Raw genomic sequence first — 57,671 nt, 5'->3', positions numbered from 1 at the left:
TTGTGGAAGCATTCGCCGCTCGGAGTGAGGAAGTACGCGTGAGTGTGCTGCTCGGCGAGCTTTTGCGCAGTGGCCGGGTCCTCAACGATGTAGCCGTCGCGCAGTTTGGGCAGGATCGCTTCCAGCGAGCGGCCAAAGCCGTTGAGAACCTTGATCGTGTCCTTGAGCGGCGTGATGCCGTCTCCTGCGATTTGCTCATCGCTCGGCGCGAAGAGATTGCGCTGGGCTTCGTCATGAATCAGGAATGTTGCGCGGCCATCGACGCCAGACTTCAGCAGATTCACGCCATGCTCGGCGGCAGACCAGCTATGCACCACGAGATAGTTCAACTCTTCGCGGAGAAATTCATCGACGACGCCTTCATGCTCGCCGCTGACTTCGACGAAGTCGGCCAGCGTGCCTACGGGCGACATGCCGTTGCTCAGCGCACCGGGCTTGAGCAGGCGGCGCACCGTCTCCGTGGAGTAGCTGTGGTTGCGGATGAGCGATTGCAGCGAGTCGCGGCGGCCGGTGAGAGTGGCCACTTCCGCGCGAAGCTGGTTTGCGGTCTTGCGAAGCTCCGCTTCTTCCGCGCGCCTGGTTTGCAGGCTCGCGCGAAGGTCGGCGATCTCCGATTCAAGGCTCTTGAGCGACTCAGTAGCGGAGTCAAAGCTCAAGCGCGCCTGACCCTGGCGCACGCCGAGTTCTTCAAGCTCGTTGCGCGACTGGCGCATCTCGGCTTCAAGACGTTCGGCTTCGCGCTCAAGCGCGGCAAGGCTTTCCTCAGCCTGGGCTGTGGAGTTGCGCGCGTTGCCGGCCTGCGTGAGAAGCTGCATGGCGGCGCGGCGCTGTGATTCAAGATTGCGCTCGGCGGTAAAGACTTCTTCCTGCGCGGCGCGGGCCTGCTGCTGGCGAGCCTCCACCTTCTGACGAAACTCACGCGCTTCGCCGGCCGCGGTTTCAAGAAAGCTCTTCTGTTGCGCGCGCTCCTCGGCGATGCCGGTGAGCTGCGTGCGCGTCTGTTCAATTTCCGCTGCGGTTGCGGCAATGCGGGCCTCAAGCTCGGCCACACGCTCGGTGTTGCCACGCTCGCGGGCTGCTGCGCGCTCCAGCTCCACGGTAGAGCTGTTGGCTTGTGTCTGCGCTTCCTTCTGTGCGCGGTCAAGATCGTAGCCGCGCTCGGTGAGCGAGTGCTGGCTGGTTTCCATGGTGCCGATGCGGGCGGCGGACTCGTTGATCTGCTCGGAGAGCGTGTTGATTTCCGTGTTCAAGCCGGCCTGTTCGGCATCCATGAGCGCCATGCGGCTGGCTAGCACGACACGCAGGCGTGTGCGCAGGTCGTTGCGAACCTCGGCGTAGCGCTCGGCCTTGGCCGCCTGCCGCTTGAGCGAGTTCATCTGGCGGGTTACTTCTTCAAAGATGTCATCTACGCGGGCCAGGTTCTGCTTCGCAGACTCAAGGCGCAGCTCGGCAAGGCGCTTCTTGGTCTTGAAACGCGTGATGCCCGCGGCTTCTTCAATGATGGCGCGGCGGTCGTGGGGCTTGGAGCTGAGCAGCTGGCCGATGCGCTCCTGGCCGATGATGGCGTAGCTCTCCGGGCCAAGGCCTGTGCCCATGAAGATGTCCTGAATGTCGCGCAGGCGGCAGAGTTTGCCGTTCAGCAGGTATTCGCTTTCGCCGGTGCGGAAGAGGCGGCGCGTGATGACGATTTCGCCCCGCTGAAAGGTACGCTGGAACTTGCGGCGGCGGATCTTGAGGACCACAGCAACCGGGCCGGCAAGCGCAGCCTCCGCATTCTGCTGCGAAGGAGCATCTATCTTGACTTCAACTTGAGCGGGAGCAGCTTCTTCGCCTTCGATGGCCTGACCGGGCTGCTCAGATGCCATGATTTCTTCGGCTTCCTCGGCTCGCTGCTTGCGAAGGGCTTCTTCGTCCCAATCTTCAGGTCCATCGGGCTCAACTTCAACCTGTGGCTCAACGGGGATGGGGCCGTCGTACGCTTCTGGATCGACGAGGGTCAAAGTTACTTCCGCCATCCCGAGCGCCTTGCGGTCGCGCGTGCCGGCAAAGATGACGTCGGACATGTGCGTGCCGCGGAGGCTTTTGGCGCTCTGCTCGCCGAGCACCCAACTGACGCCGTCGAGGATGTTGGACTTGCCGCATCCGTTGGGACCCACGACCACGGCGAGGCCTTGTCCGGGAACGGAAAGCTCCGTCCGGTCACAGAAACTCTTGAAGCCGAGGATGTGGATCTTTTTCAGTTTGAGCATGTCAACTCCAGGTGCGATTTTTGGGCGTATAGCTATGCCTTTGTTTCAAACTCTACGGAGCGTGGGGGGTGGGGTCAACGGCTGCGGCGCGGGTTTTTGTGGATAAAAGAGGACAGAATTCCACTTAGGTAAAAATAGGAGGCTTTTCCGGTTATTTTCCGGTTTTCCGGGAGAATTTCGGCCTCTTTTTCAACAGATTTAACCGTTCCGGCTCCACTTCACGGGTGCCTGTCTGGTAACGGGGAAAGGATGGGGCCTACGGCCTTGCGAATGACTTTTTCGATGGCGCGCAGCGCCTGCGGGCGCGAATAGCCGGGGCGGCTGGCGAGGCGGATGGTTCGCGCGGAGTCGCCTGCCAGCGGGCAGATGACGATCTCACGCTGGCTGAGAGAGCTGACGGCGAGCGCCGGGATGAGCGTTGCACCGTAGCCCACGGCGACGAGATTCACGAGTGTTTCGAGCGTAGCGGCCTGCATGCTGTTTTGCAGCGGGCTGCGCAGCGCATGCGGTTTCTGGCCGCATGCGGCGAGCGCCTGGTTGGCAAGGCAATGGCCTTCGGCGAGCACCATAAGCTCGGCTGCGATGGATTCCTCTTTTACAGCCTTTGCACTGGCTAGCCGGTGATTTAGAGGTAATGCGGCCAGCAGCGGTTCGCGGAATAATTCGATCTCCGTGATCTCCGGCGTTCCAGCGGCGGTGGCCAGCAGGGCTGCGTCCAGCTTGTGGCCGCGAAGGCCCTCAATCAGCGCGCGTGTCTGGTCCTCCCACAGCTCAATGATCAGATCCGGACAGGCGCTGCGCAGGGGCCGCAGAATCAGCGGCATCAGGTACGGCGCAAGCGTAGGAATGACGCCGAGGCGCAGCGGGCCAACGAGCGGGTCGCGCGAGGCCGCGGCCACGATCTCCATCTCGCGCGCCGCGGCCAGCGCCTGGCGTGCGTGCTGCACAATCTGGCTGCCTGCAGGTGTAAGATCGACGCGCTTGTTGGTGCGTTCGAGCAGTCGCACCCCCAGGCCTTCTTCCAGTTTGCGAATCTGGCTGCTGAGCGTGGGCTGGCTCACGTTGCAGGCTTGCGCCGCACGGCCAAAGTGGCGGTGCTCCGCGACAGCGACGAGGTATCGAAGGTCCTGAAGATTCATACTCCTCTATGATAGCTAATATCAATCGATACCATCAGAACAATCGATTGTATTTATTAATCTGGCGGTAATAGGCTAAGTAGGATAATAAAAAGGTCGGCCGGGCCAGACTCCCACCGCAAACGGCCATAGGAGAAATATCATGTCGCAGTCGAACGGATCCAAATGCCCTTTTTCGGGCGGCATTATTGCGCAAACAACATTTACCGGGCAGGCCAATGACGAGTGGTGGCCGAATCAGCTGAACCTGAACATTCTGCATCAGCGCTCTTCGCTGTCCAATCCCATGGGAGAGTATTTCGATTACGCCGAGGAGTTCAAGACTCTCGATCTCGATGCCGTTGTTGCGGACCTGCATGCGCTCATGACGGATTCGCAGAGCTGGTGGCCGGCTGATTTCGGGCACTATGGGCCGTTCTTCATCCGCATGGCGTGGCACTCTGCCGGTACGTACCGCATTTATGACGGACGCGGCGGCGGCGGACGTGGTTCGCAGCGCTTTGCGCCGCTGAATAGCTGGCCTGACAACGTGAGCCTGGATAAGGCGCGCAGGCTGCTCTGGCCCATCAAGCAGAAGTACGGCCGCAAGCTCTCCTGGGCCGACCTGCTGATCCTCACCGGCAACGTGGCGCTGGACTCGATGGGCTTCAAGACATTCGGGTTCGCAGGCGGACGCGAGGATATATGGGAGCCGGAGATTGACGTGGACTGGGGTCCGGAACGGACGTGGCTGGGCGATGAGCGCTACAAGGGCGATCGCCAGCTTGATAATCCGCTGGGCGCGGTGCAGATGGGCTTGATTTACGTGAACCCCGAGGGCCCGAACGGCAATCCCGATCCCGTGGCTTCAGCGCGCGACATTCGCGAGACCTTTGCCCGCATGGCCATGAACGATGAAGAGACCGTGGCGCTGATTGCCGGCGGCCATACCTTTGGCAAGACTCATGGCGCGGCGCCGGCCGACAACGTGGGCCTTGAGCCGGAGGCCGCGTCGATTGAGTCGCAGGGCCTGGGCTGGGCGAACAAGTTCGGCACCGGCGTTGGCAAGGACGCGATCACCAGCGGTCTTGAAGTGATCTGGACCTCCACGCCGACCAAGTGGAACAGCGATTTCTTTGACAACCTCTTCAGCTACGAGTGGGAGTTGACCAAGAGTCCCGCGGGCGCCAACCAGTGGCAGCCGAAGGGCAACGTCGATCTCACAGACATGGTGCCGGATCCCTTTGACCCATCGAAGAAGCGCCTGCCAACCATGCTGACCACGGATCTTGCGCTGCGTTTTGATCCTGAGTACGAGAAGATCTCACGCCGCTTCAAAGAGAATCCGCATGAGTTTGCCGAGGCTTTTGCAAAGGCATGGTTCAAGCTGACGCATCGCGACATGGGTCCTCGCTCGCGCTACCTGGGCAAGCTGACTCCGGAAGAAGTGTTGATCTGGCAGGACCCGATTCCCGTGGTGGATCATGAACTGGTCAACGACGAAGATTTCGAGGCGCTGAAAGAGAAGGTGCTGAATTCCGGGCTATCCATCTCCCAGCTTGTCAGTACGGCATGGGCTTCCGCATCCACCTTCCGTGGCGGCGACAAGCGCGGCGGCGCAAATGGCGCGCGCGTTCGCCTGGTTCCGCAGAAGGACTGGGAAGTGAACCAGCCTGTGGAACTGGCGAAGGTTCTCGGCGTTCTGGAAGGCATTCAGAAGGAGTTTCACGAGACGCACGCAGGCACGAGCAAGAAAATCTCCATTGCTGACCTGATTGTGCTGGCGGGTACAGCGGCCATTGAGGCTGCCGCGGAGAAGGCCGGCTACGAAATAGAGCTGCCCTTTGCGCCGGGACGCACCGATGCTTCGCAGGATCAGACCGACGTGGCTTCGTTCGCGCCGCTTGAGCCGAAGGCTGACGGGTTCCGCAATTACATCGTCAAGGGCGGCGAAAAATATGCTGCCAATCTGCTCATCGACAAGGCGCAGTTGCTGACGTTGACTGCTCCCGAGATGACGGTATTGATTGGCGGCCTGCGCGTGCTGGGCGTCAACTACGGCAAGACCGACTACGGCGTCTTCACCAAGAACCCTGGGACTTTGACCAACGACTTCTTCGTCAACCTGCTCGACATGAACACCAAGTGGCAGACGTCCGCAACCGAGGGCGTGCTGGAAGGCCATGATCGTTCAACCGGCGAACTGAAGTGGAAGGCTACTGTGGCGGACCTTGTTTTCGGTTCGAACTCACAGCTTCGCGCTCTGGCCGAGGTTTACGGATCGAGCGATTCCCAGGAGAAGTTTATTGAGGACTTTTCCGCAGCGTGGACCAAGGTGATGGATCTGGATCGCTTTGATCTGGCTCCGGAAGACTTTGAGCATGAGGCAGAGGACGAGCCTGTGGCTGCGCAGTAAGCTGGTAGTAAGACAACATGAGGGCCGGAACGCGAAGAGCGCTCCGGCCCTTTCTTTTCGTATAGATTTTCTGGCGCAGCATCTATCATGAATATTGCATCAATAATCGATAATTGCATCAAAATGGAAATTGATGAATAATCGATGCATGGCAGTTGCTTCATCCAGAACGCGCACCACGATCACGCTCGACAGCGATGCATACGAAATTGCATCCCACTATGCCAAGGCCAATGACATGAGTCTCGGCAAGGCATTGAGCAACTTGACTCGCGAAGCTGTGTCCATGCCCAGGCGCTCACCCGTTATTCGAGTCATGAAGGACGGTTTGCCGTCTCTTCCATCCCGCGGTATACGGATCACTTCAGAATTGGTGAAGAGCATTCTGGAGGAAGAGTTTGAGTAAGGGCGGCTACCTTCTCGATGTCAATCTTCTGTTCGCATTGCTCAGTCCGGATCATATTCATTACAAGCTCGCGCGGAAATGGCTGGTCTCCACGGAGCAGTCGTGGGGAACCTGCGCTTTTAGCGAGGCTGGCTATATGCGGTTAGCGACGCACTCCCGTGCAGGCGGTCACTCATTCGAAGTGGCTGAGATGGCGCTGCGATCGCTGATCCAGCATCCGCGATTCCGGTTCTGGCCAATCACGAAGGGATGGTCTGCCATGAGTACCAAGCTCTCAAGCCGCGTATACGGCCATCAACAGATTACGGATGTCTATCTTCTCGGGCTTGCCATTCAAGAAAATGGCACCTTGGCCACGCTCGACAAGGGAATTCGCCACCTGGCCGGCGAACAGTACGCGAAGCATGTGCTGATTCTTGAATAGCTATTCATGGCCGCTGCGCAAATGAAGAAAAGCGTAGTGTCTCAGATTTGATTATTAAAAGCATCTCTCAGGGGCTAAAGGCCGGAGGTTTTGTAGCTTTTTCGGCACGGCTCAACAGGTTGCGGAAAAAGGCAGGCTTGGTGAACAAACATTCGCAGGGCCTAAAGGCCAGACTCATTTTGCGATAGTTACGGCACGAGTAAACTTGTGCCATGTTACAAAGCGTGTCCGATTTGAGTTTTTCCGCAAGCTGTAAAGTCGTGCCCTGTTACAAAGCAATTGCAAACTGAGACATTGCCCAGAAAAGACTTGTCTTTTCTGGTTTTGCTCCAGCGTGATACAACTGCCGCATGGCAAAGGGGAAAAGCGTCGTGACCGAGGCGAAGTCCGCCGGGAACGGCACAGCAGAGCCGGGCCACATCAATCTTCGTATGCTGGCCGAGCACCTTGGCCTTTCGCAGACCACCGTCTCGCTGGTGCTGAATAACTCGCCGTCAGCGCGGTCGATTCCCGATGAGACCCGCGAGCGCGTCCGCAAGGCCGCGCGTGAGCTGAACTACCGGCCGAATTATTTTGCGCGTTCGCTGCGCCAGAGCCGCTCCATGAGCGTGGGAGTGCTGGCTCCCGATCTTAGCGAAGGCTACTTTACCCGCGTTATGAGCGGCGTGGTGGCGGAACTGACCGCCGCGCATTATTTTTACTTCACTGCCTGCCATGACTGGAACAAGGAGTTGATCGAGCAGTATCCGCGCATGCTGGTGGAGCGCGCCGTGGACGGCTTTCTGCTGCTCAACACGCCGGCGGAAGCCATTCAGGTTCCCGTGCCAGTGGTCGCTATCTCGGCGCACTCGTCGGGGCAGAATATCACTAACATTGTTCTCGATCACGAATCCGCCGCCAAGCAGGCACTGACGCATCTGTACGAACTGGGGCATCGCGACATCGCTTTCATGCGCGGCCCTCGCGCCATTCCGGATTCGGAGTTCCGCTGGGAGAGTATTCAGAAGGTGGCGCGCGTCATGGGGCTGAAAATCGATCCAGCGCATGTGGTTCGCATGGATGCCGAGGGGTGGTCAATGAAGGCGGGTCAACACACGATGGCGCCGGAGATCGGCTACCGGCCCATGAAGGCGCTGCTTGAAAGAAGCCGCGACTTTACCGCCATCTTCTGCTTTAACGACATTGCTGCGATCGGAGCTATTCGCGCGCTCAAAGATGCGGGTTTGGGAGTGCCGGAAGATGTCTCCGTGGTGGGCTTCGACGATATTCAGTCGGCGGCATTTTCGACGCCATCGCTGACTACGGTGCGCCAGCCGCTTACGGAGATGGGACGGCGCGGCGCACAGTTGCTGCTTGAGCGCATTGCGCATAAGGACCGGGAGCACGCCGTGGAGATTATCATGGCTCCAGAGCTCATTGTGCGCGAGTCCACGGGAGCCGCGAAGAAGTAATCTCTTCGCAGCGTCTTATCCGCAGTAGTTCTGGAACCAGCGGCTGATGTACACCTGCGCGTGCGCCTCGCCGCAATAATGCCGCGCGCCAGGAGACGTCGCTGCATCGTTCGACCAGCGGTACACCGTCAGATGCGAGCTGTTGCAGTCGATAATCACCCATCGGACAGGGTTATCGCTCTCGGTGCCGCAGATGTCACATCGGAATATCGTATCGATCATTCGGATAAACCTCCACGGCGCGGATAAGCCTCCACGGCGGATGGATTTCTGATTTCTCGCCCTACTCTAACATCTGCAGGTTCAGCGGTGATGCAATCATGCAATCGAGGCAGCGGATTCCTTCCAGCGCGCGCTTGAGTGCCGATGGCTTGCATGGCTCCACAGTCACGACGAAGGGCAGGCCGTGAGCCGGGTAGCCGGCTTTTTGCGCAATGGCGCGAATGTTGATCCGCTCGCGGGCCAGCCCCGCGGTGATCTCAGCCACAATGCCGGGGCGGTCATTGACCAGAAAGCGAATATAGTGCGCTGTCTCAAGCTCCCCGGCGATATGCGCCTTCTCCGTGGGAAGCTGCACGCGCCGCGATCCGGCAGCGAGCGAAAGCAGGTCGCTGACGACGGCCACTGCCGTGGGATGGCCGCCCGCTCCGTGGCCTGAGAAGACTACGTCGCCGCCGTACTTGCCGCTCAGCACAACCATGTTCTCTGTTCCGCGCGACCAGGCCAGAGGAGAGCGCAGACCAACGAGAGTGGGCCCGACGCTGGCAGCCAATATGCCGTTTGCCTTGTCCGCGCGCGCAATCTGGCGGATGGTGCAGCCAAGCTCGCGCGCATAGGCGAAGTCGATGGCTGAGACCTCTGTGATGGCTGAGGGAACAATCTGCTCCGGATCGACCTCCACACGCAAGGCCAGCCGCATCAGGATGGACAGCTTGGCGCGAGCATCAAAACCGCCCACGTCTTCTGTCGGGTCGGCTTCTGCATAGCCTTTGGCCTGTGCGTCTTTCAACACGTCTGCGTACTCCGCGCCTTCTTCCATTTTGCTCAGGATGAAGTTGCATGTGCCGTTCAGAATGCCTTCCACGCGCTCAATGCTGTCGCCTGCCAGCCCCTGCTCAATGCCGGGAATGACGGGGACGCCGCCTGCAACAGCGGCTCCGTACTTGAGGTGCCCACCCTTTGCCGCGGCCAGCCGTTCAAGCTCCGCACCATGAAAGGCGATGAGCTTTTTATTGGCTGTCACAACGGACTTGCCTGCTTCGAGAGCCTTGCGCACCCACGCGCCTGCCGGGTCAAGGCCACCTGCCAGCTCCACGATCACATCGGCATCGGAAGCCAGCACAGCCTCGGCATCTTCGCTCCACGTCACGCTCTCCGGCACCCATGCCGCTTTTTTGCGCGCCACGTTGCGATTGAAGACATGCGTCAACTGAAGCTGCCGCGGCTGAGACTCCGCAAGGATGCGCGCCACGGAGCTGCCAACGGTTCCGAAACCGAAGATGGCAATGCGGAGAGGCCGTGTGGATTCGGCAGGGAGAGGCGTAGCGGAAAGGACTTCAGTCACTGCGGATTCCTTGGATGCGAAGGTATGGAATGCTATGCGACGATGATACCTGAGTCCTTGTGTGTCTTCAGTCAATTTGCTCGCCGTGCCCATAGGCGCGTAGTAATATGAGAGAACCGATGCGCCGCGCACTCTCCATACTGCTCGTAACGATCTTTGGCTTTGCGTCCTTTGCGCCGCTGGTCCAGAGCAGTCATGTGTCGCGCCTGCCTATATGCTGCAGGCGAAGCGGAGCGCATCATTGTGCATCTATGGGCGAGATGCCGGAGGATGCTGCGGCCCGGATTGTTGCGGCAAGCTCCGCGACAAACTCTGGATATGCGGCAACCATCGGCGCGCTCTCGCATTGTCCTCTTTATCCCGGCGCGCTCCACGCCACGCTCACATCGTTTTTTGCGCCTGCGCCACAGCATGTTGTTCCTGCCGCGTCGCAGATCGCTGAGCGCATCTACGCTTTCTCCGCTGTTTACCTGAATTCTTCTTGCTTTGGCGCACACGCCGTGCGCGGACCTCCCGCTGCTGTTCTCGCCTGACACAAGAAAAACAACGAGAACTGTACAGAACATCTGGGAGACTTTTCACTTATGCGAGCTCTTGGCCTGCTCGCCGCTGCATTCATTTGCGCGGCTATTCCTGCTTTTGCTTCCGTCTTTGCCGTGGTGCGCGGCGTAGTGCATGACTCACAGCACAGACCTGTCGCCGGCGCTGCGATCACGCTGCACGCTACAAGCTCAGACTTCGCACTGCACGCCGTTTCCGGGCAGGATGGCGCATTCACGCTGCCGCAAGCGCCCATTGGCGTCTATCGGCTTGAGGTGGCGGCTCCAGGCTTCGCAACGTGGAGCGAGCCGGTCACGCTTGCTTCCGGAACCAATCCCGCCGTGCATGTTGAACTGGCTGTTCATGCGGCGACAGAGAGCGTGGTGGTGCAGGGAAGCGCGGACTCCGCCGCGGACACAGCGACGCCTGCCACGCTCATCACGCACGCCCAGATTGACGAGACCCCCGGCGCGAGCCGCACGCTGAGCATGGCCATGATTACCGAGTACGTGCCGGGCGCCTACATGACGCATGACATGCTGCACATGCGCGGCGGCCACCAGACGAGCTGGCTCATTGATGGCGTGGCGATTCCGAACACCAAGATTGCCTCCAACGTTGGCCCGCAGATCGATCCCGGCGATATCGATTCACTTGAAACACAGCGCGGCAGTTACTCCGCCGACGTGGGCGACCGTACCTACGGCGTCTTCAACGTGCTGCCACGCAATGGGTTCGAGCGCAATCGCGAGGCTGAAGCGCTTGTCTCCGGCGGCAATCTGGGCAGCGGGGAAGCGCAGCTTTCCTTTGGCGATCACTCCGATAAGACCGCGTGGTACGTCAGCGGAACAGGCTCGCGAGCGAACTACGGCCTGGCCACGCCTGTGTCGCAGATTCTGCATGATTCTTCAAACTCGCAGAGCGGCCTGGTCTCGGTGATTCGCAATCAAACAACGAAAGACCAGCTTCGTATTGACGGCCAGTACCGGCAGGATTTTTTTCAGATTCCCTACGACCCCAATCCGGACGACTATGAATGCGTGTCCAACTACTACTGCTCCTCGGGGCTGCGTGACGGGCAAACGGAACGCGACACTTTCGCGATCGCAAACTGGGTGCATACCATCTCGCCGAAGGCGCTCTTCAGCCTCGCACCCTTCTATCACTTCAACCAGGCGAACTACGATTCTCCTTTGACGGATACTCCCGCTGCGACAACGTGGCATCAGACCTCGAATTACGCAGGCGGGCAGGGCGATGCGCATGCGGAGGCCGGGCCGAATGTCTTCTCCGGCGGGTTCTACAGTTTCTATCAGGCGGAGAACGATCTCTTCGGTGTGACAGACAATGCAGCCACGCCTTCCACCGTTTTTCCTAACACTTCCTCGCAAGCTAACGCCGGTTTGGTGGAGTTTTATGTTGCTGACCATCTGCGCCTTGGCAAGTATGTCACGCTGCTCGGTGGTGAGCGGTTTTCCATTTACCGCGCCGGCCTGAACGAGACGGCTATATACCCGCGCATTGGAGCGACCATCATGGTGCCGCGCCTGAACTGGGTCTTTCGCGGTTTCTACGGACACTTCTTTCAGCCCGCGCCGGTGCAGACGGTCTCAAGCTCCGTGCTGAACTATGCGGGCACTCTGCCCAGCGGCCAAAATACCTTTACTCCGCTGCCTTCCGAGCGCGATGAGGAGCATCAGTTCGGCGTGCAGATTCCGTTGCGCGGATGGATTCTCGATATCGATACCTTCAAGAACCGCGTCAACAACTTTCTCGATCACGCAAACCTCGGCGAGTCGAATATGTATTTCCCGATTGCCGTGAATGGCGCACTGGTCCGAGCGTGGGAGATGACGCTGCGCTCGCCGGCGACGACGCGCTGGGGGCAGTTCCACCTGACCTATTCCAACCAGATTGCCGAGCAGCGGGGCAATATCATCGGCGGATTCACCTGCACGCTGCCTAACGATCCCGCCTGCGACCTCGGCCCTAATTACATCCCCGTAGACCACGACCAGCGGCAAACGCTCAACGCAGGCTTCACGGCGCAGTTACCGCTCAAGACGTGGTTTTCAAGCAATGTCTATTACGGATCAGGTTTCTCGAATGGCCTCGCCGGTTCTGGCCAGGGGCCGTATCAGGGTCCGTATCTGCCGGTACACACAACCTTCGATGTGTCTGCGGGCCACAGCTTTGGCGAGCGCTGGAGGGCGGCAGTGAATGTTGTCAACGTGACGAATCATCGCGTGCTGCTCGACAACTCCATCACCATCGGCGGCTTTCACTATAACGATCCGCGCATGATCTCCGCGGAGCTGCGTTACCGCTTTCACTTTTGAAGGGTGGAACTAAGCGGACTCGACGGCAAAGAGGCCGGGGAGCACCGCTCCGGCGTTGCCTTCCACAATTGTGTCGAAGGCATCTGCGTTCAGCGGGCGCTCCGGGCCAATGTAGATGGTCTTTGCGCCGGCTTCACGTGCCCAGTGAACAAAGTTTGCCGCAGGATAGACAGAACCCGATGTGCCGATAACGAACATCAGCGTGGAGCGGTTCATCTCTTGCTGAATGCGGCGCATCTCCAGCGGCATCTCACCGAAGAAGACGATGTGCGGACGCAGCCGCGCTCCGCAGACGCAATGGCCGACTTCGCTCAGACTTGCATATACGGCGCGGTCTTCGATTGGAGGGGCACCGCAATCTTCTGTGCAGCGGGATTTCGCCAGCTCACCATGCATGTGCACCAGCCGATGAGAACCGGCGCGCTCATGCAGGTCATCCACATTTTGCGTGCCGAGAAAGAATCGCTCTTCTCCCTGTGAATTGAGTTGGGCTTCGAGTTCCGCAAGAGCTTTGTGCGCCGCGTTCGGTTCAGCTTTGGCGCAATCGGCGCGGCGCCTGGAATAAAACTCCCACACCAGCGCGGGATTTTCTTCCAGAGCCTCCGGCGTGCATATCTCTTCCACGCGATGTCCGGCCCACAGCCCATCCGATGCGCGAAAGGTCGGCAAGCCGCTCTCCGCGCTGATGCCTGCGCCGGTGAGGACAAAGACGCGGTCGTTCGATTGTATGGAAATCGCAGGCATACTGTGTCTTTCCGATCCCTGATCTCTGATCCCTGCCTTCAAGGTTCCAGCAGAATTTTGCCCGTTGTCTTGCGGCTCTCCATGTCGGCATGCGCTTTTGGCGCATCTTCCAGTGAATACAGATGCTCCATGCGTACCTTCAACTCGCCGTTTGCGGCCCACTTCAGCACATCGCCCGCCCGCCACTCCAGCTCTTCGCACGTGGCGATGTAATGCCACAGCGTGGGCCGCGTGAGAAACAGCGATCCCTTGGTGCTGAGCTGTATCAAATCGAATGGCGGCACCGCGCCGCTCGATCCGCCAAAGAGCGCAAGCATTCCGCGCGGACGCAGGCAGTTCAAGCTGCCTTCAAATGTCGTTTTGCCCACGGAGTCGTAAACCACATCCACACCGCGCCCACCGGTGATGCGCTTAAGCTCTTCGACGAAGTCTTTTTCTGTATAGAGAATTACTTCCGAAGCGCCCGCCTCGCGAGAAACTGCAGCTTTTTCCGCAGTGGAGACAGTCGTAATGACCCTTGCCCCGATGCGTACAGCCATCTGCGTAAGCAGCAACCCTGTTCCGCCAGCACCGGCATGAATCAGTGCCGTCTCACCGGCTTTCAGCGGCCACGTGGAATGGGCCAGGTAATGCGCCGTCATGCCCTGCAGCATCACTGACGCGGCCTGTTCCGGCGACAGTGCTTCCGGCACCTTCACAAGCTGCGCGGCGGGGACCAGCGCGTATTCCGCATAGCTGCCCATCACGGAAACCGAGACGACGGCCTCTCCCACAGCAAAGCCCGATACGCCGGGACCAAGCTCTTCAATGACTCCCGCAGCCTCACTGCCCGGCGTCATGGGCAGAGTGGCCTTGTATTGCCCACGGCGAAAGTAGGCTTCAATGAAGTTAACGCCGATGGCCTCAATGCGGAGAAGCACCTGCCCAGGACCGGGCTGTGGAATCGGCAGCTCCGCAAGCTCCAGCATCTCCGGCCCACCCGTTGCACGAATCTGAATGGCTTTCATATAAGGCCAAGGATGCAACGGCGGGGTGGGAAGATGCAAGAGGCGCGATCACAGGCTGGCTTTTTCGGCAATGCCGCGAGCAACGAAGCAAAGCCGGGCAAAAACGCGCGCTTGAAAAAGATCATCCGTACCGGCATCGCTGAAAATCTCAGGCAATTCACGAACGAGGAGGATGTAGGTACGCATCATTTCCGGTACCCCTGGTTGCGGGCCTGGAAGCACAAATGCATTACAGAGTTCGCGCATTATGCCCTTCACTGTACCACCATGAATATTGGGGTCAGTTCCTTTGAGGTCGCTAAGGGATTTGTCCACCCTGCGGTTTCGCGATTCAAAGACAAACCAGGTATGCTGGCCCGGATTCATTCTCTCCCACGTAACAGTCATGCCCAGTTCAAAGGGCATGTTGAAGCGTGGGGTTGAACAAGGAGGGTTACGGTCAATCTCAACCCGCGAGAGATCGTGAATCGAATATCGACAGCTTTTGATGAGATCACGATTCGATTAAGCCGGCTTTCGCCTCCGGGTATGCCAAGGGTAGCTCGCGGTTCAAGGCCAAGCTGCGTAAGGCCGACGATGTATGCAAGATACAAGCGGCGAAAACGGAAGTCGTACGGGATATTAAGAAAGACCGAGTTGGGTTTAGGTGGTGAAATGGGCAAGTTAGCGCAACCTTAGCGCGCGGATTTGAGGGCTGCGCTCTTTGACTTTTGCGTGCGGGCCACAACAGACTTGCGCTGACTGGTCACACTCGGTTTTGTAGTGCGATTGACGATTCGAAGTAGAGATTTCTGTTCCTTCTTGCTCAAACCAAGATCCTTGCCGAACTCTTCCAGAGTCGGAATGGGAGCCGTAATAGTGACTGAATGCGCCATGTTTTTATTGTATTGGCAATGTCAAGTATTCATTCACGGTTTTTAGCAGTTCGCGCACCTTCAGCAGACCAGTTTGGTGCGGTTCAGCTTGATGCCGTCCAGCCGGCCCAGCAGCGTCACCGCAATGCGCTCGGGATCGAAGAGCTGCTGCCCCATGCGCTGCACCTGCTCGGCCTGCACGGCTTCCACGCGCGCAATAATCTCGTCGCTTGAGAAGAAGTGCCCGAAATAAATCTCCTGCCGCGCCAGGTTTGCCATGCGGGAGTTGGAGCTTTCAAGGCCCATCAGGATATTGCCTTTGAGCTGGTCCTTGGCGCGCGTCAGCTCTTCCGCGCTCAGCGGCTCCTGTTTCAGCTTGGCAAACTCCGCCATGATCAGGTCGATGCACTCCAGCGCCTTGCCCGCAGAAGTTCCGGCATAGACGCAAAACGCGCCTGTATCGCGATAAGGCGTCATGTCGGAGTAAACCGAGTAAGCCATGCCGCGCTCTTCGCGGATGGTCTGGAAGAGCCGCGAGCTCATGCCGCCGCCGAGCACCGTATTCAGAATCAGCGTGGCGAAGCGGCTCTCATCCGCCACAGGCGGCGAAGGCACACCGAGACAGATCTGCACCTGCTCCAGCGACTTCTTGTTCTTGAGCAGAATACGCGCGCCCGATAGCGGCGCGGGCAACTCCGTCAGCGGCTGGCCGGGATGCAGTCCCGCAAACTTGTCCGTGATTGCCTGCACAAACTCATCGTGATGCAGATTACCTGCCGCGGAGAAGACCATGTTTCCTGCATGGAAGCGGCCGAAGTGATAGTCCAGCAACCGTTGCTGGTCGAGACGAGCCACAGTGGCTGTGGTGCCCAGGATCGGTTTGCCGAGCGGATGATCTTTCCAGAAGTTCTGCGTGAACAGCTCGTGGACAAGGATGTCCGGGTTATCCTCGTCAATCTTGATCTCTTCAAGAATCACGCCGCGTTCGCGCTCAATGTCGCTCGAAGCGAAGACCGGATTCAACACCAGGTCCGAGAGCACATCGAGCGCAATCGGCACATGGTCGGCCAGCGATTTTACGTTGAAGCAGATCATTTCCTTGCCGGTAAAGGCATCCAGATTGCCGCCGATCGAGTCCATCTCGCGCGCAATGTGCTGCGCGGAGCGGCTGCGGGTGCCTTTAAAAACCATGTGTTCCACAAAGTGCGAGATCCCGTTGATCTCAGCTTCTTCGGCTCGGGAGCCGGATTTGATCCAAACTCCCATTGCTACGGAGCGCAGATGCTCCATGCGTTCAGTGAGAACAATCAATCCATTCGGGAGTACGGTGCGGCGAAGATTACGTTCAATCATCATGTCGTACCTTTATTCTAAAAGACAGGGGGAGCAAAGGGGCCGATTGGGCGTAAGTTGCTGAGTATCGGCTATTTGGATGGGCTGTGGACGAAAAAGAAGCCAAATTCGTGCAAATATCCAGGGAGGGAACGGCGCCAAAGCCGCTTTTTGGATTAGACGCGGCTGGGCTGGCAGAAGTCATGGCTACTGCCGGCGAACCTGCGTGGCGCAGCCGTCAACTGGCGGAAGCCATGTATCGCCAGCGGCTTACGGAACTGGATGCGATTACCACATTCCCCAAAGCTCTCCGCGACAAGCTCAGCGGCGAAGGGTTTTCCATTGCCCGCCCGCGCATTGCGCAGGTTTTCAAGTCAGTGGACGGCACCGAGCGCTACCTTGTGGAGACTTCCAGAGGCGATACCGTGGAGACGGTCTGGATGCCCGAGGGCGACGGCGGCGAGGCCGGCGACGGCTCGGAGGCTGGAGAAGCGGGCCCAGATTCCAAAAGCCGGTCATGGGACCGCGCTACCATCTGCGTTTCCAGCCAGGTGGGCTGTGCCGTCAATTGCCAGTTCTGCCTTACGGCCAAGCTGGGCCTGCAGCGCAATCTCACGGCTGGAGAGATCGCCGGGCAGGTCATCAGCGTGCTCGATCGCCACACCGTAGAGCTGGGCCGCGACCGCATCAATCTTGTCTTCATGGGCATGGGCGAGCCATTTCTGAACTACGAAAGCTTCATGGGCGCAGTGAAACTACTGGTTGAAGAAACTGGCCTAAGCTCGCAGAGGATGACGGTTTCCACTTCCGGCATTGTGCCGGGGATCGAACGCTTCGCGCAGGAGCCGGATGCGGTTCGTCCCAAACTGGCTATCAGTCTGAACGCGCCCAACGACGAAGTGCGCAGCGAGATCATGCCTGTGAATCGCAAATGGCCCATTGAGGCTGTTGTGGATGCCGTGCGCCAGGTGCGGTTGAGGCCACGAGAGCGTGTGACCTTTGAGTATGTTCTGCTTGGTGGTGTTACCGATCGCCCGCAAGACGCTCGCGAAGTCGCACGCCTGGTTCGCCGCACCGGTCTTGCAGCGAAAGTCAATCTGATCGCCTGGAATCCCGGTCCCGGAATTCCGTATCAAATGCCGCGCGAGGGCGCTGTTGAATCATTCAAAAATGCACTTGCCGCTGAAGGCATTACGGCTTACCTGCGCCGTCCGCGCGGGCGGGACATCTATGCGGCCTGCGGACAACTGAAGCGGACGGTGGAAGGGTAGACCGCGCGTTTAAGCCGCACGGTCAATCACTTCAAGTACGGTGCCTTCCCGTTTTTGAAGATAAGCAATGATTGCAAAGAGATTTTTAGCCTGCGGATTTCCAGAGGCGCTGAACATGCGCATGAGCGTCTTGGGTGAGTGTCCGAGGTCTTTGCCGAGCTGGACGAAGCCGACCGTGAATTTGATGTATTTGCGAAGGACTGACTTTCCGGTTTCAACGTCGCCGGTGAACATGCAGTTGATAGCTTCGCGAATGAGGGCGCGGCGAAACTTCGGCTTCTGTAGGCACTCGCGGATAGTGTCGTCGAATGGTACGGTCAGGGCTTGCTTCACTTTGCCTCCTGCTTGCGCTTCTTGTATTCCTGCCAGAGAGCGCGCCGTCAAATTTCCTGTCGCAGCGTTGCGGCGCGTCCCAGCGCCAGCAGCGCGCCGGTCACACGCGATGCGGCGTGGCGCACAAAGTTCTCTTCGGTGGCGAAGTCTCCGGCAATGCACTTTACGCCGAGCGCCTCAACACGCTCAATATCCGCCTCAATGGGAAAAGCGCCTTCTGCCGCGTAGCGGGCCAGCGTCTCCGGCGTGAACGGGCTCACATTCACCAGCGCATAGTCAAAGATAGAAGCGCGTGTGTGCTCGTAGATGCGCTCGATGTGCTGCGAAGCCGTAAGGCCCAGGCTCTCATTGGCCTGCGTCATCAGGTTGCACACAAAGACACGCAGACCGCGCGCCGATGCCAGCGCCGTTGGAATCCCCTGCACCAGCAGGTTGGTGATGAGCGAAGTATAGAGCGATCCCGGCCCCACCGTAATCAGGTCCGCATGAGTAATCGCTTCGAGCGTCTCCGGCAACGCTGCAGCGTCGGGCGGTTCAAGCATCAGCTCTTCAATGCGTCGTTTACTCGCCGTGATATTTGTTTCGCCGCGCACCAGAGAGCCGTCGTCCATGCGCGCAATCAGCGTCGCATTCGCCGTTGTGACGGGATAAATCTTGCCGCGCGTTGCAAGAATCTTCGATGCCAACTGAATCGCCAGGCCAAAGTCGCCGGTGATGTCCGTCAGCGCGGCCACAAAGAGATTTCCGAAGCTATGGCCTTCCAGGCTCGTCCCTGAGCGGAAGCGGTAATCAAAGAGTTTCGCGAGCAGGTCGTGCTCTTCGCTCAGCGCCACCATGCAGTTGCGCAGGTCGCCCGGCGGAAGCATGTTGAAGTCTTTGCGGAGCCGCCCCGAGGAGCCGCCATCGTCCGTGACCGTCACCACGGCGGCCAGGTCCGAGATCTGTCCCGGCTCGCTTGTGCCCGGCGCAGTCACATGGCTGCAAAGGCCGCGCAGCAGCGTGGACAAGCCTGTGCCTCCGCCAATGGCAACTACGCGCAGCGCGCGCGTGGCGGCGGAGGGAATCTCTTCAACAGCGGAAACTGCTGGCAAAAGGTTCTCCCAAAAGTTTCTTCAGGGATTTGCCGCGATCCCTACTGCTCAGGATACAGCAGCTCGGTAAAGCGTGGATCGTCCGCCATAGCCTGAAAATCGTTATCCGTCCGGGCCTGCAGGCGGTTGCGCGGATTCAAGCGGATCGCCTTCTCCAGCGCTGTCAGACACTCTTCCGGATGATTCGTGATGCACTCCAGCAACGCCAGCCCATACCAGGCATAGTCCGCCTTCGGCACATCGCCCAGCACGCCCTGAAAGTGCTCCCGCGCGTCCTCGTACAGCCCGTTGTTCAGTTGCAGCACGGCATAGTTGTACCGTTCTTCCGCCGATTGGAAGGTAATCCGCGTATGCTCCAACTGCCGGCGGCAGGTGGCAATGTACATGCGGATTCGCTCCGTAATCTCAAGCGGAGCACCAGGCAGCAGCTTTTCCAGCGCTGCCAGAGCCTTCTCGTATTTGCCCTGCTGCACCAACTGCACCGCAGCCTGATAGTGCTGATAGGCTGCGCTGTTCGCGGCTGTTTTCGCCGGGTGCGATTTTGCAGGCTCCGAGGAAGTTTTCTTGCGGCTTGCTACCACATTTCTAGCCTGTTGCGTCATTCGTTTTATCCGATTCGAGAGGCACTCCAGCCGCGAGCCGAGTATTCGGATGCGGCATAAAGGCGTGCACGCCTGGTTGTCCTTTGCTCAGCCACTCTTTATACGCAGAATGCCGTAACGAGTCAAGGCAGGTACTCTGCGCCTTCAATATACCTGAGTACGTTATACGCGCCTGGTGTAAATCGCAGGATTGAGGCTGGGATCGTTATACATCTTCAGTTGCCGGTAAAGTTTAAAGCGCCGCGTTCCTGCCATGGTCTCCTTCCACAGGGCATCCAGGCACAAGGCCAGATCCGCCCGCTGCTCTTCCAGAATCATAAGCCGAGCCAGATTGCGCTCCACATGACCATTCGGCGCATCCGCGCGCTCAGACTCTTCGCGCGTGTGATAGATCTTCAGCGCCAGAATCGAAAGCCGGTCGATCATCAGTCCCGGAGATTCCGAATTCAGCGGCGCATTCTCCGCGGGCAGCTCCTGCCCGACAAGAACTTCCAGCAGAAATGCATCGATCTGCTCGGACAGATCGTTGCGCTTCTGATTCGTCGTATCGATGCGCCGCTTTACATCGGCAATCTGCTCGTCCGTAGCGCCTGGCGTGCGCGCCTCGTCCTCCGTATGCCATAGATCGAAGTTCGCGCGATGCTGATCTCCGATGAGCTGCCCGATTTTGTCTCCCAGCGACAAAGCCGCGTCCGGCGCGATATGCCAGATCGCGATCAGCTCGTCCTGCATAGCAATCACTTGCGTTACGGAAAAATTCAACTCTTCATCCTGCTTCTTGATTTGGTAGTGTCTCAGTTTAAAGAAACCGCCTCAGGGGCTAAAGCCCAATTTCATTTTTATGGCCGTTTCGGCACGACTCAAGTCGTGCCCTGTTACAAAGCAATCCAAATTGAGACACCGCCCTTGGTTTTGATCAGATTTTGAATTGCATCTTCTATGGTAGAACTATCTCACCTGTGGGTCGATGCCTGGTGAGGGTTCAATGAACGATAACGCGGAGCGGATTCTCTGTATCTCGACATACGAAAAGGGGCAGGACTTTCTGCGCCAGTGTTCCGATATGGGTGTCAAGGCGACTCTGCTCACGCTCGAAAAGCATCGCAATGGCGACTGGCCGCACGAAGCTCTTGAAGACCTGGCCACCATGTCTGAAGGGCAGACTAAAGAGCAGGTCACCAATACCGTTTGCTGGATGGCGCGCGGACGCAACTTCGACCGCATCGTCGCTCTCGACGAATTCGATCAGGAGCTTGCCGCGCATCTCCGGGAACATATGCAAATTGCCGGCATGGGCATCACACTGGCCAATGCCTTTCGCGACAAGCTCGCCATGCGCACCCGCGCCCGCGAGGCCGGCTTCCTGGTCCCGGAATTTACCCGCGTCATCAATTACGACGACCTGCGCGGCTACATGGCTACCGTTCCGGCGCCGTGGCTGCTCAAGCCCCGCGCCAACGCCTCCGCCCTCGGCATCCGCAAAATTACGGAAGAGGAACAGCTCTGGCGTGCGCTCGACGAACTCGGCGACGAGCAGAGCCGCTACGTTCTCGAGCGCTTTGTTCCCGGCGAGATATTTCACGTCGATTCCATCGTCAGCGAGCGTCAGATCGTCTTTGCCGCCGCGCACAAGTACGGCAAGCCGCCCATGCAGGTGATGCATGAGGGCGGTGTCTTTACCACGCGTACGGTAGACCGGGCCAGCAGCGACTGGCGGCAGTTGACTGAGCTCAACGCGCGTCTGGTGCCCGCACTCGGCATGGTGCGCGGCGTCACGCACGGCGAATACATCAAAGCGCATGCCGATGGGCGCTTCTATTTTCTTGAGGTCGCAGCACGCGTCGGCGGAGCCTTTATTGCCGACCTCGTCGCGAATGCCACAGGCGTCAATCTCTGGCGCGAGTGGGCGCGTATCGAAATCGAACACCTTCGAAGCAACCCATACCGCCCTCCAGCGCATTATGCTGAGTATGCGGGTAGTGTGCTCTGCCTTGCGCAGACCGCACATCCCGATACAAGCGCTTTTAATGCGCCAGAGATTGTTCATCGTATCAAAAAGCATCACCACGCCGGGCTCATCGTACGTTCGCAGGAGCCTGATCGCGTGGAAGAACTAGTTGACACATATAGCGCAGAGTTCGCGCGTTTATTTCTGGCATCCATGCCAGCCCCAGAAAAACCCACAGCATAGTTGTGTTTGCCTGAATCAACAGGGGGCACATCTTACGCGCCAAACGGACTGCAAAAAGTCCAATCACAACGGCGTTTTTACGCCGATAAGTAAATTACGGCCGCAGGCTAATCCTTCGCTTATGCCGGCGCGTGTGTAGGTTTTTGTACTTTTAAATCACGGTGTAGATTGCGGGCGTCGGAATTCCATGCCTCAAAATTCCCGCGCCCATGGAGACTGTGCATGAAATTTCCCCGCCTTGCACTCTTGCTTATGCTCTGGTGCGTAATACTACTTGCCTTTTCGTGCAGCGGAATAACGTTCGCACAGGACACTCCACAGCCGTCCCAGCCCGTGCCCCCGCAAAAGCCTTCGCCTGACAATCCTCCGCCGCCTGTGCCTCAGCCCGCACAGGATAATCCCGCACCGCAGCAACAGGCTGCTCCTGACAGCAGTTCGCAGACCAGTGCTCCCGCTCCCGGCGTGCCGGCGGATCGAAACCCCTATCCGGCGCCCGCTCCAAATCCGCCTCCGCTCATGCGCGGTGAAAAGTATCGCGCGCCATGGGAAGGCGAGGTTCACTGGGGACCGCTTTCGCGCGTCGGCATCGGCGCCGATATTTCACCGCTTGGCATCGGCATCAAGAGCGCGGTCATCTTGACGCGAACCATCGACGCGCGCGTGATGGGAAACTTTCTCAGCTTCACCACTCCTGATTTCGATATAGACGGAACCAAAGCCACAGGAACCCTCCATCTCGCCTCGCTGCAGGCCGCGGTCGATTTCTATCCTCATAACAGCATCTGGCGGCTCAGTGCCGGCGCGCTGCTCTGGAACGGAAATCAGATCAGCGCAAAGGGAGATGAGCAGCCGGGAACCAGCTTCACGCTGGACGGCCAGACGTACTATTCCTCCACGACGAATCCGGTAAGCGGCAGCGGCGTCGTCGGCCTTCACGGCAACGAACCGGCTTTCACAGCCAGCTTCGGTTTCGGACGCTTTGTTCCGCGTTCTAACCGCCATTGGTCCTTCCCAACGGAGTTCGGCATCGTCTTCATGGGCGTACCCACGCTCAAAATCAATGTCTCCGGAACAGCTTGCCTCACCGTCACGGAAACCGCAGCCACCTGCAGCGACGTAAGTGAAACCACCAACCCGGTCGGCGCAGCCTTCAACCAGTCTCTTCAATCCGCGGAGGCCCGCTGGCGTCGATCTCTCGGTGACGTGACCTTCTATCCCATCTTTTCCTACGGCGTGATGTACAGCTTCACTGTCCGAAACAAATAAACCAGGCAGATAGCAGGATGCCCCCGCGCGGATAAAATTGTCGCGGGGGCAAGAATGTCGAATAGCTGGCAATACCCGCACCGGCGCTGGAATCCGCTTCGCAAATCCTGGGTCATGGTTTCCCCGCATCGCACGCAGCGGCCCTGGCAGGGCGAAGTTGCGGAAAAGACGCTTCCCGCCGCAATTCATCACGATCCGCAATGCTATCTCTGCCCCAGGAATTCGCGTGCCGGCGGAGCCGTGAACCCTGACTACAAAAGTGTCTTCGCATTTGTAAACGATTACGCCGCACTGCTTCCTGAACTGCCATCCGTTGAAGCGCCGTCGGCTACAGATCCGCTGCTTATTGGCGAAGCCGCGCGCGGCCTTTGCAAGGTTCTCTGCTTCCATCCCGATCACAGCCTGACTCTCGCCCGCATGACCCGCGAAGAGATTCGTCCGGTCATCGACGGCTGGACGCAGCAATATGAAGAACTCGCCTCGCTGGACTGGATTCAGTACGTTCAGGTTTTTGAAAATCGCGGAGCCATGATGGGAGCCAGCAACCCGCATCCGCATGGCCAGATCTGGGCTACAGGTTTTGTGCCCGATGAACCGGCGCTTGAAATCGAGGCGCAGCGCGAGCATCTCCATAAAACAGGCAAATGCCTGCTCTGCCAGTATGTCGAGGCCGAGCGCGCCGCAGGCGAACGCATTCTCTTTGAGAACGATCACTTCCTTGCGCTTATGCCCTGGTGGGCTGTCTGGCCGTTTGAGGTCATGATCCTCAGCCGCCGCCACCTGGGCGCGCTGCCGGAGCTGACCTCAGACGAACGCGATGCGCTGGCCGACATACTCAAGCGCATGACCACGCGCTACGACAATCTCTTCGAGACGCTCTTCCCCTACACCATGGGCCTGCATCAGTCGCCCACAGACGGTCAAAACCACCCCGAGTGGCACTTCCACATTCACTTTTATCCGCCACTGCTGCGCTCCGCCACGGTGCGTAAATTCATGGTGGGTTTTGAAATGCTGGGAATGCCGCAACGCGACATCACCCCCGAGGCCGCCGCCGACCGGCTGCGCAACTGCTCGGAAGTCCATTTTTGGCCAAGAGAATAAGGCCGAGACAATAAGCGGGAAGGGAAGAGATGTCCCACGGCCATCCGGAGCGCCATCCATGTCGGCTGACACGCAGAGCGTGCGGTCGCTTTGATGAGAAATCCCTGTGTGATTTTGTGGGATTGGGCTGAATGCTGTGGTGAGCTCGCTGGGAATCGAACCCAGGACCCACGCATTAAAAGTGCGTTGCTCTACCGACTGAGCTACGAGCTCGTTATACTACGATTATTTCTAAACTAACACAGGATGCGCTTGGTTCTCACCCCGGCTGCCCGCTTTGACTCGCTTACGCACATCGGTTGCGAATTGGGAAAAATCATTTCGATTCCTTGAGAATTGAAGCTCAATTTCCCCCAAAAGTGTCATGATCGTAACCATGCCTTGGTAATTGATGGGTTAACATTGTGGAAATACAATTACAAATTAGAGAAGCCTTTGGACCGCGCAAGACTCGCGGCTCAGGCGCGCCGCATGAAAGTCAAAGTGTGCGCATGCCGCGCGTGACAGCAGAGCTGCACGATAACTTCATTCAGCGCCGGCCTATGACGCCGGATGCGCGAATGTAGTTTGGGGGGAAATGTGGGAGCCGAACCGCTCGTTGTATTTGATCAGACTCCGAATGATGTAGCGGCACTTTATTCCTGGGCCAATCTTCAAGGCGCCAAATACAGAGACTTTTCCGCCAGCCGCGCTCAGGTCAGGGAGCAGGCTCGCCAGCGCGTGCAGGAGGCGATGGAGGCTGAACGCAGCCGCGTCCAGGAAGCCTCGCCGACCGATACCGCTCTGACTCGTATTGAAACGGAAGGCGTGATTGAAACCGTTCGTGAGCTGCCTACTCCGCGCCGGATTGCGGAGCCTGCCGGACACGCGCCCGCTCCTGAAATCCTGATCGACCATCCGGTTCCATTGCGGCCCATTTCACAGGCCGCCGATGCACCCGCTCTTATCGCAGTTACCGCTCCGCAGCTCACGCCGCGTCCGCTCAGCCAATCTTCGGCTCCATACGTTGCGCTGAGCGTAATTGAGGAGCCCATTCAGGCACCGGCCCCCGCTGTGCGGAAGCCGGATTCGCAGGCCTCTTCAGCGGCTGTCGTCCCGCCCGCGGCTGAGTCCATCTCCGCCCGCTGGTTCGCACTCAACAGCATCTTTCCCGCCAACGTCCCCACTCCGGCGCAGGCGCGCAGCCGTGTTCCCGCCGTGGCGGTCTTTTCGCTTGCAGGCGGCGTTGGCAAATCGAGCATCGTCGCCGCCCTCGGTCGCGCTCTCTCGGCAAATGGCGAGAACGTTCTGCTCGTCGATACGGCCGCCTTCGGCATGCTGCCATTCTTTTACGGCGCAAAGGATCAGCGCTCCGACGTGCTGCGCACCTTCGTGGCTCCGCATGCGGACGGAGGCGCTCGCGTTGAAGTTCTTACCCTCGATATCGATCGCTTCGGCCCCGAAGGCAATACGCCCGAGCCCTTTACGAAGGAGATTCTGCGTCACGCAAACGGTGCCAGCCGCATCCTGATCGATCTTGCCACGGCCTCGAATATGATCGTGCGCCGCATCCTGCGGATGGCTCCGCTTGTCCTCATTCCGGTCCTGCCGGATGTAGGTTCCGTGGTCAGCATTGGCGCGATTGAGCAGTTCTTTCAGCGCAACACCAGCGGCACAGGCCAGGCCATTCAGCCGTATTATCTTCTCAACCAGTTTGACGAAGATCGGCGTCTTCACCGCGATGTGCGAGAGATTTTGCGCAACCGCCTCGGCGACAGGCTGCTGCCGTTCGCGCTGCGCAGCTCCGCTCTGGTTGGCGAGGCGCTGGCTGAGGGAATGACAGTGATGGATTACGCGCCCGGTTCGCCCGTCGCGGAAGATTACACGCAACTGGCCGGGTGGGTCAGGAGCCTCGCAGCGTCCTTCGCGGGCGCGGTGCGCGGCGCGCGTTGGAGCGAGCAATGAGCGTCACCCGTTTCTGGCAGAACATAGGCCGCGGCGATAACTTTTTTACCGGAGCGCTCAGGCTGGCCTTCCTGGCCATTACCGCGCTCATCTTTTATTTCTTCGCCGTGCTTCCGCTCACCTGGCCGCAGCAGGTGGTCTGCGGGCTGCTGTTTCTGTTGATCGGCATTGCGGTGGCGCGCAGCTCGGATTCCTATATCGTCACACTCACGCTGATGATGATGTCGATCTTCTGTACCTTTCGCTACGGGTACTGGCGGCTTTCCACCATGGCGGAGTTCTTTCGCGACCCCTCCAACAAATGGGGAGTGATCGATGTCCTCTTCATGTTCCTGCTTCTCTCGGCCGAGATATACGCCTTCATCGTCATGGGGCTCGGCTACTTTCAAACCATCTGGCCGCTGCGCCGCGCCCCGGTGGCGCTGCCGGATGAGGAGAACGAGTGGCCGCACATCGATGTGCTGGTGCCCACATACAATGAGCCGCTGGAGGTTGTGCGCTACACGGTTCTCGGCGCGCTGAATCTGGATTGGCCGGCGGACAAGCTGCATGTCTATCTGCTCGATGACGGCCGCCGCAAGGAGTTCGAAGAGTTCGCCCGCGAGGCCGGCGTAGGCTACAAGATTCGCGACAATAACAAGCATGCGAAGGCCGGCAACATCAACACCGCGCTCAAGAGCCTCGACTCACCGTACGTGGCCATCTTTGACTGCGACCACGTGCCCACGCGCAGTTTTCTGCAGATGACCGTCGGCTGGTTTCTAAGCGATCCCAAACTGGCCATGCTGCAGACGCCGCATCACTTCTATTCGCCCGATCCCTTTGAGCGCAATCTTGAGCAGTTCCGCATCATTCCTAACGAGGGTGAGCTCTTTTACGGCATCGTGCAGGATGGTAACGATTTCTGGAACGCCACCTTCTTCTGCGGCTCCTGTGCTGTGCTGCGCCGCACCGCGCTCGATGAGATTGGCGGCATCGCCGTAGAAACCGTCACCGAAGACGCGCATACCTCGCTGCGCATGCAGATGAACGGCTGGAACACGGCCTATATCAACATTCCGCAGGCCGCCGGTCTTGCCACGGAGCGGCTCTCGGCCCATGTGGGACAGCGCATCCGCTGGGCGCGCGGCATGATCCAGATTCTCCGCACCGACAATCCACTCTTCGCGCGCGGGCTAAAATTTCCGCAGCGGCTCTGCTACTTCAACGCCATGCTGCACTTTCTCTATGCCGCGCCGCGCCTCATCTTCCTCACCGCGCCGCTGGCCTATCTGCTGCTCAACCGCAGCAATCTGCCCGGCTACTGGGCCGCCATTCTGGCTTATGCCGTGCCGCATCTGGTCATGGCCAATCTCACCAATTCGCGCATCCAGGGCGAGCATCGCCATTCCTTCTGGAACGAGATCTACGAAACAGTGCTTTCGCCCTATATTCTGATACCCACCATCCTGGCGCTCTTCAATCCGAAACTGGGCAAGTTCAACGTAACTGCCAAGGGCGGCGTGGTGGAAGAAACGTACTTCGACAAGCGCATCGCATGGCCCTTCCTGGTGCTTCTGGCGCTCAATTTCCTTGGCCTGCTGGTCGCCATTCCGCGCTATTTCATCTGGGACGCGCAGCATCCCGGCACGGTCATCATGAACTCCATCTGGTGCGTGCTCAACATCGTCATTCTCGGAGTTACCACTGCGGTAGCGCGCGAGCTCAAGCAGCATCGCTCAGCCGTGCGCATCGACCTCAAGGTGCCCGTCGTGGTGCGCATGCCGGATGGACGCCTGATCGCAGGCCAGACCGCCGATATGTCCTCCGGCGGATTGAGTATCCACATGCAGGAGCCGGTGAGCCTCGACCCTGAGACGCCCATCCACGTAATCTTTCCCGTGCCCTCCACGGCAAATGAGTTGAGCGCAGCAGTCATCCATGCCGATGCCGCAACGATACGTGCCCGTTTCGATGCAGTTACCATTCCCGAACAGGAGCTTCTGACCACCGTGCTTTACACGCGCGCCGATTCATGGCTCGGCTGGGGCGAGGCGCGCGAGCGCGACGACATCGGCCGCAGCTTCCTGCGTATTCTTCACATCTCCATGCGTGGCCTCGTCACTGCCTTCAGGGGTCTCTTTGCGGGTACGGAAAAGCGCGCGGGACGTCTTCCCGCCGTTACCTCGCTGCTTCTCTTCGCGCTTGCCATTTCGACACTTGCCGTCTCGCATCGCGCCGCCGCGCAGGCAGAAGGGCAGCAGGCGTATCTCGGCTCACAGGAGCGCGATCAGATCCGGCAGCAGCCCGTGCCAGCCGGCCAGTTCCGCGATACATTCAGCCTCAACGATACCGGCACGCCGCCCATCGAGCTGCACGGCATCGACACCAACCATACCGTCTACTTCACGCTGCCGCAGACGCATGTGCCTCGCACGGCAAAGATTCACGTCTTCTATATCTTCTCTCCCAGCCTTCTCTCGCAGCTCAGCCACATTCGCGTCTCCATCAACGGGACCATGTTTGCTGCCATTGAGCCCAGGCAGCAGGGCAACGGCTCGGCCAGCGAGAACGTCGAGCAGGTCTTCGATATTCCCACAGAGCTGCTGGTACACAACAACGCGCTGAACTTTCAGTTCATCGGGCACTACGCCATGACCTGCGAAGATCCGGCCAACACCACGCTCTGGGCCAAGATTCATCGCGGCACATACCTTGACATTCAGGGCGACATGCTCCCGCTCAATGACGATTTGAAGCAGCTGCCGATGCCGTTTCTCGATCCCGCAGTGGTGCAGCCGCTGAGCCTGCCGGTCGTCTTTCCTGTTTCTCCCTTGCCCAAGGCGATTCAGGCAGCGGGCATTGCCACCAGCTACTTCGGCATGATCTCAGAGAACCGTCCGGTGCGTTTTCCCGTACACATCGGAGCCATTCCCAAAGGCGACGTCATCCTCATCGCAAACGACCCAGGCAATATGCCTGCGGGCCTGAATCTGCCGGAGGTCCATTCGCCGCTGGTGGCCATGCGAACCAATCCGAACGATCCGTATGGCAAGGTTCTCGTGATCGCCGGCTCTGACGACGATGAACTGATCCGTGCCGCGCAATCCATCGCCATGCGCAGCGGAGTGCTCAACGGCCCGACTGTCTCGATCGACGATCTCATACTGCCCGGCAAGCAGCTTGCGGATAGAGCGCCGCGCTGGGCGCAGACCGATCAGACGGTCTCGCTCTGGGATTATTCAACTGCCGAATCCATGCAGGGCGACGGATCCGCGCCGCGCGATGTTTACTTTCGTCTTGCGCCGGACATCTTCTATTCCGAGCGGCCCAACGCCATTCTTCGCCTCGCCTATCGCTACAACTCCATTCCCATCGGCCCCATTTCGAGTCTCCAGATACGCATCAACAATGCGTTTCTGGGCTCGGTGCCGCTGGTGCCAGGCGATCAGACGGCACGCACTACAAAGATCGATGTGCCGGTGCCGGTAGTGAACCTGCGCCCGTTCTCTAACTCGCTCTCGTTTGATTTCACCTTCCAGTTGCTCAAGAGCAACAACTGCAGGGATACCACGCCCATCAGCATGCAGGGCGCCATCCTGCGCGATTCCTACCTCGACATGCGCGGCTATCCGCACTATGCGCCCATGCCGAATCTGGAGATCTTCGCCAACGCCGGTTTCCCCTTCACGCGCTTCGCGGATCTGAACAACACCACGGTCGTTCTGCCGCCGCAGCCCACGGAGCAGGAGATCGAGATGTTCGTCACGCTCATGGGCCACTGGGGCCGCCAGACCGGCTATCCCGGTCTTCGCGTCACCGTCGCGGGCCCGGACAGCCTCGCATCAGGCGCAAAGAGCGATTTCCTCGTCATCGGCACGGGCGACGATCAACCCGCCTTCGACAAGCTCTCGCGGTATCTGCCTGTCTCCCTCGCCAATGGAAAGGTGCAGGTACACGATACGCAGGGCTTCCTTGCGCCGCTGCATCGCGCCTGGTGGAAGCAATCGGCCGCTCAGACAGAATCCGGCGAGCTGGTGGCCAGCGGCTCGCCCGACGGCATCCTCGAAGGCATCGAGTCTCCCTTCGACTCCGGCAGCAGGAGCATCGTGGCCATCCGTATCAAGGACTCGTCCAACTTTGAGCCCTTTATGTCCACCTTTCTCTACGTGCAGCAGGCCAGCGACATTCAGGGATCGGTCTCATTCCTGCTTGGCACACGCTTTCAGTCCTTCCGCGTCGGCTCCACCGCATATTATGTGGGTGAGTTGCCTCTGTGGACCCGGCTTGAAGTATGGTTCTCCGAGGTGCCCTGGCTGGCCGGGATCATTGTGCTGGTCTTCGCATTCCTTATGGCAATCTGGGTCAGGCAATGGCTGCGTCACCGGGCACGCAGGCGCTTGAATATGATGTAATCCGCAAGGCCAAAGCAGCAAACTTGCACTTGTACTTTCAACGGCATCGAATAAGCTGGAGCTGCAATTCTTTAGCGGAGATTCAGATTGATGAGTGCGTGGTGGACGCGGTTGCGGCTGCGGATTCTCTTGTCTATGCTGCCTTTTCTGATGGCTGCCGACGGCTGCAAATCAGCCGCCGTGCAGGCCTGGCCGCTTTGGGAAAAATACGCGCAACACTTTATCAGCGCCGATGGCCGCGTTATCGATCCCATGCGCGGCGAAATCACGACCTCAGAAGGGCAGAGTTACGCGCTTTTCTTCGCGCTGGTCAATAACGACCACGCGCGCTTTGACCGGCTGCTGAACTGGACGCAGGCAAACCTCGCCGCCGGCGATCTCAGCGCGCATCTCCCCGGCTGGATGTGGGGCAAAGCGCCGGATGGCCAATGGAAGCTCCTGGACAAAGGCCAGGCGGCGGACTCCGACTGCTGGATCGCCTACACGCTTATCGAGGCAGGCCGGCTCTGGAAGAACGAGAGCTATACTCAGCTTGGCCACGCCATGATGCAACACATCGACAACACTGAAGTCGAGGATATGCCCGGCTTTGGCCTCATGCTCATGCCCGGCGCCAGCGAGAATTTTGTCCGCGGCCAGGATTACACGCTCAATCCAAGCTATCTTCCGCACTTCATGTTCATGCGTTTTGCCGCCGTCGATCCCTCCGGCCCCTGGTCCGCAATCGCCGCAAATGTTCTTAGGCTCCTCAAGCAGAGCGCGCGCAGCGGATACGCCATGGATTTCGTGCAATACGTGCCGGCAAAAGGTTTCAACCCGGTACCCGGTTTGGGTCCGCCGGACCCATCCAAACCCGCGCAGCCCGCCGCCGGCAGCTATGACGCCATCCGCGTTTATCTCTGGGCCGGCATGGAGAACCCCGCTGGAACGGCGCGCTCTGAGTTGCTCGCCGCCGTGCCCTCCATGGCCAGTTATCTTGCTGATCATGGTGCGCCGCCTGAAAAGGTAAGTGACGAAGGCATTCCGATCCTTCAAGATGGACCGATAGGCTTTTCCGCGGCGGTGTTACCGTATCTTCGCGCGCTGCCGCAAATGAGTAAGGCTGCCGCGCAGCAGAAGCAGCGAATCGACGCGCAACTGAACCCGGCCACCGGCCTCTACGGCAAGGACCCGGCGTATTACGATCAGAATCTGATTCTCTTTGCATTTGGATTCGATGAGAGGAAGTTCAGCTTCGGCCCGGAGGGCGAATTAAAGGTACTGTGGACATATTGATGACACTTCGGCGCAATCGAGCAACCGGCCTTCGTCTTCTTTCCGCATGGCTCTGCGTGGTGTGGTTGTTCGCAGTATCTTTCGCAGCGGCGCAGCGCCCCGCTCCGGCCACAGGACCGGAAAAGACGCGCCAGGCGCTCGTCAACAACGCTCACGCTCTTGAAAACCGCGGCCGCCCGGACATGGCCCTGCAGGTCTGGCAACAGGTCCTCTTCTCCGATGCAAAGAACGCGGAAGCCCTGGCAGGCGAGGCCCGCGACTATAAGCTCCTCGGCAAAACCGATGAGGCCAATGCCGCACTCGACCGCCTCCGCGCCGCCTACCCCAACGATCCCAATATCGCCAAAATCCAGGCGCTCTCCAGCGTCCGCGCGCAGAGCGATCAGCTTCGCCAGGCCGGCGATCTCGCCCGGGCAGGCAAGAACGATGAGTCCATGCGCGCCTATCGCGCCATCTACGGCGACCGTCCGCCGGACGGCGACATTGCTCTGGCCTACTATCAAACCCTCTACGGCGCCACCGGCGGCAAGCAGCCGGCCATTGCCGGCGTGCGCGGCCTCATGCAGCGCAATCCCGGCGATCCCCGCTACGCCATCGCTCTGGGCAAAATGCTCACCTACGACCCCGGCACCCGCTCCGAAGGCGTCCGCATTCTCATGGGCCGTCAGGCCGATCCCGATGCCTCGGAAGCGCTCCGCCAGGCGCTCGTCTGGGAGTCAGCCGATCCCAACTCCGCCGGTCAGCTGCGTGATTACCTCAAAACGCATCCGAATGACACCGAACTCGCCGCCAGGCTCAAGGAGAACGAGCAGAAGCTGGCTCAGATGAACTCCGGCATCGCCCGCACGCCCGGGGAGCGCGCCGCCTTCGCCGCTCTCAACGCCAAAAAACTGCCGGAAGCCGAGCAGCGCTTCACCGCCCTGATCCAGAAGGATTCCAAAAACGGCCGCGCCGCTGCCGGCATGGGCTTCCTGCGCATGCAGCAGAACAACTTCGGTGGCGCCGTCAGCTACCTCACGCAGGCCGAGCAGAGCGGCTTCCGCGACAAGTCCGTTACCGACGCCCTCGCCACATCGCGCTTCTGGTTCACCATGGGTGAGGCCTCACAAGCCGTGGACGAAAATCAGCCCGAGCTAGCCGCTTCCAAATACAAGCAGGCCCTCGCCATGCGCGCCAACAGTCCCGAGGCCCTCAACGGCCTCGCCGGCCTCTATATGAAAGAGGAGCAGTTCGCGCAGGCCGCCGAAGTCTACTCCAGCCTGCTCAAGGCACAGCCCAAAAACCTGGCCGGTAACGCCGATGCCTGGCGCGGGCTCTTTCTCTCTTATGCCCGCGACGGTCAGAACGATAATGCTCTCTCCCTCGCCGGCCAGTTTCCACCAGCTATAAAAGCCTCGCTTGACCGCGACCCCGACTACCTCCGCACCCTTGCCGCGCTTTATAACGCTTCAGGCCGTCCCGCCGACGCCGAACGCGTCCTGGCCCAGGCTCTCTCGCTGCCATTCCCCGCACAGGGCGCAGATCTCAAGGCTGACACCCGTTTGCAGTACGCCGGCATCCTCATGGAGGCCAAACGCTACAGCCAGGCCGCCACTCTCTATACACAGATTCTTCAGGACGACGCCACCAACCTCTCCGCATGGATGGGCCTTGTCAGCGCGCATCACACCATGGGGCAGGATGAGACCGCCATCGCCGACGTGGAGAAGATGCCGCCCACCATCTACGAGCAGGCGCTCAACGACTCCAACTTCCTCTCCTTGCTGAGCGGTATTTACCAGCAGGCCGGCCGCAATGACATCGCGCAGCAGCTCATCGAGCGTGCCAGCAAGCTCCAGGCCGTCTCCGGCCAGCCGCTCAGCATCCAGATGCAACTGCAACTCGCCGCCATCTACCTGCAGCGCAACAATACCGATCAGGCCTACGGCATCTACCGCCAAATCCTTCTTGCCCACCCGGATCGCGCCGAAGCATGGAAGGGCCTCATCGCCGCGCTGCAGCAGACCAATCACACCAATGAGGCTCTCCAGCAGATCGCCTACATTCCTCCCGCCGTGCGCGCGCAGCTTGAGCTGGACCCGCAGTTCGTGCAGAGCGAAGCCAGTCTTTACGCCACCGCCGGGGACGCCGTTCGCGCCACCCAGGCCATGAACCGCCTCGCCGCCTACTACGCAAAGCTCGGCCAGTCCATGCCCGTCGATCTCGCCATCCAGAACGCCTGGGTCCTTTACAACACCAAGAACGAGCGCGCTCTTTACCCCGCGCTCATGCGCCTCGGCGGCCGCGCAGACCTCACCGTCGCACAGCGCGAGCAGGTGCAAACCATCTGGGCCAGTTGGAGCGTTCAGCGCGCGGGAACCGCCTTTGACGCCGGAAACAACGAGCGCGCCATCGAAATTCTGGAAGCCGCATCCGCCGCCTTCCCGGACAACATCGGCGTCAAGCGCGTCCTCGCCGGAGGCTATCTCCGTATCGGAGAAGCCAAAGCTTCGCTCGCCATCTTCAAATCCCTGCCCAACGACGCCGCCAGCGCCGCCGACTTCCAGGGAGCCATCTCCGCCGCTCTCGCTGCCAGTGATAAATCCCAGGCAGAAGCATGGCTGCGTCAGGCCCTTGAGCGTTATCCCAACGACTACCGCGTTCTCGGCGCAGCAGCCCGCTTTGAGCAGGCTCGCGGCGATAACCAGCGTGCCGCCGACTACTGGCGCGCCGCTCTCGCCTCACTTCCACCCGGCTCGCCCACGGATCGCCTTGCCCACGAGCTGGCCTATCCCGATGCCGACACCAAGCCCCGCAAGGCTGCTACGGCCACCGATCTCGCCCGCCTGCTCAATCCCGACGACGAGCCATTCGCCAGAACCATCCAGCTTCCGCCGCTGCCCTCGTATGGCCCCGATCCCTACCTCGGCAAAGCCCCAGTCGTGCTTCCCGATTCGGCGTATCAGGCTTCCGTGCCGCTGGTGACGCAGATCCCGGCTCCCGCCGCACCCGCGCAAACCCAGCCCTCGGCATCTGCGCCCGATACAACGCAGCCAGCCACCAAACGCCATCACAAATCCGCCAGCTCCTCGCTGCCTGCGCCTTCCACGTATCAGGGGCAGTCAAACCCGCCATCCGGCCAGACGCTCGGCACATACGCTCCGTCATCTCCAGCCCCAGTCCAGACCGTGCCTCAATCCGCGCAGCCGCTCCTCACTCCAGCGCCCGTCCTGCCACCCCCAACCGCCCCGCAGCAGCAGCTTTATCTCCCCGGCCAGTCCGCGCCGCCAAATCAGCAGCCCACCGCGCCGCTCATTCCGCAGAACCCGCAAGCCATGGGCCCCACTCCGCGCGACTACGATCTCCAGACCGGCCTCAAGCTCTCCAGTTCCGAAGAGCAGGCAGCCGAGCGGCTGAGGATGCCGCAGACTACCTCCGTGTCCCAGATGGACGCGCTGATCGAATCGCCCATCCGCCCCCTCGAAAACGCTCCGCTCACGCTTCCTTCCATGCCGCTACCCGCGCCTCCCGTCACGCAGGATGCAGTAGCCACCAGCTCCGCATCCATGGAGCCCGTCCAGTACGCGCCGTCGGCAAAGGATGCGGCCACCGGCGCATACTCCGCCCCGCAACAGACTCAAAATCAGACTCAGAAGCCCACTCCCGCAACCGCAGAGCCGGCCCAGCAACCTGCGCCCCCCGCCGTCTCAAAGAAGAAAAAGCCCGCGAAAGCAGCGACTGAGGCCACACCTCCCGCGCAAACCGTTCCCACGCTCGCCACCGTACCGGCTGAAGCTCCGCCACAGGTTCCCGCGCCTGCTCCGGCGCAGCAGTCTGCCGAGTCCGGCGTCAGCGATCAAGATCTCCAGCAACAGAATCTTCCGCCGCTCCGTGGCCCCTGGGTGCGTGTCCAGCGCCAGCCCCAGCCCATCGATCCGCGCACGGAAGTCGAAAAGCAGCTCCAGTCGCTCGAAAGCAGTTACTCCGCGTGGCTCGGCGGCACCGGCCTGGTTAACTACCGCAGCGGCAATCTTGGCTACGACCGCCTCACTGCTCTTGAGGCGCCCTTTGAGGCCTCCGTAACCCTTGGCTATCAGAGCCGCCTCACCTTCATCGCCAAGCCGGTCTTCCTCGACTCCGGCCAGGCCAATGGCACTGCCGTCATCCAGGTTCAGGAGTCCACCAACTCCGGCACCACGCTCGTCAACATCCCTGAGCCTCTGGGAACGGACACCAACACCGGCCCCAACGGTACCACCGGCGCCACCGGCACTCCGCCGCCGCAGCAGAACGCATCCGGCATCGCCGGGGAAGTGCAGCTCGCCCTCCCGCATCTCGCCCTCGCCGCCGGCTACTCTCCTTATGGCTTCCTGGTCAGCAACTGGACCGCCCGCGGCCAGTGGAAGCCCGGCGGCGGCCCGTTCACCATTACCGCCACCCGCGACTCGGTTAAGGAAACCCAGCTTTCCTACGGCGGTCTCCGCGACCCCGGCTCTGCTTCGCTGGGTTTTCCCGGCAATATCTGGGGCGCCGTTATGGCCAACCAGGCCAACGTACAGTTCTCCAAGGGCGACGCGCTCTCCGGCTACTACGTCAGCCTCGGCGGCCAATACCTGAACGGCTATCACACGGAATCCAACAGCCGCTTTGACGGCACAGGCGGCGCTTACTGGCGCGTCTGGGCGCTGCCCGAATACGGCACCCTCTCTCTGGGCGCTAACTTCTTCGGCATGCACTACGCGCACAACGAGTCGGCCTATACTTACGGCATGGGCGGCTACTTCAGTCCGCAGTTCTATTTTCTGGCGAACATTCCGTTCGACTGGACCGGTCATTACGGCACTCGCCTGCACTATGAGATCAATGGCGGCGTCGGCATCCAGGCCTTCCAGGAGGATAAGACTCCGCTCTTCCCGCTCGCCGCGCAAAAGCCGCTTGAAGTCTCTCTGAACAACGTGGCGCTGCCGGCTCTTACCACCGTCGGCGCAAACTATAGCTTCCGTGCCACCGTCGCTCACCAACTCGGCTCGCATTGGTTTGTCGGCGGCTTCCTCAGCGCCAACAACACCTCGAACTACAATGCCGTCTCTGCCGGCTTCTCCGTCCACTACCTCTTCCGCGCGCAGTCTCCCACGGCTACATCTCCTACAGGTTTATTCGCAACCGACGGCCTGCGCCCATTCAGCGTGCCTTAGCGGCGGTGTTGGGATCGGATCGGCGCTCTGTTCTTTTTTCGCAAAGATTGTTTGCAGAAAATTACGCTCATCTGTGCCATGATTTTTTTGAACTCAAAAAGGCCCGGTTCGCAAAAGACCGGGCCTTCGTGTTCTCCGCTGCTACTTACCTCTTCAGGGATGGCGCAGTCATTTCCTACACGCTGGCCAGCGCGCATCCGGAGCTGGTGCGGCGGCTGGTGGCGATTGGAATTGACTTGGGACTTTATTCCAATCGCCACGCACCCGCCAGCAGCGGATTGTGGACGGGATGGATTACGCGGGCGCGAGCCCGATGCCGAACTGTTGGTAGAACTCGCCGTTTGGGTATGAGGCGGGCAGCGGCGAGTAAAGGACGTTGCTCCCTTCGCCCGACTCGTCGGCGAAGGATGTAGCTGTGATACTTTCGCCGGCGAAGCATTGGAAGATGCCCTGGCCGGAGGAGAAATCGGTGGTGCGACCGCCGTTCTCGCCGACCATGATGACCTGGTAATTATTGATGGGCGCGAGGTTGCCGGGCACTACAAAGGATCGGATGCCCTGCAGCGTCATTGCCGGCGAGTTGAGAACAGTGCCGTTGGGCTGGGCGACGCTGAAGGAGAAGCCGGTGACAGTACCGGCGGAATCGGTCGTGATTCTGGTGGTGAGCTGCCAGCCGGCGGGCAGGACATTGTTCGATACGGCGACGACGCCCGAGTTGTTGGGCATCGAGCGGGAATCCCAGTTGATGTAGGGGCTGGCCGGGAGATCCTGCTGGCGGAAATCGTTGACCCAGAAAAACAGTTCGTTGGCGGCGATGCGATAGCCGTATTGCTGCCAGACGAAGGGCGCTGCCCCGGACGCCTGCGGAGGGCCGAAGCAGTTGACCTGGAATGAATAGTTCCCGGTGCTGTCGGGGATGATGTCCTCCACGATGGTAATGACGACCGTGGCGCCGGTTACAGAGCCGCCGCTTGGGTTCTTCAGCACATAATTTTGATTGCCTGAAGTGGGTGTGGGCAGGAGAGTCGTGTAGGTATCGGGACCGGTATTTCCGGGGATATCTTTAGACCACGAAGACCATTTGCCGCTGCTGACGGTGAATTCGGAATTGTAGAGACTGACGTCCGAATTCTGGCCTTTGCACATGGCATATAGATTTCCATTGAATTCGGCGATTGCAACGCCTTGACTCGTGTCGCCGGTAATCTGCGTTTGTGCGGACCAACTGGTTCCGTCGAAGGTGGCGTACCAGATGCTTTGGTCGGTGCCTTCGCCTTTCCAGACTGCATAGAGCTTGCCGCTGACGCCAGCTATGGAGGCTCCCACACTTGTTCCGACGCCGGGGATGGTGTTCTGGGCCGACCAACTGGTTCCGTCATAGGTGGCATACCAGAGACGCTGGTCGGTACCTTCGCCCTTCCAGACGGCATACAGCTTGCTGGCGTAAAGCGCCAAGGTCGGTCCTATGCTGCTGCCTACGCCCGGGATTTGCGCGGGGGCAGTCCAGTTTGTGCCGTCGAAGGTGGCGTAGTACACGCTCTGATCGAATACGCTCTTCCACGCGGCAACCAGCTTTGAACCCATTGGACAGAGGGATGGGCCGGTATCGCTGTAAGCGCCGGGGATTTGTTTCTGGGCATCCCAACTGGAGCCGCTGAGCTTTGAATAAAAGACTCTGGGGTCGCTCCATTCTCCCTTCCAGGCGGCATACAGCGATCCATTGTACTCGCCTAAGGCGGGACCGGCGCTGGTATTGCCGGGGATTAACGCCTGGGCACTCCAACTGCCACTGCCGCTCCAGGCGGAATAGAAAATACGATCGTCATCCGGTTCGCCCTTCCAAGCGGCGTAGAGGTGCGAGCCGCTGGCCGTTAACCCTAGCAGAACTCCCATTTCAACCTCCTATGGTGTGGTATCGATTTTTGATTTGAGATTCGAAGCGGGGGAGACTTGAGGCAGTGCTGGAGATGAGGAACTTAGCCGCAAAAACTATATGCGCTTATTTATAAGTTTTTTATAAGGATTTGGATCTCAAAAGCAGATTGATCGCTGAGGCAAGGATTGGAAAAGTCTTTGTCATCGCCGACTCGCTTATCGAAAGCCGCATTTCACAGTCAATCAATGCTCGTGCTTGCCGGGGCGGAGCATCAGGTCCTTGATGGCTTCGCGGGGATTTTTGCCGTGGTCGAGGATGAGTTCCATCTGCTCGGTAATGGGCATTTCTATGCGCTGCTGGCGGGCCAGGCCCAAGGCTGCGCGGGTGGTGTGGACGCCTTCCGCTACTTTGCCGCCGAGTGAGGCGAGGATTTCCGGGAGCTTGCGGCCTTTGCCGAGTTCCACGCCTACGGTGCGGTTGCGGCTGAGGGTTCCGGTGCAGGTGAGGACCAGGTCGCCGAGGCCGGCCAGGCCAGCGAGGGTTTCGCGACGGCCGCCGCAGGAGACGGCGAGGCGCGTCATCTCTGCAATGCCGCGGGTGATGAGCCCGGCCGTGGAGTTTGAGCCGAGGCCCATGCCCGCGGTGATGCCGGCGGCGATGGCGATGACGTTTTTGAGCGCGCCGCCGAGCTCTACGCCGATCAGATCCGCGGAGGTGTAGAGGCGGAGCGATTCCGAGGCGAATTCGCGCTGCACGAGGGATGCGATGGCGTGGTCTTCAAAGGCTACGGTGATGGCTGTGGGCTGGCCTGCTGCGACTTCCTGCGCGAAGCTGGGGCCGCTGAGTGAGCCGACGGGAAGTGTTAGCTCCACTTCAGCGAGTGAGGCGGTGATGACTTGCGATATGCGCAGGAATGAGGCGTTGTCCGTGCTGGCTGCGAGGCCTTTGGTGGCGCTGAGAAGAATGTGGCGGGCGTGCATGTGGCTGCGGAGGCGGCCTATGACGGGGCGAAGGAATTCGCTGGGGATGACGGAGACGAGAATGTCGGCGTATGCGATGGCGGCGTCGTCGCCGGTGACGGCGATTGAGTCTGGCAGACGGATGCCGGGGAGGTATTTACGATTCTCACGCGCGTTGGCGATGGTGCGGGCGGCCTCATGCGAGTGCGACCAGAGTGTGATGGGGCGTCCGTTGCGGGCTAGCGACGATGCGATAGCCGTGCCCCAGGAGCCGGAACCGAGAACTGCGATGCGCGGGGCTATGGGGAGAATTGTCATGGAGAAATGTTATGCGGTTTTGGGCGTGCCGAAGCGATTTTCTGTGCCGCTGAGCAGCCGGCCAATGTTGGCGTGGTGCTTCACAATGATCAGTCCCGACACAATGATTTGGACGGCGACAAAGAAGGCTGGTTTATCGCCATGCACGAAGAACCATGCGAAGATGGGAAAGCTTGCTGCGCCGAGAATGGATGCGAGCGAAACATAGCGGGTGATGGCGACGATGACTGCGAAGACTCCGATGGCCGAGAGCGCTGCCCAGGGCGCGATGACCAGAAAGACGCCGAAGCCTGTGGCCACGCCTTTGCCGCCTTTGAAGCCCAGCCATACGGGAAACATGTGGCCGATGACGGCGCATAGTGCTGCGAGCGCTGCGACATTGCGCGCGGGCCAGTCCGGCAGGAGCCACGCTGCGAGCCATGCGCCGAGTGCCGCGGCAAGCGCGCCCTTGGCTACGTCCAGCATGAAAGTGGCGGCTCCGAGGCCTTTGCCGCCGGAGCGCAGGACATTGGTGGCGCCGATGTTGCCACTGCCGAAGGTGCGGATGTCTTGTTTTTTGAAGACGCGGACCAGCAGATAGCCCACTGGAATGGATCCGAGCAGGTAGGAGAAGGCAATGATGAGCAGGCTTGCAGCGGACATCGAATTGAGTTTAACAGGCACTGAGGGGCACGGGACAAAGGGCGCTAATTACGCTGACTACCCCAAACCGTGCGAACCGTTGACGGTCATAATTGATCACACTTTCAGGCGCCATCCCGCTTAATTTGAAACTTCCATGGGTGACAGAAATGATGAATTTCATTGAGTTTACCGGACGGGAAAATCGGAACGGCACCGTGGACTCAGTTTGTATTATGTGTCAGAAAATCATTGCGACAGGATGGAGCATCGCCGATCTTGTACCCTCAGAGATCGCTCACGTCTGCGATCCTGTGCAGATTATTCCCAGCAAATATCGGCAGACGCAAAGCGTATAAGGCGAAATCTAAAGCACCTGAGCTCGTGACTTTGTCAGGACTTGGGCCTCAGGTATCTCTTTACGTAAGGGTCCCTTGACCTCCATAGAATGGCGCTGGGTAAGCCGCTCGACATTCTGATCGCGCTCGATGACAAGAAGCGTGATTGCCTGGTTTCGGATTTCTCGATCTGTCTCAATGTGGGTCATAAATCTCTCCCACTCCAGTGTGAACGGAAATCTCACGGAGCCGATGTATCGTATTGCTCATCCATGAAGTTCAGATTGGATTGGGACAGTCTGAGTCAGTCATCTTGTTCCACTTGGTCAGACGTAGGGATCTCCAATGACCAATAACGATCCTTCTCTAAGATTCGGATGTCCATCGGTTGGAGATTTTGGTTAGTCAACGCAATTATTACCGGACAAAGGGACAGAAGGAACGATAAAGACAAAGGCAATCGCGACGGTCTACTTGAATTAATTAATCCACCATGAGTTCGCCGGGCATGATGGGGCGGGTGCGCGGCAGTTTGCCGCTCCAGGCTGCGTAGCCTACGGCAGCGAGTGTGGCTGCGTAGATTGCCAGCTTGATGGCGGAGCCCGTTTGTGTGCTGGCGAGAGATGCGGGCATTGCCTTCCAGAGGATGAGCAGCACTGTTTGTGCGATGACGGCGGCCCAGACTGATCCGTAAAAATAGCGGCGTTCTGTGCCTTCGCCTTTTGTGGAGCGGCCTACGCGCGGAAGCAGACCGAGTGCGCCGAGGAGCAGGATGAGGATGCAGAGCGGCAGGTAGGCGTATTGGTAAAGCTGCTTCATGATCCATGTGCCGGTGATGGTGGCATAGATGAGGCCGGCGAGGTTGAGCAGGGCGAAGTTCAGCACGGCGTTCCACGCGAAGGTGTAGCAGACGCGCCGGTAGAGCGGGTTGGGGCGGTCTTCGTCGAAGCGCAGGATGTACGGTTTGGGTTCGCAGCCGGGGGCCTGGCCGAAGATGAGTGCCGTGCCGGTGCCGATAAGAACGATGGCGAGCCAGATGGAGTTGGCGCGGTCAAAGCCGTGCGCGAAGAGGCTGAATGTCAGCGGGCCGGGCGCGAGAAAGAAGACCCAGATCCAGAGAGGCCAATGAAGGACCCGGTAATAACGCTTGTTGCGCGGACGAATCTTGCGTTCATCTGCATACTCCACACGGCCTGTATAACGCATGGGGAAATTCTATCGAAGTGAGGCGCGGGGATGAAAGCCGATCTGCGATGCGAGGCTGTATTCTTGCTTGCGGAGAGGAATTCGAGATGCGTGGGATTGTATTGCGGGGAGCTATTTTTGCGGGGATTTTGGTCGGATGGGCAGGGACAGCTTTGGCGCAGGAACCGCAGCTGGCGTTTACGTGGGATGATCTTCCGGCGCACTCTGCGCTAGCTGCGAATACGACGCGGGTGGAGATTGGACGCAAGATTGTTGCCGCGATGAAGGCTGGTGGTCTGCCGCCTGCGTATGGCTTTGTGAATGGGGTGCAGCTGGAGCATGAGCCGCTCTCTGAGCCGATGCTTCGGGAGTGGCGTGCGGCGGGGTTTCCGCTGGGCAACCATGCTTATACGCACATGAATTTGAATCAGCGGTCTCTGGAGGATTGGGAGGCTGATGTGCTGAAGAATGAGCCGGTGTTGGAGAAGTATGCCGCTGGTTCTGACTGGCACTGGATGCGGTATCCGTATCTGGCCGAAGGCAATACAGCGGAGAAGAGTGCGGGTGCGAGGAAGTTTCTGCTGGCGCATGGGTACAAGGTTGCCGACGTGACGATGAGCTTTGGCGACTACATGTACAACGAGCCGTATGCGCGGTGCGTGGCGAAGAACGATGCGGCATCGATTGCGAAGCTGGAAGAGAGCTATTTGAAGATGGCGGATGCGCAGATCGATTACAGCCGCGCGGCGGCGAAGGCCACGTGGGGGCGCGAGATTCCCTATGTGCTGCTGATGCATGTGGGCGCGATGGATGCGGAGATGCTGCCGCGGTTGATTGATCTCTACAAGAAGCACGGGTTTACTTTTGTGACGCTGCAGGAGGCCGAGAAAGACCCTGCGTATGCGGCGGATCTTGATTTGTCATTGCCGGAGCCGGTGCGTAAGCCGAGCGGGCCGTTGCCTCCTTATCCGCGTGAGGATTTTGATGTGAATGGGGTTTGTAAGTAGGTAGGCTTTGTAGATCGGGGCGTGTAGCTATCCCAGGTCCCAAAGCGGGACCTGGGGCACCCGGCGCATCGTTTGTCCCCTTACCTAAAGATCGAGTTTGCTTAGGGTTTCGCTGAGTAGGTTAAGTGCATCATTCATGCTCATCGATTCGAAGCCCGATGAAATGGCTTCCCGCATTTCTGCGCCTTTGGGGTTAGAACTCCGCAAAAGGATGTGTTTCGCGGTTGGAGTGGTTTCTTGGCGGATTCGTTCAGACTCCTTCATCCTCTCCCGATGGAGAACGGCGGGGTCGCTGTCCGGATCTTGGTACTCCGGGTTGAGAATTTTCTGATCGACCATGAAGGAGAAAAGATGCATCGCCTGAAGTGGGGACATTTCCTGATTAATCGACTCGCCCGTCCGCATACCTTCTCGAACCATGCCGCTTCCCATAAAATGCGGCGACTGAGTAAGTAACGCCATTCTGAGAACCCGAATCTGCAGCGGCGTTGTCTTCGCGTAATCGGGCAATCTCAGGGTTTCCGCCAGCGAGTTCATCAGATCTACCATTTGCGATTCTGTTACTCCCGGGCCTGCCCCGTTCCGATAGGCAGTCTCAGATCTTGCAAGCCGACTCTCGATGACTTGTTCCAGAGGCTCGGGTAGCTTATAGGTGTGAGGAAAGCTGAGCACAACATGAGTAAGCGAGTCGATGGTCGCGGGGTTTGATTTATCTGCCAAACGCGAACTCGACTCCAACATATAATGAGGAGAACGCATAGTATCTCCGTTCGGCACCGGCATGGATGTCTGAATCGGCACGTTAATGGCGACAAAGGGTAACAACGCCATACTGAACCATATAGACTTCACCGTCAACCTCCAAGGCATGAATTAGAGTGGGATCTCAGTAATTGTCCGTCTGGTTTTGTTTTATTGCCCTAAGCGAGACTAATCCGAATTGCGTAATAAAGATCGCGCAATGCCATTTGGATGTCAGGGGGAATTTCGCAGGCGTACCGACACTTATGGGCGGGTGGCTGTAGCGAATCAAAATGTTGTTCCTTTTCTTTCGAGTGGGCATGCCTAGGCTTTGCTGATATCTGCCCCTAGCCCATTACCAAAGTCCAGCGCCCTTCGTAACGCTCCTCATCACTCCGGCCGCAAAAAGCACGTCGCTCCACCCAGGGATGGTTTAGGAGATGTGGACGGTCTCTAGTTGCATGAGGCGGCGGCGGACTAAGTCGAGTGCCTGTTGGGCGGTCCACTCGCGGACGCGGGTACGGGGGCCGCGGAAGGTGCGTTCTAAGACTTCCGTCTTTTGCGCGTCACTGACGGCGATGTAGACGAGGCCGACGGGCTTGGTTTCTGTTGCGCCGGTGGGGCCTGCGATGCCTGTGACGGAGAGACCGATGGTTGCGCCGGTGCGCTTGCGGATGCCTTCAGCGAGTGCGCGCGCGACTTGCTCGCTGACTGCGCCGTGCTGCTCAATGAGTTCCGCGGGAACATCGGCGAAGTGCGTCTTGAGGGCGTTCGAATAGACGACTGCGCCGCCGAGGAATGATCGCGAACTGCCGGGAACTCCAGTGATGCGTTCGGCGACGAGGCCGCCGGTACAGCTTTCTGCTACGGCCAGCGTGGCCTGGCGCAGGCCAAGGTAGTAAAGGACGATCTGCTCCAGGGTTTCGCCGTCAGATGAGTAGAGCCAGTCTTCGAGGAGTTCTTCCAGCTTGCTGGCCAGCTCGTCAACGCGCTGCTGGGCTTGCTCCTGATCTTTTTTGACGCAGTGAAGCTCTAGCTGGATGTCGCCGTTGTGGGCGAGGATGGTGGTTTCGACGTCAGTGTATGTGGTGTACGTTGGCGCAAGAAGCTTGTCGGCCTGCGACTCGGGGATCATGGCCGCCTTGAGCGTGCGCTTGGCGAGATAGCGGACCGGCACCACTTCGCGCAGGCGCGGCATGACTTCGGATTCAAAGAGCGGCTTGCATTCGCTGGGTGGGCCGGGCACGAGCATGATGAGCTTGCGGAAGCCATCATGGGTGATGTCGAGCCATTGGCCGGGTGCGCTGCCGTTGACGTTTGGGATGACCGTTGCGCCTTCGATCACGTCGGCCTGCTTGAGGTTGTTGTCCGGCATGGGCATGCGCCAGGTGGCGGCGCGCGCGGCGAGTGCAGCTACCTGTGTGCCGTCGCGGCGCAGCTTGAGGCTTAGGGTTTCAGCTACGGCTTCGCGGGTGAGATCGTCTTCCGTGGGGCCGAGGCCGCCCATGAGTACGACGATATCCACGCGGCCGAGCGCGGTGCGGAAGGCGTTAACCAGGTCCTTGCGGCGGTCGCCGACGATGGTTTTGAATGCGACGGTTACGCCAAGCTCATTCAGTTTTTCTGTGAGAAAGAGGGAGTTGGTGTCTTGCCGGTGCGGCGTGAGCATCTCAGAGCCAACTGCGATAATTTCCGATCTCATAAAAGCAGCTATTAGCTCCTGGCTATCAGCTTTTAGCTTTGTCGCGGGAGAGCACAATACCTCTTCCGTTCGCGGCTTCTCTGGCGATGTGCTGAACCAGATACAGAGCCAGCAGCTAATTGCTAAAGCTAAAAAAGATTTTGCCCTTCAACACCCAGGTCTACATCATAAACGGCCTGCTGCGTGGCCAGCACGGCTGTGCCTAGCGGGGAAAAGGCAAGACCTACAAGGTTCGCTCCGGAGAGCGCGAGCTGTGCTTCGCCTTTGGCTGTCACGCGCACGATGCCGCGGTGTCCGCGAAGGCATGCGGCAACGTAGATGCTGCCGTCTTGCGCTACGGCGAGCCCCTGCGGACGGCCCAGTCCGCGATACCACTCGCGGGAGTCGCCATGCGGGTCAATCTCGTAGATTGCATCGTTCGATCCCAGCGTGGGGCCGGTTACGTAGAGTGTGCCCGCCGCATTGACGGCGAGATGATAGGCCGCGGCGCTTGGCTCCAGCGTGGCGTGAACGAAGATCTGCTGCTGTGGATTGATCTTGAAGATGGTGCCGCTGCGGTCGCCGACGTAGAGGTTGCCCTCTGCGTCAAAGGCGGCGCCTGTTGCGATGCCCATCCCTTCGGCGTAAACCGTGAACTCGCCCGCTGCATCGACACGATAGACGATTCCCTCGGCGCGCGAGGTGACAAAGAGATCGCCTTCAGGATTAAAGGTCAGGCCGGTGGCGTTCAGGATATCTTTAACAAAGGGCGTTCCGCGACCATCCGCCGGACTGATACGCACGACGGAGACCGGAGTTGACTTGCCACGCTGGCCGGAGATGGTGGCGTAGATCATTCCCGAGCGGCTTACCGCCGGGCTTGTTACCGGATGCAGGCCAGAGATCAGCTCGCGGGCCACGCGCAGCGGAGCCGAATGCGTCGCGCCAGTTTGAGTGCGAACTTCCACCAGCCCCGTTGCGGCGGGATCGGGCACACGGAAGATCAGCCGCGCCGGGCGGCTCAGCAGCACATGCACCGCTTCACCACCGATGAGCACTTCAGGCGGCAGAAAGCCACTAGGACCCAGATTCGCGCCGGTCAGCTCCACATCGCCGCCCGGCAGTGCGGCTGCGGGCAGGATATCGTCGATGCGGGGAGTCTGTGCGTCAGGAGTCTGGGGTACGGATTGGGTGCGTGCGCGTGGCATGATTGCCTCCGGCGGCTCAGATCCAGATGCGAATGAGCGCGCCGATACCCCAAGCATACAACCCTGCGGCCACGTCGTCGAAGACGATTCCCCATCCCTCCGGCAGGCTTTCCAACTGGCGTGCCGGAAAGGGCTTGAGAATGTCGAAGATCCGGAAGAGAACCAGTGCAATCAGCCCATGCTTCCAGTCCAGCGGCGCTCCCAGCAAGGCGACCCACTGTCCGGCCACTTCATCAATGACGACGAAGCCGGGATCTTTGCGTCCGCTCTCCCGTGCGGCGATGGTTGCAGCCGGCACACCCGCCGCAATTGACAGCACAATTCCGGCGCAAAGCATCCAGATCATTGCAGTTGGAGCTGGATGGAGCGCCCATGCCGCGAGCGCCCACAGCAAGAGTGCTGCTACTGAGCCCCAGGTGCCCGGTCCCGGCTTGCCGAGGCCTGCGCCGAAGAAAGTAGCTATGGTCCAGGCCCAGAATGTCTTTTTTGTTGCCGCGGCGCTACTGCTCATCGGAGTCTCGGCTTTGTCCGTCGCGCAGCCCATCCAGGTCTTCGAGCACATCGGGGTCCAGCACCGGCGAACTGATCTTATAAACGCCCATGGCCCACTTGCCCAGGTCGATCTTGCGGCAGCGGTCGCTGCAGAAAGGGAAGTCCTCGTCTTTGGGCTGGACCAGCATTCCACATGAGGGGCAGCGTAGGATTTTGGCGGTTTTTTTTGTTTGAGTCATACGGTATAGGGGATCGCTTCTATTTTACCGGGCAGCTACATCGCAATGACCTGCAGGCCTTGGATGAGACGGAAGTGGCGTATATTGCTTGTGACAATCGCGTAACCGAATTCCAGAGCGGCTGCGCCGATCAGCAGATCCATCGATGGAATGGTAATTCCGCTGGCAGCTTGCATACCATCGATTTTTCCTGCGAGCGTTGCGGTGGATTTTGTGTAGGCAAGAACTTCCACATCCACTAGAAGATCCCGAATGAAGTTTTCCCGCATCGAACGCATTTCAGAAGATTTTGCCCGGTAGATTGCGTGAACAAGCTCTGTGAGGGCAATCGATGAGATTGCCACATGTTGATCGCCGGCTACTGACGAGATTGCTCGTAGCGGCCCAGCGGGAGTTTCCTGCCGGCGCTCCGCTGCAATCACAATGCTCGAATCGAGAGTCAGTCCCATGCCGGCGGGTTGAGCGGCTCACGATGAGCCATGATTGCAGCTTCAATATCGCGCGCGAAATCTTCGTCAATGGTTGCGGTCGATCCGCGCGCTTCAGCTCTTGCAATAGCCTCAGAAAGCAAAATACCGGGGCTTTCAGCGGGCGGATGGATGACAGCTATAGTGCGGTTGTCATCCTCAATCACCACCTCAGTGCCAGTTCGTACGCGAGCCATCACGGCCGCGAAATCGCGCACCGCTTCGGCCTCCGAGATGTGAAACGTCGCCATACGTATGATAATAATCCCAATCTGAAGTTGCTTAAAGCAGTGCCCGGATTTTATGGTGCAGGGCGAATGAGAATCGTGCTTACGGCGCGCCTGTTCTGTGCAGTGATGGTTGTTCTGCTCTTCTTGGCGGCTCATGCCGCCGCGCAGGCGCAGCCGCCATCCGGCGCTGCTGTCCAAAATCCGCAAGGCGATGCCGCGCCTGCCGTTCTGCGGATCACGACGCGCGAAGTGCTCGTCGATGTTGTGGCCACGGATGATCGTAACCATCCCGTGCGCGATCTTTCCGCAAGCGAGATTGAGATTGTGGAAGTAAAGGATGGCGGCCGCAAGGATTCAGTTGCGATGGCGTCATTTCACCCTGCGGATGCCGCGCTTGAGGACGCTCAGCCGGCGCCGCAGTCTGGAGGTTTTCGTGTTTCCTTAGGCGGAGACTGTGCAGCGCGAGCCACGTTTCACTACGAGATTTCTTTTCATCCTGACGAGGATGGATGGCAGAGCGGCTATCACAATATCGAGGTGCGGACGACTCGTAAGGCAGTGAAGCTTTCGTATCACAATCGCTACTATGTGGGCGCGAAAGAAGCGCTGCCTGGCTTGCCTTCGCGCAAGGACCTCGATGCGGCATTGCAGAATGCGGCTTGCTACCATCCTGATGTTCCGGCGTCCATTGGGCTTTCCGTGCAGCCTGTGGCCACTGGAATCAAGGACACATTGCGCTACTTCGTGACGGTGGATGCGGATTCACTGAAGTTCATCTCCGTCTCTTTCGGCAATCAGCGAGTGCAGTTGGATTATGGGGCCTGCGCCTTTAACGCGCAGGGACGACCGACTCGCTACTTCAGCTCGGCAGCAGATCGGATGCTGACTTCATCGGAGTTTGCGCGAGCGACTGTGCATGGCTTTCCGAACCTGCTGGAGTTTCCGCGGATGAAAGACGTTGTGTTGATGCGCATTGCGGTGCGGGACCGTACGACGGGCAATATCGGAACTACTACGATACCGCTTACACAGGCAGCCCCGCTGCGAGAGGCTGAGGTTGACCGTACGCATGATGAACACACCGTGGAAAAAATAGCGATGGGGCAGCTCGATTATGCCCGTATGCGAGCCAATAGCGTCGCCTCCTATCTCGCTCCCTTATCTGGGCCAATTGGTTCGTTCGGTTCTATTCTTCCCAAGCAGAATTCGTTCTGCGGGGATGTTTATGAGCTGCCCAAGGGTACTGGTCAGCTGCCTAATTTCTGGAATCTCAGCTCTGTGGGAAGTCTCTACACTTCATCGCTCGATGTGCCGGAGCAGATTTTTTCAAATACCGGAGGCGTTGCGGGAGTTACGAGCCATGCGGAATGGTTCGGCATTGATTACCACGCGGTTTTCTGGGTGAAGAACGCGGGAGAGTATGAGTTCCATGCGGTAGTGGACGACGGAGTGCGGCTTTATATTGACGACCAGAAGGTCATTGACCTCGATGGTCTGCACTCCGGCGCTGATCGAGGCGGGCGGGTCACTTTAAGCGCGGGCCTGCACACGATCCACGTTCCGTACTTTCAGGGAGAGCCTTACTCGGTTGGGCTTGTGCTCGCCGTCAGGCCGCCTGGCGAGAAAAATTTCCGCATCTTCGATCTGCGGGAATTTGCTGCGCCGGGGGAAACTGCAAAATCACCAGGCGCTGCTCAATGATCAGTGGCGAAGCCAGCCAGCGCTGAAGACTACGCGGCGTCGCGGTAGGGGAGGCCGTTTCTCACAAAGAAATCCACGCAGGCCTGCTGTATCTCTCGCCGCAGCGCGCGCTTTTCCCGCGTCCGGATTTTGTGGCCCTTCTTGATCTCATCCATGGACTTTTCCTCAAGCGGTAGCGGCGTGATGAAAAAGCCGCCTTCGTTGGGCTGAATTCCGCGCTGGAGGAAGAAATCATCGTAGGAGTGCTGGAAAGATGTGGCGTATGTTGCATCGTAGGAAATCTGCTGGATGCCGCTGATGCAGGCCGCCGTATCGATTTCGAATATGTTTCCGATGCCCTGCAGCGTAGCAAACAGTAGCGCTATAGGACCGACATCCCCAAAGCTTTTGGTGGCGTGCGACAGCTCCTGATGGAAGCCTTTAACGCCCTGAAGGCGTGTGATCAGGAAGACGTCCTTTGCCGTGGATTGCACGATCCGGCCGGGGACGATGGAAAACCCCATGACGTAGATAATTTTGTCTCCCATCTCCAGATTCAAGGACAGTTCGCCTTCCGTATCGAAGGGCATCGAGAGGCACATGGTAATGGCCAGGCGAATGCCATTTTCTTCCAGCTCGAAGAGAGCGATCTTGTCCATCAATGTCCAGCGCAGGAGCCAGATAGGGAGCACCGTGCGGAGTCGATCGTAGTGATGGAAGAAGCACTCAGCGCAAGCTGAGATGGGTAAATCGCGCAAGAGATACCGGCAGGTGAGGTGCTTGTAGGGAAGCCTCGGGTAGACCTGAGCTGTCTCGTTGAGCACTGGGTCTGTAAACAGGCCTGCAATTTTTCGTTGCGTAGGAATGCTGATCGCCATACGCGACAAGAGCCCCGCCATCATGCGCGTGGATCGGAGCATCGGCGGATTGCTCAGGGTCTTCAGCGATTTCCAGAGAACACCGAAGCTCTTTGCGATGCTTCCCCCGGTACTGTCACCCGGTTCAATCGGTAAGGCGTAATTCCAAGACATGAGTGATCCTTGACCCTCACAACAGAATTGCCAGCCCTCGGGTCAAAATCGTTGGCTTTGATTTGTTTGAAGCGGTGCGATGAGCACTTGACCCTCACGCAGGAGTTAAATACTTAGTGATTCTTACCCTGCTGAAAGCTCAGCGCCATACCAAAAAAGTTATAAGGAATATATAAAGCAGTAATCAAAATTTAGTTACTTTTGCGCGTTCCCGCGGCCGATTTTGGAAATCCAATTCGGCCTTATTGTTTCCGATGCTTCTTTTGGCTTAAGAGTTTGCTGGGAGTGGTCCTGAGATAATTCGCGCCACTACATCGTATTCATGGGCTTCTGTAATCTTGGCCCGGTAAAACCGGCCTGCCTCAAGGGCTTCGAGATCGCCGAAATCGTTGATGTATACCTTGCCATCGATCTCGGGCGCGTGGAACTGCGTGCGCCCTTCCCACAGCAGGGGAGTCTCTTCGCTTTCGCCTTCGACGAGCACTACGGCTTCGCGGCCTACCCATTCCTGCCTGGCACGTTTGCTGATGCCTTGCTGCAGCTTCATCAGACGGCGTTTGCGGGCCTCTATGGTGCGTTTGGGGACTTTCGCGTCGAGGGCGTGGGCCTTTGAGCCTTCTTCATCGGAGTAATTGAAGACGCCGAGCCAGTCGAATTTCGCTTCTGTGATGAACTCCTCCAGAAGCTCAAAGTCGCGGAGCGATTCGCCGGGAAAGCCGACGATGAAAGAGGTGCGGAGAACGATGCCGGGGACGGCTTTGCGCACCTTCTCAATTGTCTTGAGGAAAATCTCGGCGCCCGCTCCGCGCTTCATGATCTTGAGTACGGACGGCGAGGCATGCTGTAACGGCACGTCGAGATACTTGCAGATATTGTCATGCTTCGCGATGGTCTCGAGCAGCTTGCCGGTAATGCGATTGGGATAGGCGTAGAGGAAGCGCAGCCAGCGCAGGCCTGGGATTTGGGCCAGTTCATCGAGCAGCGTGGAGAGGCCGTCTTTGAGGCCGAAGTCTTCGCCGTAACAGGTGGTGTCCTGGCCGATGAGCGTAATCTCCTGCACGCCGCGTGAGACGAGCTGGCGGGCTTCCGCGACTACGGACTCGAAGCGGCGCGAGCGGAATTTGCCGCGAAGGTTGGGGATCACGCAGAAGGTGCAGGGATGGTCGCAGCCTTCGGCGATCTTGATGTAGGCCGAGGTCTTGCCGGTCGAAAGCAGTCGAGGCGTTGATTCGTCGTAAAGATATGTGGGCAGCAGATGCGATGCGCCCTGCCACTCTTCGCGATCGAAGCGGCCTTGCGTTTCGCGGTGATCGCCTTCGGCGCGGAAGCCCATCGGGCTGTTCTCGTGTTTGTGTTCGTGGCCGGCGTGATGTGTCCCTGCGAGAGCTTCTTTGCCTGCATGAACTGTGGCACTGCCCGTGAGAATGGTGAAAGGCGAAGCTGCGACTGGCGTGCGCTTCAGTCCAGCGGCTTCGAGGATGGCTTCGAGCTCGCCGGTGCCGACCACGGCGTCTACTTCCGGAATGCTTTTGCGGATCTCATCGCGGTAGCGTTCGACGAGGCAGCCGGCGACGATGAGCTTCTTTGCGCGGCCTTCGGTTTTGTGGCGCGCCATTTCCAGGATCGTGTCGACGGATTCCTGCTTGGCAGTGTCAATGAAGCTGCAGGTGTTAACGACGAGAATTTCTGCCTCTTCGGGATTCGCCGTGAGGCGCGCGCCCGCGTAATCGAGCAGGCCCATCATGACTTCAGAGTCGACGAGATTCTTGGGGCAGCCGAGCGAGACAAAACCTACGATGGGCGCGGTTTTCGCGCTGATTTTTTCTTCTATTTCTGTAACAATGCTCACCTTCTTATTGTACCGGGAAGTGAGATTCCGCGCTGCTATTGTGATGCCGCGCGCAAGTGCAAATGCTTATCTCTGCACGAATGGCGCGAAGCGCAGTCACCTGCACCGGAGGTGTTAAAATCAATCAGTGCCGGGTCCTACGCGACGTAATCCCGCCAAACCCGCCAGGTCCGGAAGGAAGCAACGGTAACGGGCTAGTACGGGCGCAGTAGGTCACCCGGTACTTTTTGGTTTGTACGCAGGCGCGCAAGCGCCTTTATTCTTGTCGTCATGATGATTGAGAAGTCAGGAGAAAAGCTTTGACCCTCGCCGTGCGTCCCGTGGTGGGCCGGCGCGCCAAGATTACGGCGCTCGGAACCTATGTCCCCCCGCAAGTGCTGACCAATCAAGACCTCGAAAAGATTGTCGAGACCAGCGACGAGTGGATTTTTACCCGCACCGGCATTCGCGAGCGGCACGTTCTGGCCAAGGGGCTTGGCACCAGCGATATGTGCGTGGAAGCGGCGAAGAAGTGCCTTGCTGCACGCGGCATTGAACCCACGGATGTGGAAGCGATCATCGTGGGCACTGTGACTCCGGACATGATGTTTCCTTCGACGGCGTGCCTGGTGCAGACCAAGATTGGCGCGGCGGGCGCATGGGGCTTTGATGTTTCGGCGGGCTGCTCGGGCTTTATTTATGCGCTGCAGGCTGGCGTAAAGCTGGTGGAGAGCGGTGCGCACTCCAAGGTGCTGGTGTGCGGCGCGGACGCCAACACACGCATGGTGGACTATACCGACCGCACCACCTGCATTCTGTTTGGCGACGGCGCGGGAGCGGTGCTGATTGAGCCTTGTGAAGAGGGCGAGATTGGCATGATTGATTTTGTGCACGAGATTGATGGTTCCGGCGGTCCGGCGCTGAATATGCCTGCGGGCGGAAGCCTGAATCCTTCGAGCCACGAGACGATTGATAAGAAGATGCACTTCATCCACCAGGATGGGCCGACGGTGTACAAGTTTGCGGTGCGCAAGATGGCTGAGGCTACATTGAAGGTTCTTGAGCGCAATGGTGTGACCGGGCCTGAGTTGGGCGTCTTTATTTCACACCAGGCGAATCTGCGCATCATCAATGCCACGGCGGAGCGGCTTGGCATTGAATCTGATCGCGTGATCGTGAATATCGACCGCTACGGCAATACTTCTGCCGGGACGATTCCGCTGGCGATGGAAACTGCTGTGCAGGAAGGCAAGCTCAAGAAGGGCGACCTGGTTCTGCTTGCCGCCGCAGGTGCGGGATTTACGGTTGGCGCGGCGTTGCTGCGTTGGGAGATTTAGACAGGGATCAGGGGACAGAGATCAGTTAAGAGCCCTGCATATGCAGGGCTCTTGTATTTTGATCTGCCATGATGAGCTATAGGCTCATCTGTTGGGCTGTCAGGTTCAACTCATATTTTGGCAGCACACCCGCTGCGGCTGCTTCGCGGAAGAATCCGCGCATCCCTTCGATGCATTCTTCGTCGAGAACGTAATGGATGTTCTCTGTGAGGTAGGTGCGGATTGTTTCGGCGGGGAGCGGTATCTTGCGGGTCCACTCTGTCACAAGCGCGTCGATATTCGCGAGGCCATGATCGCGGGAGCGGATGAAGTCCTCGGCGACACTGTTGTCGACACCGGTGTGGGCGGCCCAGATTGCGGAGATGTAGGGCAGGCCGGTCATCGTCTTCCACTCCAAAGCCAGATCGTGATAGATGAGCTCTTCGCCGGTGCGCTCGAAGCGGTTGGCCTGCTCTTCCAGAGCCATCAGTGCGGGGTCGCCAATCATCACAGCCGCGTCGGTTCGCTCCAGCATTGCATCCAGGTCCGCGGTCATCTGCACGAACTCAGGAACTCCGTTCGTCCACTTTTTGAACAGAATCTTTGTGTAGGCCAGAGTCGTCCGGCTGGCCCTGTCTGCGGCTACCGTGCGAATCTCGCTCAGCTTCTGGCCCGCCCGCCGCACCAGCAGCAGCGAACGCACGCGACCCTTTGACGCAATTGTGCATCCGGGCAGCACCCGCAGATTGGGATTACGCGCCAGCGCCGCAATGGGCACCAGCCCGATGTCAGCCGCGCCGCTCTCCAGCCTGTCGGCACACTCTGAGGGCAGCATCATGTCGATGCGATAGCGTTGCGACAGTTCTTCATGGAATGGAGGATGTTCCAAATCCCACATCAGCGGTGCGGGATTCAGAAAACGGATAGCGGCGATACGGAGGCGAGAATCAGCAGATGGAGCCACACTTCTAGTCTAAATTGCAGCCGCGCGGAATCTTTCGGTAGGGGGCGGTTTGAATCCATAGATCTTGAATCCATAGATCGAACCAGCGTTGACATAACGTGCAATTTTCGACTACGCAACAAATCGACCGGAACTCTGGACGACTATCTATTTCACGGCTCAATGAGCGCTTTACGCTGTTAGCGGCAAATGAAAATAGGAGTTGCGATAGATGACGTTGAAGAACTGAGGCCGCGATTTCATGTTGACATTTATTCGGAATCCGATATATTGTGTTCCGAGTATGAAAGTTGACGTCCAGAAATACCTGCCTCTTTCCCCTGCCACGCTGCACGTCCTGCTGGCGCTCTCCGGCGGCGAACTGCACGGCTACGGCATCATGCTGGAGGCTGCGCGGCAGTCCGGCGGCCAGTACAAGATCGGTCCCGGCACCCTCTATGACAACCTGAAGAAGCTGCTTGCCGCGGGCCTGGTCGAAGAGTCACAGCCTGAGAACCCTGAGACCGGCGCTCGGCGCACGTTTCGAATCGCCACATTGGGCCATAGCGTACTGGCCGCGGAGGTTGAGCGGCTCAGCGGCGTGCTCCGCCACGCGCGACGTTCCATCCGGCTCGCCGAAAGAAGGTCGTGATGCACACCCTCCATCGCCGCATCTACCGCCTGCTGTTGCGCCTGCATCCTGTTGCGTTCCGCAATGAATTTGCTCGCGAAATGGCGCTCGACTTCGAGGAGGCTCTGCATACCTATGGTTTCGCCCGTCTCTTCCTCGATGCAGCTGGATCGCTCGCCCGTCAGTGGTCGACAGGAATTCCCTCCGTCGCTTCTAATCAAGTCTCCGCGCCCCGGTCGTCGCTGCTTGGCGGCAACTATGTCGTGGTCGGCGACAGGCCGTTCACTGCGTTGGGACTCGGACTTGGCCTGATTGCCTCCGTGACCCAGCTTGCGCTATGCCTGTTTGCGCTCAGTGCCGGTTCCGGACATATGCCTGGTTTTTATGTCGTCTATGCGTCATCCAGCACCCAGGCTGCGCACGGTAACACAAATCCGGAAACGCCCTTGCCGGCCAGTGGAAGCTCCAGTTCCGGGTTCATGCCTTCGCAAATTGCAGCAAGCCTGGGCTTCACTCGCCCCGGCTCTGCGCAAACCGTCCAGTCAAAGCCTGAGCTGCTCCTCTTCCATCCCCCGGGTCCGTTGCCCTCCTATGAGGTCGCCACCGTCAAGCCGATTGACCCAGAAACTGCGAGCACTATAGTCAAGCTCCCGCCAAGCGGGTCTCTCAGCCCGCTGAGCATTCGCCGCTACATCATGAACGCATACGGCGCCATTTACGCTCCGCAGATTGTCGGCGGTCCGGATTGGCTCAACAAAGATGCATACCGCATCAACAGCAAGGTTCCCGACGATATCGAGTCCGCATTCCAGAAGATGACCCGCGAGGAGCACAACGACCAGACCCGCATGATGGAGCAGTCCCTCCTCGCAGACCGCTTTCACCTCAAAGCGCACTTTGAAACCCGTGTCCTGCCGGTCTATGAGCTAGTGTCAGACAAGGCCGGCCTCAAAATCACTGAGGTCCCCGCGCCGCTGGAGAGCAAACCTGGCGGCCCGCCGATGGGCCTGCACCCCGGCGACCCGCTGCCTCCCGGCACGTTGATGACCACAGTTAACAACAACGGCCTCCGCGTCCTTAACGGACGCGCCATCAAAATGCAGTTGCTGGCCCGCGTGATCGGCAGTGATATCGGGGGTCGTCCCATCGTCGACCACACGGGCTTCACTGGCTACTTCGATGTTACCGATCTCACCTGGGCGCCGCTCGCCGAGGCCGGCGACACCAGCGAGCCCGATGCGCTCTCGCTCCCCGGCGCGCTCAAAGAGAAGCTCGGCATCAAGATCGTCCCCGCTAAAGATCCGATCGAGGTCCTCGTCATCGATAGCATCGAGCGGCCTACGCCAAATTAGCAGGCTTGGAGTTTGCAGCAGAATGAGGTTTGAGTAACTTGCCCAGGGCTTGCAGCGGTACGGTCTTCAGTTGGCGCAAAATCGCCGAGGCGCACCTACCAAGCCAAAGAAGCAGTTCTCTGTGAATTCAAACTGAGACACGCCCGTTTGTCGCCTGCGCTTGACTTTCCCCATCACAACAACGTACCTTCACCACAAATCCCTTAGAAATTTCCAAGTATTCGCTGCTGCACTTCTTTCCTCGCTTCTCACTGCGTTGCCAGAGGCTCTCTTCATGGCGACACTCTCGCAGAATTTCTCCGACGCTCCGTGCGTCCCTCCAGACGATGACCGCCTTGCGTGGCTTGCGCTCACGCTTACGCCCGGCCTTGGTCCACGCCGCATTCTCGAAGGCATGCGCGAGCTGGATGCGGCCAGCGGCATCTTCCGCATGACATTG

At 59.1% G+C, this 57,671-nt stretch carries 45 protein-coding genes, 1 tRNA gene and 1 other RNA gene (1 of these 47 running past the window's edge); 20 read left to right on the top strand and 27 right to left on the bottom strand.

Annotated elements, in window-relative coordinates; genetic code table 11:
• On the bottom strand, positions 1-2,249 hold the 5' portion of the coding sequence (gene smc / locus ABSG47_RS02155; RefSeq protein ID WP_424165780.1) for a chromosome segregation protein SMC. The gene continues 1,612 nt to the left of window position 1, outside the view; 2,249 of the gene's 3,861 nt are visible here — the first part of the coding sequence; the start codon lies at positions 2,247-2,249; its stop codon lies off the left edge, out of view.
• Between the two features lie 218 nt (positions 2,250-2,467).
• Positions 2,468-3,388 (bottom strand): LysR substrate-binding domain-containing protein, encoded by a 921-nt coding sequence (locus ABSG47_RS02150; protein WP_424165778.1) that lies wholly within the window; start codon positions 3,386-3,388, stop codon positions 2,468-2,470.
• A gap of 142 nt (positions 3,389-3,530) precedes the next feature.
• Here ABSG47_RS02150 and katG point away from each other — a divergent pair, with 142 nt between their 5' ends.
• The 4 genes from katG (at position 3,531) to ABSG47_RS02130 (ending at position 8,064) form a co-directional block, all read left to right on the top strand.
• Complete coding sequence (gene katG, locus ABSG47_RS02145) at positions 3,531-5,783, top strand: catalase/peroxidase HPI (protein WP_424165775.1); 2,253 nt, start codon at positions 3,531-3,533, stop codon at positions 5,781-5,783.
• 148 nt (positions 5,784-5,931) lie between these two features.
• Positions 5,932-6,189: a hypothetical protein gene (locus ABSG47_RS02140; protein WP_424165772.1), complete on the top strand. Its 258-nt coding sequence runs from the start codon at positions 5,932-5,934 to the stop codon at positions 6,187-6,189.
• The gene (locus tag ABSG47_RS02135) at positions 6,182-6,613 is read left to right on the top strand and encodes a TA system VapC family ribonuclease toxin (RefSeq protein ID WP_424165769.1); all 432 of its coding nucleotides are present in this window, start codon (positions 6,182-6,184) and stop codon (positions 6,611-6,613) included. The genes ABSG47_RS02140 and ABSG47_RS02135 overlap by 8 nt, the downstream gene beginning before the upstream one ends.
• Before the next feature lie 350 nt (positions 6,614-6,963).
• Entirely contained in the window at positions 6,964-8,064 is a 1,101-nt protein-coding gene (locus ABSG47_RS02130; RefSeq protein ID WP_424165766.1) for a LacI family DNA-binding transcriptional regulator, read from the top strand.
• 15 nt (positions 8,065-8,079) lie between these two features.
• Here the strand turns inward: ABSG47_RS02130 and ABSG47_RS02125 are convergent, their stop codons facing one another.
• Both ABSG47_RS02125 and ABSG47_RS02120 read right to left on the bottom strand, forming a co-directional pair.
• A complete protein-coding gene (locus ABSG47_RS02125) occupies positions 8,080-8,286 on the bottom strand; it encodes a hypothetical protein (RefSeq protein ID WP_424165763.1) in 207 nt (68 codons plus the stop codon).
• 61 nt (positions 8,287-8,347) lie between these two features.
• Complete coding sequence (locus ABSG47_RS02120) at positions 8,348-9,628, bottom strand: homoserine dehydrogenase (RefSeq protein ID WP_424165760.1); 1,281 nt, start codon at positions 9,626-9,628, stop codon at positions 8,348-8,350.
• Between the two features lie 119 nt (positions 9,629-9,747).
• Here ABSG47_RS02120 and ABSG47_RS02115 point away from each other — a divergent pair, with 119 nt between their 5' ends.
• Both ABSG47_RS02115 and ABSG47_RS02110 read left to right on the top strand, forming a co-directional pair.
• Positions 9,748-10,161: a hypothetical protein gene (locus ABSG47_RS02115; RefSeq protein ID WP_424165757.1), complete on the top strand. Its 414-nt coding sequence runs from the start codon at positions 9,748-9,750 to the stop codon at positions 10,159-10,161.
• A gap of 51 nt (positions 10,162-10,212) precedes the next feature.
• Positions 10,213-12,507 carry a TonB-dependent receptor gene (locus ABSG47_RS02110; RefSeq protein ID WP_424165755.1) on the top strand — a complete coding sequence of 765 codons (2,295 nt, stop codon included), beginning with the start codon at positions 10,213-10,215 and terminating at the stop codon, positions 12,505-12,507.
• A 9-nt stretch (positions 12,508-12,516) separates the two neighbouring features.
• On the opposite strand, the gene ABSG47_RS02105 is transcribed toward ABSG47_RS02110, so the two are convergent.
• From ABSG47_RS02105 to ABSG47_RS02090, 4 genes are all read right to left on the bottom strand, one after another.
• Positions 12,517-13,251 (bottom strand): SIR2 family NAD-dependent protein deacylase, encoded by a 735-nt coding sequence (locus ABSG47_RS02105; protein WP_424165752.1) that lies wholly within the window; start codon positions 13,249-13,251, stop codon positions 12,517-12,519.
• A 38-nt stretch (positions 13,252-13,289) separates the two neighbouring features.
• On the bottom strand, positions 13,290-14,258 hold the full coding sequence (locus ABSG47_RS02100) for a quinone oxidoreductase family protein (RefSeq protein WP_424165749.1): 969 nt from the start codon (positions 14,256-14,258) through the stop codon (positions 13,290-13,292).
• Positions 14,259-14,306: 48 nt separating this feature from the next.
• On the bottom strand, positions 14,307-14,624 hold the full coding sequence (locus ABSG47_RS02095) for a hypothetical protein (protein WP_424165746.1): 318 nt from the start codon (positions 14,622-14,624) through the stop codon (positions 14,307-14,309).
• 569 nt (positions 14,625-15,193) lie between these two features.
• Positions 15,194-16,468, bottom strand: a complete 1,275-nt coding sequence (locus ABSG47_RS02090) for a M16 family metallopeptidase (RefSeq protein WP_424165743.1) — start codon at positions 16,466-16,468, stop codon at positions 15,194-15,196.
• Positions 16,469-16,575: 107 nt separating this feature from the next.
• Between ABSG47_RS02090 and rlmN the strand changes: the two genes are divergently transcribed.
• Complete coding sequence (gene rlmN, locus ABSG47_RS02085) at positions 16,576-17,715, top strand: dual-specificity RNA methyltransferase RlmN (protein WP_424165740.1); 1,140 nt, start codon at positions 16,576-16,578, stop codon at positions 17,713-17,715.
• 9 nt (positions 17,716-17,724) lie between these two features.
• Here rlmN and ABSG47_RS02080 read toward each other — a convergent pair whose 3' ends face one another.
• The 4 genes from ABSG47_RS02080 to ABSG47_RS02065 all read right to left on the bottom strand — a co-directional run bounded on the left by ABSG47_RS02080 (position 17,725) and on the right by ABSG47_RS02065 (position 20,503).
• Positions 17,725-18,048: a transcriptional regulator gene (locus ABSG47_RS02080; protein ID WP_424165737.1), complete on the bottom strand. Its 324-nt coding sequence runs from the start codon at positions 18,046-18,048 to the stop codon at positions 17,725-17,727.
• A gap of 47 nt (positions 18,049-18,095) precedes the next feature.
• Positions 18,096-19,139 carry a gluconeogenesis factor YvcK family protein gene (locus ABSG47_RS02075; RefSeq protein ID WP_424165734.1) on the bottom strand — a complete coding sequence of 348 codons (1,044 nt, stop codon included), beginning with the start codon at positions 19,137-19,139 and terminating at the stop codon, positions 18,096-18,098.
• A 41-nt stretch (positions 19,140-19,180) separates the two neighbouring features.
• Positions 19,181-19,741, bottom strand: a complete 561-nt coding sequence (locus tag ABSG47_RS02070) for a TPR end-of-group domain-containing protein (RefSeq protein ID WP_424165731.1) — start codon at positions 19,739-19,741, stop codon at positions 19,181-19,183.
• Positions 19,742-19,903: 162 nt separating this feature from the next.
• Complete coding sequence (locus ABSG47_RS02065; RefSeq protein WP_424165729.1) at positions 19,904-20,503, bottom strand: DUF4254 domain-containing protein; 600 nt, start codon at positions 20,501-20,503, stop codon at positions 19,904-19,906.
• A gap of 223 nt (positions 20,504-20,726) precedes the next feature.
• Between ABSG47_RS02065 and ABSG47_RS02060 the strand changes: the two genes are divergently transcribed.
• The 3 genes from ABSG47_RS02060 to ABSG47_RS02050 all read left to right on the top strand — a co-directional run bounded on the left by ABSG47_RS02060 (position 20,727) and on the right by ABSG47_RS02050 (position 24,302).
• On the top strand, positions 20,727-21,932 hold the full coding sequence (locus tag ABSG47_RS02060) for an ATP-grasp domain-containing protein (RefSeq protein ID WP_424165726.1): 1,206 nt from the start codon (positions 20,727-20,729) through the stop codon (positions 21,930-21,932).
• Positions 21,933-22,154: 222 nt separating this feature from the next.
• A complete protein-coding gene (locus tag ABSG47_RS02055) occupies positions 22,155-23,198 on the top strand; it encodes a hypothetical protein (RefSeq protein ID WP_424165723.1) in 1,044 nt (347 codons plus the stop codon).
• A 54-nt stretch (positions 23,199-23,252) separates the two neighbouring features.
• Positions 23,253-24,302 carry a UDP-glucose--hexose-1-phosphate uridylyltransferase gene (locus tag ABSG47_RS02050; RefSeq protein ID WP_424165721.1) on the top strand — a complete coding sequence of 350 codons (1,050 nt, stop codon included), beginning with the start codon at positions 23,253-23,255 and terminating at the stop codon, positions 24,300-24,302.
• Between the two features lie 137 nt (positions 24,303-24,439).
• Here the strand turns inward: ABSG47_RS02050 and ABSG47_RS02045 are convergent.
• A tRNA-Lys gene (locus ABSG47_RS02045) sits at positions 24,440-24,515 on the bottom strand.
• Positions 24,516-24,881: 366 nt separating this feature from the next.
• On the opposite strand from ABSG47_RS02045, the gene ABSG47_RS02040 reads away from it, so the two are divergent.
• The 4 genes from ABSG47_RS02040 (at position 24,882) to ABSG47_RS02025 (ending at position 37,089) form a co-directional block, all read left to right on the top strand.
• On the top strand, positions 24,882-26,246 hold the full coding sequence (locus tag ABSG47_RS02040; protein WP_424165718.1) for a cellulose synthase operon protein YhjQ/BcsQ: 1,365 nt from the start codon (positions 24,882-24,884) through the stop codon (positions 26,244-26,246).
• Entirely contained in the window at positions 26,243-30,640 is a 4,398-nt protein-coding gene (gene bcsA, locus ABSG47_RS02035) for a UDP-forming cellulose synthase catalytic subunit (protein WP_424165716.1), read from the top strand. Before ABSG47_RS02040 ends, bcsA begins: the two co-directional genes overlap by 4 nt.
• A gap of 90 nt (positions 30,641-30,730) precedes the next feature.
• The gene (gene bcsZ, locus ABSG47_RS02030) at positions 30,731-31,915 is read left to right on the top strand and encodes a cellulose synthase complex periplasmic endoglucanase BcsZ (protein ID WP_424165713.1); all 1,185 of its coding nucleotides are present in this window, start codon (positions 30,731-30,733) and stop codon (positions 31,913-31,915) included.
• The gene (locus tag ABSG47_RS02025) at positions 31,915-37,089 is read left to right on the top strand and encodes a cellulose synthase subunit BcsC-related outer membrane protein (RefSeq protein ID WP_424165710.1); all 5,175 of its coding nucleotides are present in this window, start codon (positions 31,915-31,917) and stop codon (positions 37,087-37,089) included. Before bcsZ ends, ABSG47_RS02025 begins: the two co-directional genes overlap by 1 nt.
• 294 nt (positions 37,090-37,383) lie before the next feature.
• Here ABSG47_RS02025 and ABSG47_RS02020 read toward each other — a convergent pair whose 3' ends face one another.
• The 4 genes from ABSG47_RS02020 to ABSG47_RS02005 all read right to left on the bottom strand — a co-directional run bounded on the left by ABSG47_RS02020 (position 37,384) and on the right by ABSG47_RS02005 (position 42,407).
• Entirely contained in the window at positions 37,384-38,982 is a 1,599-nt protein-coding gene (locus ABSG47_RS02020; RefSeq protein ID WP_424165707.1) for a hypothetical protein, read from the bottom strand.
• A 225-nt stretch (positions 38,983-39,207) separates the two neighbouring features.
• Positions 39,208-40,242, bottom strand: a complete 1,035-nt coding sequence (locus tag ABSG47_RS02015) for an NAD(P)H-dependent glycerol-3-phosphate dehydrogenase (protein ID WP_424165705.1) — start codon at positions 40,240-40,242, stop codon at positions 39,208-39,210.
• Positions 40,243-40,251: 9 nt separating this feature from the next.
• Complete coding sequence (gene plsY, locus ABSG47_RS02010) at positions 40,252-40,884, bottom strand: glycerol-3-phosphate 1-O-acyltransferase PlsY (RefSeq protein ID WP_424165702.1); 633 nt, start codon at positions 40,882-40,884, stop codon at positions 40,252-40,254.
• An 800-nt stretch (positions 40,885-41,684) separates the two neighbouring features.
• A complete protein-coding gene (locus ABSG47_RS02005) occupies positions 41,685-42,407 on the bottom strand; it encodes a hypothetical protein (protein ID WP_424165699.1) in 723 nt (240 codons plus the stop codon).
• A gap of 86 nt (positions 42,408-42,493) precedes the next feature.
• On the opposite strand from ABSG47_RS02005, the gene ABSG47_RS02000 reads away from it, so the two are divergent.
• Positions 42,494-43,393 carry a polysaccharide deacetylase family protein gene (locus tag ABSG47_RS02000; protein WP_424165697.1) on the top strand — a complete coding sequence of 300 codons (900 nt, stop codon included), beginning with the start codon at positions 42,494-42,496 and terminating at the stop codon, positions 43,391-43,393.
• Positions 43,394-43,477: 84 nt separating this feature from the next.
• Here the strand turns inward: ABSG47_RS02000 and ABSG47_RS01995 are convergent, their stop codons facing one another.
• From ABSG47_RS01995 to ABSG47_RS01965, 7 genes are all read right to left on the bottom strand, one after another.
• On the bottom strand, positions 43,478-44,245 hold the full coding sequence (locus tag ABSG47_RS01995) for a hypothetical protein (RefSeq protein ID WP_424165694.1): 768 nt from the start codon (positions 44,243-44,245) through the stop codon (positions 43,478-43,480).
• Positions 44,246-44,567: 322 nt separating this feature from the next.
• Positions 44,568-45,836 (bottom strand): competence/damage-inducible protein A, encoded by a 1,269-nt coding sequence (locus tag ABSG47_RS01990; protein ID WP_424165692.1) that lies wholly within the window; start codon positions 45,834-45,836, stop codon positions 44,568-44,570.
• Between the two features lie 128 nt (positions 45,837-45,964).
• The gene (locus tag ABSG47_RS01985) at positions 45,965-47,023 is read right to left on the bottom strand and encodes a gluconolaconase (RefSeq protein ID WP_424165689.1); all 1,059 of its coding nucleotides are present in this window, start codon (positions 47,021-47,023) and stop codon (positions 45,965-45,967) included.
• Positions 47,024-47,039: 16 nt separating this feature from the next.
• Positions 47,040-47,534, bottom strand: a complete 495-nt coding sequence (locus ABSG47_RS01980) for a phosphatidylglycerophosphatase A family protein (RefSeq protein ID WP_424165686.1) — start codon at positions 47,532-47,534, stop codon at positions 47,040-47,042.
• Positions 47,524-47,754 carry a DNA gyrase inhibitor YacG gene (locus ABSG47_RS01975; protein ID WP_424165683.1) on the bottom strand — a complete coding sequence of 77 codons (231 nt, stop codon included), beginning with the start codon at positions 47,752-47,754 and terminating at the stop codon, positions 47,524-47,526. The genes ABSG47_RS01980 and ABSG47_RS01975 overlap by 11 nt, the downstream gene beginning before the upstream one ends.
• A gap of 35 nt (positions 47,755-47,789) precedes the next feature.
• Entirely contained in the window at positions 47,790-48,203 is a 414-nt protein-coding gene (locus ABSG47_RS01970) for a PIN domain-containing protein (RefSeq protein ID WP_424165680.1), read from the bottom strand.
• Positions 48,194-48,739 (bottom strand): type II toxin-antitoxin system Phd/YefM family antitoxin, encoded by a 546-nt coding sequence (locus ABSG47_RS01965; protein ID WP_424165677.1) that lies wholly within the window; start codon positions 48,737-48,739, stop codon positions 48,194-48,196. Before ABSG47_RS01965 ends, ABSG47_RS01970 begins: the two co-directional genes overlap by 10 nt.
• Before the next feature lie 3 nt (positions 48,740-48,742).
• Between ABSG47_RS01965 and ABSG47_RS01960 the strand changes: the two genes are divergently transcribed.
• A complete protein-coding gene (locus tag ABSG47_RS01960) occupies positions 48,743-50,152 on the top strand; it encodes a PA14 domain-containing protein (RefSeq protein ID WP_424165674.1) in 1,410 nt (469 codons plus the stop codon).
• Positions 50,153-50,181: 29 nt separating this feature from the next.
• On the opposite strand, the gene ABSG47_RS01955 is transcribed toward ABSG47_RS01960, so the two are convergent.
• Both ABSG47_RS01955 and rimO read right to left on the bottom strand, forming a co-directional pair.
• Complete coding sequence (locus ABSG47_RS01955) at positions 50,182-51,162, bottom strand: DUF535 family protein (protein ID WP_424165672.1); 981 nt, start codon at positions 51,160-51,162, stop codon at positions 50,182-50,184.
• Positions 51,163-51,430: 268 nt separating this feature from the next.
• On the bottom strand, positions 51,431-53,011 hold the full coding sequence (rimO, locus tag ABSG47_RS01950; protein WP_424165669.1) for a 30S ribosomal protein S12 methylthiotransferase RimO: 1,581 nt from the start codon (positions 53,009-53,011) through the stop codon (positions 51,431-51,433).
• A gap of 128 nt (positions 53,012-53,139) precedes the next feature.
• Between rimO and ffs the strand changes: the two genes are divergently transcribed.
• An RNA gene (gene ffs, locus ABSG47_RS01945) (signal recognition particle sRNA small type) lies at positions 53,140-53,237 on the top strand.
• Positions 53,238-53,310: 73 nt separating this feature from the next.
• Positions 53,311-54,327 carry a beta-ketoacyl-ACP synthase III gene (locus tag ABSG47_RS01940; RefSeq protein ID WP_424165666.1) on the top strand — a complete coding sequence of 339 codons (1,017 nt, stop codon included), beginning with the start codon at positions 53,311-53,313 and terminating at the stop codon, positions 54,325-54,327.
• A gap of 76 nt (positions 54,328-54,403) precedes the next feature.
• On the opposite strand, the gene ABSG47_RS01935 is transcribed toward ABSG47_RS01940, so the two are convergent.
• Positions 54,404-55,270 carry a menaquinone biosynthetic enzyme MqnA/MqnD family protein gene (locus ABSG47_RS01935; protein ID WP_424165664.1) on the bottom strand — a complete coding sequence of 289 codons (867 nt, stop codon included), beginning with the start codon at positions 55,268-55,270 and terminating at the stop codon, positions 54,404-54,406.
• Positions 55,271-55,553: 283 nt separating this feature from the next.
• On the opposite strand from ABSG47_RS01935, the gene ABSG47_RS01930 reads away from it, so the two are divergent.
• Positions 55,554-55,901: a PadR family transcriptional regulator gene (locus tag ABSG47_RS01930; protein WP_424165662.1), complete on the top strand. Its 348-nt coding sequence runs from the start codon at positions 55,554-55,556 to the stop codon at positions 55,899-55,901.
• Positions 55,901-57,232, top strand: a complete 1,332-nt coding sequence (locus ABSG47_RS01925; RefSeq protein ID WP_424165660.1) for a TIGR03435 family protein — start codon at positions 55,901-55,903, stop codon at positions 57,230-57,232. Before ABSG47_RS01930 ends, ABSG47_RS01925 begins: the two co-directional genes overlap by 1 nt.
• Positions 57,233-57,671: the final 439 nt, after the last annotated feature.

Origin of the sequence: Occallatibacter sp. (assembly GCF_049510455.1) — a bacterium.
Classification (GTDB): domain Bacteria; phylum Acidobacteriota; class Terriglobia; order Terriglobales; family Acidobacteriaceae; genus Telmatobacter.
Note: the sequence above shows the minus strand (reverse complement) of the source record. Positions and strands in the feature narration are given on the sequence as shown.

Excerpts from the sequence above, each read along its gene's own strand:
- ABSG47_RS02150 (WP_424165778.1), bottom strand. The coding sequence starts at position 3,388 with ATGAATCTTCAGGACCTTCGATACCTCGTCGCTGTCGCGGAGCACCGC.
- katG (WP_424165775.1), top strand. The coding sequence starts at position 3,531 with ATGTCGCAGTCGAACGGATCCAAATGCCCTTTTTCGGGCGGCATTATT.
- ABSG47_RS02140 (WP_424165772.1), top strand. The coding sequence starts at position 5,932 with ATGGCAGTTGCTTCATCCAGAACGCGCACCACGATCACGCTCGACAGC.
- ABSG47_RS02130 (WP_424165766.1), top strand. The coding sequence starts at position 6,964 with ATGGCAAAGGGGAAAAGCGTCGTGACCGAGGCGAAGTCCGCCGGGAAC.
- ABSG47_RS02125 (WP_424165763.1), bottom strand. The coding sequence starts at position 8,286 with ATGATCGATACGATATTCCGATGTGACATCTGCGGCACCGAGAGCGAT.
- ABSG47_RS02115 (WP_424165757.1), top strand. The coding sequence starts at position 9,748 with ATGCGCCGCGCACTCTCCATACTGCTCGTAACGATCTTTGGCTTTGCG.
- ABSG47_RS02110 (WP_424165755.1), top strand. The coding sequence starts at position 10,213 with ATGCGAGCTCTTGGCCTGCTCGCCGCTGCATTCATTTGCGCGGCTATT.
- ABSG47_RS02105 (WP_424165752.1), bottom strand. The coding sequence starts at position 13,251 with ATGCCTGCGATTTCCATACAATCGAACGACCGCGTCTTTGTCCTCACC.
- ABSG47_RS02100 (WP_424165749.1), bottom strand. The coding sequence starts at position 14,258 with ATGAAAGCCATTCAGATTCGTGCAACGGGTGGGCCGGAGATGCTGGAG.
- ABSG47_RS02095 (WP_424165746.1), bottom strand. The coding sequence starts at position 14,624 with ATGAATCCGGGCCAGCATACCTGGTTTGTCTTTGAATCGCGAAACCGC.
- ABSG47_RS02090 (WP_424165743.1), bottom strand. The coding sequence starts at position 16,468 with ATGATGATTGAACGTAATCTTCGCCGCACCGTACTCCCGAATGGATTG.
- ABSG47_RS02070 (WP_424165731.1), bottom strand. The coding sequence starts at position 19,741 with ATGACGCAACAGGCTAGAAATGTGGTAGCAAGCCGCAAGAAAACTTCC.
- ABSG47_RS02060 (WP_424165726.1), top strand. The coding sequence starts at position 20,727 with ATGAACGATAACGCGGAGCGGATTCTCTGTATCTCGACATACGAAAAG.
- ABSG47_RS02055 (WP_424165723.1), top strand. The coding sequence starts at position 22,155 with ATGAAATTTCCCCGCCTTGCACTCTTGCTTATGCTCTGGTGCGTAATA.
- ABSG47_RS02050 (WP_424165721.1), top strand. The coding sequence starts at position 23,253 with ATGTCGAATAGCTGGCAATACCCGCACCGGCGCTGGAATCCGCTTCGC.
- bcsA (WP_424165716.1), top strand. The coding sequence starts at position 26,243 with ATGAGCGTCACCCGTTTCTGGCAGAACATAGGCCGCGGCGATAACTTT.
- bcsZ (WP_424165713.1), top strand. The coding sequence starts at position 30,731 with ATGAGTGCGTGGTGGACGCGGTTGCGGCTGCGGATTCTCTTGTCTATG.
- ABSG47_RS02025 (WP_424165710.1), top strand. The coding sequence starts at position 31,915 with ATGACACTTCGGCGCAATCGAGCAACCGGCCTTCGTCTTCTTTCCGCA.
- ABSG47_RS02020 (WP_424165707.1), bottom strand. The coding sequence starts at position 38,982 with ATGGGAGTTCTGCTAGGGTTAACGGCCAGCGGCTCGCACCTCTACGCC.
- ABSG47_RS02015 (WP_424165705.1), bottom strand. The coding sequence starts at position 40,242 with ATGACAATTCTCCCCATAGCCCCGCGCATCGCAGTTCTCGGTTCCGGC.
- plsY (WP_424165702.1), bottom strand. The coding sequence starts at position 40,884 with ATGTCCGCTGCAAGCCTGCTCATCATTGCCTTCTCCTACCTGCTCGGA.
- ABSG47_RS02005 (WP_424165699.1), bottom strand. The coding sequence starts at position 42,407 with ATGCGTTATACAGGCCGTGTGGAGTATGCAGATGAACGCAAGATTCGT.
- ABSG47_RS02000 (WP_424165697.1), top strand. The coding sequence starts at position 42,494 with ATGCGTGGGATTGTATTGCGGGGAGCTATTTTTGCGGGGATTTTGGTC.
- ABSG47_RS01990 (WP_424165692.1), bottom strand. The coding sequence starts at position 45,836 with ATGAGATCGGAAATTATCGCAGTTGGCTCTGAGATGCTCACGCCGCAC.
- ABSG47_RS01985 (WP_424165689.1), bottom strand. The coding sequence starts at position 47,023 with ATGCCACGCGCACGCACCCAATCCGTACCCCAGACTCCTGACGCACAG.
- ABSG47_RS01980 (WP_424165686.1), bottom strand. The coding sequence starts at position 47,534 with ATGAGCAGTAGCGCCGCGGCAACAAAAAAGACATTCTGGGCCTGGACC.
- ABSG47_RS01975 (WP_424165683.1), bottom strand. The coding sequence starts at position 47,754 with ATGACTCAAACAAAAAAAACCGCCAAAATCCTACGCTGCCCCTCATGT.
- ABSG47_RS01970 (WP_424165680.1), bottom strand. The coding sequence starts at position 48,203 with ATGGGACTGACTCTCGATTCGAGCATTGTGATTGCAGCGGAGCGCCGG.
- ABSG47_RS01965 (WP_424165677.1), bottom strand. The coding sequence starts at position 48,739 with ATGGTTACGATCATCCGTGGCCACAACATCGACGAGCACTTCGCGCGT.
- ABSG47_RS01955 (WP_424165672.1), bottom strand. The coding sequence starts at position 51,162 with ATGTCTTGGAATTACGCCTTACCGATTGAACCGGGTGACAGTACCGGG.
- ABSG47_RS01930 (WP_424165662.1), top strand. The coding sequence starts at position 55,554 with ATGAAAGTTGACGTCCAGAAATACCTGCCTCTTTCCCCTGCCACGCTG.
- ABSG47_RS01925 (WP_424165660.1), top strand. The coding sequence starts at position 55,901 with ATGCACACCCTCCATCGCCGCATCTACCGCCTGCTGTTGCGCCTGCAT.